Here is a 57,671-nt window from a genome sequence, read left to right as displayed (position 1 = left end):
GCAGATGCTTTCATCAGTATCCACTGTAACGCAGTCCCGAGTGAGCGATGGACTGGGGCACAAACCCTGTATCAACGGGGTAACCCGGCCGGTGAGAAACTGGCTAAGGTGGTGCAGGAAAGGTTTCGGGAACTGTTGCTGCCGACTGCACGTGAACCCGCAGCGACGAGCACTTTATTTCTCCTGAAACGCATTCCGGGTCCGGCTGTAATCGCTGAGATTGGTTTCCTTTCAAATCGGCAGGAGAGTGTTCAACTGGCCTCACAGGCGTACCAGAGAACGGTTGCATTTTCTATATATCTTGCACTATATGACTATTTTTCTCAGCAGTCATCGGTGCCTGTGCCCGACTCGAATGTAACATTTCGAGACCTCCGGGAGGGATGATTCGTGCGAAGGTTCCGGCCGCGTTCGTCACGACCCGGCCGGTTATGGCCGTGGATGGTGCTTTGGCTGGCAATGGTAATCTGCTATTTGGTCTGGCTGGGGTGGCCCCATCACACGCAGGGAGCCACCCTGCGAAACGCTGTCACACGTGCGACGGCGAATGTCTCTGTTACTTATTCGGGCGTGACCTGGCAGGGGAAGGAGGTGTACTGCCTGTCGAACCAAGGTCCTTCATTGGAACATGTGAATATCTATGACTGGAACGGGAAACAATTGCCCGTGTTGTATATCGGCAAACGCGCTCCGTCCACGTTGCAAACATCGTCTGCGTTAACCCGTGCGCCATACACCCTTTCACATATAGAAAAGTTGTGGTTTGTGGCCCCTAGCATGCCCCCCTCCACATTTACAGTCACCTGGGATGCGTCTGGTCACGTTTCGTTCACCACTGTTGAGGTACGCTGATTGGCAACCCACACAGGTTGTTGTACACTTACAATTGGTGTGTAAATACCGAATGATGTCTCACATCAGTTGAGGAGGCGACGACCGTGGTCACGAAGGAACAGGTCCTGGAGGCCCTCCGGGACGTAGAGGACCCGGAAGTTCATAAAAGCATTGTCGAGTTGGACATGGTCAGAGATATCGAGATCAGCGGTTCAACCGTGTCAGTAAAAGTCCTGCTTACCATCACTGGTTGTCCTTTGCGGACGGTAATTGAAAAATCTGTGTCTGACAAGCTATTGGCATTGCCAGGTGTTGAACAGGCATACGTCGAGATTGGCACGATGTCTGACGAGGAGCGGGCGAAGTTCGCAAGCAAGCTGCGTGGCCGCGAGGAACCACAAAGTCCTCCCGCACTGCTGCGGCCGGACGCGGGTGTAGAGTTTTTAGCTGTGGCATCTGGCAAGGGCGGTGTCGGTAAGTCCACCGTGACTGCAAATCTGGCTAAGGCACTAGCAAACGAGGGACTCCGCGTTGGTGTTATTGATGCAGATATCTACGGCTTTAGCATTCCGGGTATCTTTGGCGTGAAAGAAACCCGGCCAACCGTGATTGACGAACTCATTATTCCGATTGAAGTCGATAACGTGAAATTGATCTCAATGCATTTCTTTGTTCCGAACAACAATCCTGTTGTGTGGCGTGGACCCATGCTTGGCAAAATGTTGCGCAACTTCTTTGCAGAAGTCCATTGGGGAGACGTTGACGTTGTTCTGCTTGACCTCCCGCCTGGAACAGGTGACATTGCCATGGATGTACATCAATTACTTCCGAAGAGTAAAGAACTCATTGTCACGACACCGCAAACCAATGCAGCAGACGTTGCAGTTCGGGCTGGAGTCATGGGACAGAGAACGAATCACGAGATTATTGGCGTAGTGGAGAATATGTCTTATTTTGAATGCGGTTCGTGCGGAGAAAAGGCCTATTTGTTCGGACGCGGCGGTGGGAACCAGGTTGCCTCAGCCCTGAATGTGTCCGTTTTAGCGCAAGTACCAATCGCAAGTATGGATGAGCAACAGAACGGGTTGTTTGCGCCTCAGACCCCGCAGGGCAAGGCTTTTAAGGCCTTGGCTCAAGCAGTGATACCGGCACTTGGTCTTGCAGTTCAAGCTTGACCGGTCAGTAAGGCTCTAGACCGGGGTCAGTAAGGCTCTATCGGTAAAGCTCTAATGGATGGTTCTCAACACCACGGAAACAGCCGCTGCATGGTCTGCAGCGGCTGTTTTTTTATTGCCCTCCGCCTCCCCCGGAACTGCCACCTGATGAACCGCCGCTGCCGCCGGATTGACCTTTCCCGGAGCTTTGCCCGCCAACCGATTGCATCGATTCTGCGACGGCTTGTTTGAGTGCATCCTGGAACTGCATGCGAAAGCTTGGCGTTTGCAGGGCCTCGGTCATTACCTTCATGATGAGACCGCGAAACGGAGGGGTTTGCATGAGATCCTCAACTTGTTTTGAAAAGTCTGGGGATTTCAACAGTACCAACATATCCTTCTGATACGTTGGATCTTTCATCAACTGCTTTTGTTGTGCCAACAGTTCAGGTTCAATTGCCTTTGCAAGCGCAGCCGCAAACTTTGGGTCCTTGAGCTGTTGACTCAGCAGAGATTGGTTCTTTCCGCTTGTGAGCGCCTTTTCCATTGCCGTGGACACATCTGTTTGGGAGACCAACCACTGTGTCCGCAGAGTTGGGTCTTGCAGTACTTCACTAAGGGCCTTCTTGCCTTCCCCGGAATGAAGAATATCGAGAACCATTTGCTTGGTTCCACTGTAATCGGGTTGCGTGGCAGACGATGCGTCAGCGCCCGCACTTGTACTGCCGCAACCCGCCAACACGAGGCAACAGAGCGCCCCAGCTAGCAACGTCTGTGTTCTTTTCAACATAGTCACCTCCGCGTGCCTGCACGTCTAGCATTCGTCCAGGCGGGGTGACTTATGCGAGTACCAATTACTTCTCGAGATACTTCTCGAGACGGTTTGTACCCAGCAAACGCCTGAGCTATCATGAAACGGTAGGAGGAGAGCCACATGCGTCTAAACCAGTTTGTCTTCTTAATCGTCAGCACTGTTTTGCTCGGTGCGATTGCAGGAATCTTCACGAGTGTGGCGGGACTGTGGTTGCATGTCCCGTGGTTTATCGGTCTTATATCAGGTGCCTTTTTAGCCACCACAAGCTTGATGGGGTTTTGGGCCTATCTGACTCTAAACTTTATATCGAGTATGACTTTACCAAAGCGCGTATGGAGGTGGGCGCAAGGGCTCATTTTGGCTCTTGTCCTATATGACATGCTGTGGTGGAGATATCACATTGATGCAATCCGCCACCCGCTTCATCATGCGACGCTCTCAGTATACCTGCTTCAAGGGCTGTGGCCGTTGGTTGTGGCAATGATTGCAGGTATGGTGAAAACGAGGCTTTCCGGACGAGGGAGCTTCCTGCCGTCAGTTTTTTATCTGTACGTTTTTACGGTGGTGGACTGGCTACTCGTTATCCGAGCGCAATCAGCCGGTCCCATCGTCAACCAGACCGGTCTCATTATGATGTTATGCAATGTCTATCTCCTGCTTATCTTCGGCAAGTTGCTGTCAGCTGAAGCAAGACAAGGGGCGTGGGCCAAGGATGCTGCTGCACGGGTTGAAATCAAGGAGCGGATTAAGGCTGCGAAGGCCGCTGCCAAAGCAGAGAAAAAGGCGGGGCGGGTAAACAAAGCAAGGATCGAGGAACCGGACAATTCCTGATCCTTGCTTCAACCGCTGTGACTCCTGAACCGTCACGTGCGCGCTTGGCTCTTAACGTGACGGTCTATAGAATATGAGGTGAGTATCCCTTGAGTGCAGACCCTCTACTGCACCTCTGTCTTTACCTTGGCTTGGGCTAACAGTTCAGACACGGTGACAAATTGATATCCTTTAGCCCGCAGTCCGTCGATGATCTGCGGCAAGGCCTGTGGAATTTGCTTCGATGAGTCACTCGCGTGCATGAGAATAATGTCGCCCGGTACAGCCCGGGTTAGGACACGATTGGCAATGGCGCTCACGCCTGGATTCTTCCAGTCGAGTGAATCGGTGTTCCACTGGATGACTGTGTAACCCATGCTGTTCAGACACTTGATGACACGGGGATTGAAGTCACCGTTTGGAGTCCGAATGAGCGTGGTCTTTACGTTTGTAACCTGCTTGATGGCCTTCTCGGACAGTCCTACCTGCTGACGGATCCAAGCGTCAGGGTAGTTTGAGAAATCTTTGTGCAGGTTTCCGTGGTTTCCAATTTCGAATCCCATGTTCTTAATCTGCTTCGCAATTTCCGGATGCCGCACTGTCCACGGGCCGCTGAGGAAGAAGGTGGCTTTTGTAACCTGCTTGTCCTTCAATATTTTTAGCACAGGCTCAGGTATCTTGTTCCCCCAGGAGATGTCGAACGTGAGTGCAACCAGCTTCTTGTCCGTGTCGACCTTATAGATGGCCTTTGGTTCATCTGCGTTCGGCTTCGCTTGGACAGCATTTGCAGGCCAGCAGAGCATACCCATAAAGAGTGCAACAACGAATGTGAGTAGAAACAGTCTGCTTCTGTTCCGCATTGGCATAACCTCCACTTGGACATAATCAGCCAAAGTGTATGCCGAGCGGACAAGACCTATACAATAGGCATAGGGAGGTTTGGCGTGAACACTACATGGGAGAACCGACAGGGTTGGGTGTGGGGACTTGGTTTGCTTCTACTCTTATCCGGCTATCTGGCCGGGGTGAGTTGGCCGGCAAGGTTCAACAGCATGCTCGCACCAAGCCTTGAACAACTGAGAAAACTTGCTGTGCAAACAGGTGTATTTCACTCCGTGATCCGTACTGTTCTGATGATTTTGATCCACAACCTGTTCGCTGCGATTATTGTTATGATTATATCGGGTATTTTGACTGCAGGTATTTACCCCGCTTGGGCAATGTGGATGAACGGCCTCACGATGGGCTACGTAGTCGCTGAAGAGTCCCAACATTTGTCTGTCCCTGCATGGCGTATCTTTGTGTATGGGATGCTTCCACACGGTCTGTTTGAACTACCTGCCTTTATTTGGTGTGGCGTGATGGGCATCAGACTTGGCTACTTCGCTGTGCAATCGCTTTGGTGGCACCTGCAAGTCAGGATTTTTCCGACACAGTTACAACCAGGACGAGGGCAACCCGGTGTGTTTCGCAGCGAACTGAAAAAGGTGCTCAAGTTATTGCCTTACCCAATCGGGTTACTCGTGATTGCCGCGACCATTGAAGGAACAGTGACACCGCACTTGATTGTCATCGGGATTCAGCATTTTCATAAGTGAGACATGTTTTTACATATTTGAGAAGGAGTGTGGCGTGATGAAAGACGTGATGAAAGAGTTGAGGATTATTGGTGCTCCGTCAGACCTTGGACAAGGACGGCGTGGCGTGGATATGGGGCCGAGTGCCATTCGTTATGCGGGGCTGCGTGAGAAGCTTCATTCACTCGGGTGTGTAGTCAAAGACCTCGGGAACATAGATGTGCCGATGCCTGAAATGCACACGGTCAAGAATGAGAAGCTAAAGTACCTCGATGAAGTTCTGCGTGTGTCTCAAGACCTCTTCCAGAGAGTGCAGTCTGTCGTTGAGGATGGACACATCCCGATTATTTTGGGAGGTGACCATAGTATCTCCATCGGCAGTGTCGCCGGGGTTGCAAGTAAATACCGAAACGTTGGCGTCATCTGGTTTGACGCCCACGGGGATATGAATACCGAAGAGACCACTCCGTCCGGAAATATTCACGGAATGCCGCTCGCTGTTGCCCTTGGCTACGGACATCAACAGTTGCTGTCCATTGGCGGATTTACTCCGAAGGTCAATCCGAAAAACGTCGTTCTCGTCGGTGCCCGGTCAGTTGACAGTGACGAGGTTCGCTTGATTCGTGAATCAGGAATCAAAGTATACACAATGGCCGAGATTGACCAGGCAGGAATGGGACAGGTTATGTCTGAAGCCATTGAAATTGCCGGTAATGGAACGGACGGGATTCACCTGAGTCTTGACCTGGATGCTCTTGATCCGATGTTCGCTCCCGGTGTGGGGACCCCTGTTAACGGCGGAGTCACGTACCGGGAAGGTCACCTTGCCATGGAACTCTTGGCTGCATCCGGAAGACTCGTCTCTGTTGACGTTGTCGAGGTGAACCCGATTCTTGATAATCGAAACCGTACGGCAGAAATGGCCGTTGAGCTTGTCGAGTCCCTGTTCGGGAAAACGGTCGTTTGATGAAGAATTAACAGTCCTTGCGTCACGCCTTACAGCCGATTGCAATAGGTTACTATAACCACGCCTTGGCAGTTCCCGCGGGCGTGGAAAGTGACCTTTTTGGTCTTCGGCAAGGGGCTGGCGTTTGTGCTATATGTTGCGCTTGGAGACTCGGTGACGTACGGGTATTCTGCAACCAACAACAGGAGATCCTATGTACAGCGGATCGCGCGAAGTCTCTCGAAACAAGAGCGGGTCAATGTGTACCTGCACGCGAAGCCGGGCTGGACTTCCGCCAGGTTACTCAAGTCTGTCAAGTCCGTGCAGCCGAGCATATTCGATGAAGCAAAGTTGACTACGTTGATGGTGGGTGGGAACGATCTCCTTCGTTCGTCGCCGTTTCTCCTAAACGGAAACCATAGTCACCTGATGAAAGTAGCGGATCGTTACTATCAAAACTTGACGAACATTGTAGAGTTGGCATACAGACCTGGTACCCGCTTTATCATCGCGACGCTTTACAATCCGTTTCCAAACTCCGTCCTTGCAGAAGAGTACACCGGACTCGTAAATGATTGCGTGCGGAGGGTGGCCCGCCGATACAACCTTCTTCTGGCGGATATCGCGGCAAGATTTGACGGCAAGGAATTTCGTTTTGTTGAAGGCTACAAACGAGGGTCCATCCGCGACTTTCGAATCCGCGGTAACCCGATTCACCCAAACGATGCGGGGCATGGAGCGATTGCACAGGGGTTTTTGGCCATGTATCGGCGTGCAGGAGTAAAGGATATAGCGAAGGGCGGGAAACTGAAACGCACACAAAAGTCTCCCTAATCTACGATGGTTCGGGCAAGCCGCCCCCTTGACGCGGTATAATATGTAGGAAACAATGATCTAAAAGTTTTTCCGGAATCGGGTGACGTTGCCTTGGATGGGTGGCTTAGTGCAATTGAACGGTTCAACTTCTTGAATGCGATTGATATTATAATCGTGGCGTACCTGCTGTATCGCCTGTTGCTCCTCATTCGAGGCACGCGAGCAGTCCAACTTTTACAGGGTGTCATCGTCATTCTTGTAGCGACGGCCCTGAGCAGCTTGTTTCATCTGACGACGGTCAATTGGCTGTTGAACAAGATTCTTACCCTTGGCTTCATTGCCATTCCCATTGTGTTTCAGCCTGAACTGCGCAGAGCCTTGGAACAACTGGGCCGTGGCGGCTTTATGTCGCTCTCTTTCCGGAGTCAAGCCCCTGAAGAAACGCAACAGCTGATAGCTGAGATCGTCAAGTGCACACAGGTACTCTCCAAGGCCAAGATCGGTGCGCTCATTGTCATCGAACGTGAAACCGGACTGACAGAATACATCGAAACTGGAATTCTTGTGGAAGGTCGTGTGAGTTCACAACTGCTCATCAACACCTTTATTCCAAATACACCCCTGCATGACGGTGCAGTTGTCGTGCGGGGGGAGCGCCTGGTCTCGGCGGGGTGCTTCCTTCCTCTTACTGAAAATCGTAACCTTGACAAAGAACTTGGGACAAGGCATCGTGCGGCGCTTGGTGTAACGGAACAATCAGATGCTGTCGCTGTTGTGGTGTCAGAGGAAACCGGGAAAATATCCATCGCAGTCGATGGAGTCTTAACGAGAGACCTCAGTGAAAATGCGCTGTTTGAGTTGCTGCAGACTCTTTTAACGCCAAAGCGCAATCGTCGCTTGCAATTCTTTGGACGAAAGGCGGCATCGTAGTGGACAGGTTTCTCAACAACAATATGGTCCTACGGATTGTCGCTGTGATACTCGCTTGCATCCTTTGGTTCACAGTGAATGCCCCTTCACCAACGTCGCAAGCAGGCCAAACGGCGGCGTCTGTCAAAGACTTCCCGTATGCAGTCCAAGTGAATACTCAACCAGACATGATGGTGACAGTCATTGACCATCCTACTGTTGTCGTTGAAATTCGCGGTGGACTCCTCAACAATACATCGCTGCCAAGTGAGATGATGGGGGTTCAAGTGGTTGCCGATGCCCGTGGTCTCGGCCCTGGCACACATGCCGTTGCTCTGAAGGCAGTGGGGATGCCTCCAGTCGCCTACACGATTCTCCCGCAAACTGTTGAGGTTACGCTAGAGAAGAAAGTGACTGCAAGCAAACCAGTTCAAATTCACGTCACTGGCACCCCAGCCCAGGGCTATCAGGTCGCACAAGTGCAACCTGATGTTCAGGCAGTACAGGTCAGTGGGGTGAGCTCCGTTGTGCAGCGTGTAGCTGCCGTCATGGCCGATATGTCCGTGTCAGGCGCAAAATCCACAGTATCCCACACATTGACACTAGAACCGGTTGATAAGAACGGCCTGCCTGTATCTGGGGTCGAGGTCGATCCGGTGAACGTGACTGCTGTCGTTCGTATTGAACCCCCACAGATGAAGGTGCGTTTAGCCCCAGAAGTACTTGGCTCTCCAGCGCCTGGCTATGCGGTGTCAGGATTGTCAGTCGCGCAACAGACCGTAAACGTAACCGCATCGCCGGACGTCACAGCAACCCTCAGTCAGGTTACATTGCCTGTCGATGTCTCGGGGCTGGCGTCGACGAAAACATTCACTGTACCCATCGTCCCGGGAGCCAACTGGACTCAAGTTGTTCCGTCCAGCGTTCAAGTTACGGTTCAGATCTCGCGAAGCACAGCGAGGAGCTTCAATGGAGTTCCGATACAGATTCGAAACATACCGCAGGGGGCAACCGTCACTTTGTCCGGTACAACCAACTTGGATATCCGTGTCAGCGGTCCGGACTCAATTATTTCCAAGTTGCAGACGTCAGATATCATAGCGTATATTGACGCAAGTGGATTGACGGCCGGAGACACCACAGCAGCTGTTCATGTTTCCGCACCCAACTGGGTTACCGTCACACAGCTCTCTCAAATTACCGTCCCTGTTTCCATTCAAAGCCAAGGAACTGCTAACAACAATAATAATACGACTGCTGGGACCAATCGTATCGGATAACGGAGTGTGAAAGGAGCGAGGTCTTTGACTCGCATGTTTGGTACCGATGGAGTTCGCGGCATCGCGAACCTTGAATTGACACCTGAATTCGCATTTCGCCTAGGACGTGTAGGCGCCTATGTGCTCACACGCGGTGTGCCAGGGGCAAGGATTGTTGTGGGTAAAGATACTCGGATTTCCAGTGACATGCTCGAGGCATCTCTGGTCAGCGGGATCCTCTCTGTTGGTGTGGATGTCTTACAACTCGGTGTTGTCAGTACCCCTGGCGTGGCCTTTCTGACAAAGCACCTTCACGCGAATGCGGGGGTCATGATCTCTGCTTCACATAACCCCGTTGAAGACAACGGCATTAAGTTTTTCGGCGGAGATGGATTCAAACTCCTCGACGCGGTAGAAGATGAGATTGAAGCCCTGATGGAACAAAGTGAAGAGTTGCCACGACCGATTGGGGTCGATGTTGGGCGTCTCTACCAAGAACCAGCGCTTGAGGTGTATCGGCGCTTTTTGATTGGCACGGTTCAAAATCGGTTTGATGGTCTGCATGTTGTCCTTGACTGTGCAAACGGCGCATCATATCACACAGCGCCGGAGGTTTTCGAGCGACTCGGCGCAAAAGTCACAGCCCTGTTTACTCAGCCGGATGGCACGAACATTAATGTGGGATGCGGTTCTACGCACCCGCATGTGGTACAACGGGCAGTTCTCGAATACGAAGCGGATCTGGGACTGGCATTTGACGGGGACGCAGACCGTGTCATTGCAGTAGATGCTTCCGGTCAGATGGTCGACGGAGATTACATTATTGCCATTTGTGCTGAGGCACTGCATGCTCGTGGAGAATTGAAGAACAACGCTGTAGCGGCAACGGTCATGAGCAACCTTGGGTTTATGAAAGCGATGGAAGAACGAGGCATCGGTGTGCAAACCACAGCGGTTGGCGATCGCTACGTCATGGAAGCCATGCGTGAGCATTCCCTTGTCCTTGGCGGAGAGCAATCAGGGCACATCATCTTCTTAAACCATACGACCACTGGCGATGGGGTTTTGACCGCGCTGCAGCTCGTCAACATTATGGTGGCACAAAAGAAATCCCTCACAGAGTTACGTCGGGTTATGAATCGGTACCCGCAGATTTTGGAGAACGTTCGCGTGAACGATAAACAGGCATGGCGTCAAAGTGCCCGGATCCAAGAAGCTCTCGAAGCGGGAGAAGCCATGCTTGGCGGTAACGGGCGGCTGTTGGTGCGTGAATCAGGTACGGAGTCGCTGGTCCGCGTGATGGCAGAAGGTCCGGACGAACAGGTGCTTCAGGAATGCGTACATCAGATTGCGGTGGTGATTCGGGAAGAAATTGGCGCTTGAATGAGGAGAAAAATCTGCGCGTGACAGGCAGTTAAAGAATAGGTTATGATAAGGTTCTTAGGCGTGAGAGACGCCCATGTGACTCGGTGAATTTAGCACACCGAGATCACATGACAAGCGCCCGGACTGAGGAGCAACGGCAGGCATTTTCCTCAGTTGACGCGGTGGGGGTTGGCGAACGATTCGGCGGATACCCCCCGGTGTGCGGCCGCACCGATTACAGACTTTGAAATCTGTTGGGTGACCAACGGGACAAAAAGGCTGTAGGCTACGTAGGGGGATTTGTGTCCATGTGCGGTATTGTTGGTTACATCGGGCCACGCCACGTCAAAGACGTGGTTGTGGGAGGTTTGCGCAAGTTGGAGTACCGCGGTTATGACTCTGCAGGTATTGCGACGCTCGGGAATGATCAGATCTCTGTTGTGAAATCTGTCGGACGGTTGGCGAACTTGGAGGATAAACTCGTTTCCGAGAGCATCGAAGGACAGATTGGCATCGGGCATACACGGTGGGCAACACACGGGCGTCCGTCTGATGAGAACGCACATCCGCATCAGGATTGTCAAGGACAGTTCGCGATTGTGCACAACGGGATCATCGAGAACTATGTACAAATTCGCGAGGAATTGATGCAGAAGGGACATACCTTCAAATCCGAGACGGACACCGAGGTCATCGTCCATCTCATTGAGGATATGTACGATGGGAACTTTGAAGCGACGATTGTCGCTGCATCAAAGCGGATCCGTGGGGCATATGCACTTGTTGTCTTAGCCAAGAACCACCCGGACAGGTTGATTGCCGTACGTAAGTCCAGCCCGCTGATTGTCGGGCTCGGCGAAGGCGAAAACTTTGTCGCATCCGATATTCCCGCAATCCTCGAATACACCCGAGATGTGTATGTTCTAGATGACGGAGAGATGGCAGTTGTACGACGGGATAGTGTTGATTGCTATCCGTTGAACGAGAAGACGGACCCGGCACATCTGGTACCTGTACAAAAAGATGTCTACAAGGTGACTTGGGATGCCGTATCTGCGGAACGCGGCGGCTTCGAACATTTCATGCTGAAGGAGATCCATGAGCAGCCGCGGGCAATTACGGATACCCTGCGGGGGCGCCTGGCTGAAGACCTCTCGTCCGTTCATCTGAATGAGTTGTCTTGGACTGAGGATTTCCTGCAATCGATTGACAGAATCCACATTGTTGCATGTGGAACCTCCTGGCATGCTGGCTTAGTCGGCAAGGCTGCCATCGAACGGTTTGCGAAAATTCCAGTTGAGGTCGAGGTTGCTTCCGAGTACAGGTATCGTGATCCGCTATACTCACCAAACACGCTCGTGATTGTCATCACGCAGTCTGGCGAAACCGCGGACACCTTGGCAGCGTTACGCGACAGTAAGCAAAAGGGGCTTCGGGTACTTGCGATTACAAACGTAGTTGGCAGTTCCGCTGCACGGGAAGCTGACGATGTCCTGATTACATGGGCAGGCCCTGAAATCGCCGTAGCATCCACGAAAGCTTACACGACTCAGTTGGTGGCTTTATACTTGCTTGCTGTGTACCTCGGTCAGGAACGTGGCACCTTGGCAGAGGCCGATCGAAACGAAGTCCTGAATGCCTTGGCAAAGCTTCCAACTGTCGCAGAGAAGGTGCTTGATTCTGCACCTTTAATTGAAAAGTTTGCCCTCGACTATCAAGATGCACGCGATACTTTCTTTATTGGGCGTGGTCTGGACCACGCAGTGTCTCTCGAAGGCGCCTTGAAGTTGAAGGAGATTTCGTACATTCACGCAGAGTCTTATGCTGCCGGAGAGCTGAAACACGGCACCTTGGCACTTATCACGGAGGGCGTTCCGGTGATTGCACTGGCGACGCAGACTGAGCTGTATGAGAAAACGTTGAGTAATATTAAAGAAGTGAAGGCTCGGGACGCGTTTGTGCTTGGGGTGACCTGGGCTGGGGATGAAGAGCTCCAGAAGTCGGTCGATGAGGTCATCTATTTGCCAAAGACTTCACCCTTGGTTGCACCCATTGCAGCCGTGGTGCCATTGCAACTGTTGGCTTACTATGCAGCCGTAGTGAGAGGCAATGACGTCGATAAGCCGAGAAACCTTGCCAAGAGTGTGACGGTCGAGTAAGTCTTACTGACATAGCAAGTGACATATATCTTCGCAAAAAGCCGATCTACTCCAGCAAAATAAGTTCTACTCTGAGTAAAATAAGTTGTTCCCTACAGCACGGGTGGATTCGGGTCGAAAGCCTGAATTCGCCCGTGTTTTTTTAGTGAGGGGACGAGGCGTTTTGGGGCAAGGGTAAGACAAAAACCGAAGGAAATAAGACGCGAAAAAGCCCGATATATCAAGGATTCCTGAACCATGCCCGATCAAAAATGAGAAAAAACACATGACAAAATCTGCTCTCCCATGACCCTTCAGCCCGCTATCTTCGCAAAACGCGGATCTATTCTCGCAAAATAAGTTCTACTCTGAGCAAAATAAGTTGTTCCCTACAGCACGGGTGGATTCGGGTCAAAAGCCTGAATTCGCCCGTGTTTTTGTGTTGCAGGGACGAGGCGTTTTGGGGCAAGGGTAAGACAAAAACCGAAGGAAATAAGACGCGAAAAAGCCCGATATATCAAGGATTCCTGAACCATGCCCGATCAAAAATGAGAAAAAATACATGACCAAATCTGCTCTCCCTGAACCCTTCAGCCCGCTCTTACCCTGTTCTTCCACGGAAGAACTCCTTTTTACGCAAAATCGAGGTTTCTGGAAAAATTACGGAAAAAAAAGGTGAGAAAAGGCGTGATCTACGGAAGATCGAATTCGACGGCAGAAGATGGAAGAACGTGAGGGTGAGAGCGGGAAAAGCCTTGTGGGGCAAGGGAAGAGGCAGGGTTGAGGCGGGAGTGAGTCAGAGTAGATCCTCTTTTTTCGACTACATAGTACAGGGAGCTAAATTTGAATTTGAGATGTCTTAGGCTGGAATTGAATTGGGAATAGGGCTAAGAAAGGATTGAAACCAAAGGATCGAAGGTCAGTCAGTTTTCCTACGCTCCGATCCATCTAAGGGTCTATTCAGCGAATAACATTTATCTCATCTGCCTCATATTAAGTTGAAAATGTGGAGCAGATAAATCACACTCACTGGGATGACAAGCATATTTTTAACCGCGAGCATAGCGGCAGTGCGAACCGATGATACCTCGAAGTTACTGAGCGTCTTCGTCTTATTTTTGTACTTTTCCAGTAAATTTGCTACCGTTGATTTTCTAATGATAATCATAAAAAGAATGATATTGATGACAGCGAACACAATCACAAACCCACAGAGTTGGTACGCAACTTGTCCCCAATGTAAGTGCCGTATTATTGAAACAAAACGCCCCCAGAGAGCAGAATCAAATAGGCTTTGTAAGGGAAGGTCCAACCCAAGTGTCAAGATGACGCAATACTGAAATAACCGTATAAGTTCTACAAGCAGTTCAAAGGGTGCTAAAAGTCCCCGCAGTTTCCCTTTATATAGTACCTGTATCGGTCGAACTACTGCTGTTGGAATTGATAAAAGAACGATAATACCATGCGAAAAGTAGAAGGTGTACGACCAGAGAGTTTCAGTCCAAGCATTCCACAATATCATGTATCTTGCCCGCCTTCGAAGTGTTGAGTTTCCGCCCAATTCAACTTGCCATCGTGAATATCTTTAACAATTGCACGTATCCAACTAAGTTCCGCCTCTCTCATCACAACGGCGTACTCGCCTTCAAGCATTAACGGTCTCTCCAAGTGAAATTGCTCGGTCAATACTTTCAATTGTGTTTTCAAATTTTCAATGTCAGATTCCAAATGAGCTATGCGTTCACTTAGGAGTTCCAACACCGTCGTTGATGGAAGATGAAGCATGAGCGTTAATCCTGCCTCAAAATCCAGGTATTCCTTTTTCGGAGTTCGCAATATGTCGCTCAGCCAACGCTTGAGTTCGACGTGTCCAGTTTCAGTGAGTACGTAAACCGTCCGTTCTGGTCGATTTCCCTCACGAATGGTTTCTTGCGCTTTCACGTACCCTCGCTTTTCCAGACCATCAATTACCGTATAGAGAGATCCGTAGTTCAGTTTGATGCTGGTATGCCAGTGACGGGCTTTCATCATTACGGACATTTCGTAAGGGTGAGATGGTCGTTCAGAAAGAAGTGCCATAACGGCAAGAGCCAGTGGGTTAGATAGTTTCTGTGCCAACGCTAATCACCTCGCAAACGTATTATACGGATTATAATACTCGTTAACAAGTATTTGTTTGCGTATATTATTATGTGATCAAAAATATAAAAAATTTCCCGTCATTTAAATTTGTTCACCAATCACGCAGGAAAAGGGCATGTGCTACGATGATTCGGGCATATGGTCGTTTGGTAATTAAGTTAGTCCATCTATTGACCGCTGTTCCAAGTACATAGTAATATTCAGTTGTACTTAATAAGAATAACGTAATAAAAATTGGAGAGATTCCAGTGAGACAAAGTGAGTTAGGACGGTTCTCTGATGCGTCGTTTCTTATCCTTTCAAGTCTGGCGAATGGACAGAAGCACGGATACGCCATGATGGAAGACATTCTGGCGTTCAGTGGTACACAACTGGAGCCAGGGACACTGTATGGCGCAATCACGCGATTGGAAAAGAAAGGATGGATAGAAGCCCTTCCCATGAAAGAAAGGCGGCGACCATATCGCATTACCATCGAGGGTGTAACTGCGCTTCGTAAGCAAGTTGCAACACTGGAACAAGTCACTTCGGTTGGAAAAAAGCGATTGGCATCGTTGGAGGGGTTTTAATGAATTGGCTACTACGGCTTTATCCTCGTGCGTGGCGAGAACGGTATGAAGAAGAGATGTTAGGTCTACTCGAACAACACAAGGTTACACCTGTCACAGTGGTCGATTTGCTGGTTGGTGCTTTAGACGCAAATCTGAATTACAACGGCATTGCAGAAGGAGTGACCTATATGGCGGATCGGCTTCGTACAGGCATTGTGATGATTTTCTGTGCCTTCATGTTATTTGGAGTCGGGTGGAGCATGCTCCAACGATTGACCGATCCACTGAATCAATTCAATGCAATAGCAACGTCTCACCCTGAGTTTCGTGTTCTTTTCGATGCAGATTTTATTGCTGGATGCTTATCATTTCTGGCTTTTTTGATTGGTGGATTACCTGTGTTCTTTATTTCAGTAAGACGTGCTATCAAACACAAGCAAAAGAACGTATTGATGCCCTTTGGGGTCGCGCTGTCGTGTTTGGTCATCAGTGTCATTGCCACGGCAGTATTAGCGGACTGGCATCACATCGCGTATGCGTTGACACACATTTATGTATTCTTGGGTGGATATGCTGTCTTGTTGGCTTTGATGTTAACGATTGGTACGGTTGCAGTCTCGCTCATGATTACCAGGACTGACTTCCAACTTTCAGAACTCAAGTTCGTATTCTATCCAGAAGTGGTGATTTTGTTCTGCATGGGTGTAGCAGTCGTGATGTCAACGATCCTTATTATCGCGATTACCGCTTATGCACCGCAATTGTTTAACACGCAGGATGTAGGTAGTCCCATGTTCATAACGGGTCTGTTCTGCATGGCTCTCGGAACAATTTTCGCTTGGATGGGGCTTAAACGAGGACAGTCAAAGGGCTTGACCAGTTAACACACTCGTAATTCTTCAAGCGAATCTGGAGTTACGGGGGATATATGATGAAGCGCATTTTGGCTAAACTGTCGATTTGGTACTGGTTCACGATACTTCTTGCATTAGTCATCGCGTTTATTTTTAGTCGACTCGGCATTGCGCAAGGTAGAACGTTACTGAACGCGGTGCCGTGGGGCATCATAGTTGTTCTTGTGACCGCCTTGCTTGCGACGAGTAAAAAGGACGCGCTACGATTAGGAGCCGTGTTCGGTTTTCTCGTGTCCTATGCATATTTGTGGTTTGACAACCGCAACATTCATTCCTTTACTCAGATTTTTATTTTAATTCCGCTTATCATCTTACCGTCCTTGTTCGGGTTACTATGTGGGACAGCATTAGGTTATTTGGGATGGCGACTTCGGCGGTTGTTTGTAAGAATGACTCGATGAACATTCGAAAATGTGAAGGAAGATTTGTCAAACATCGTTCGATACTGGGTTAAATAGTGAAAAGGGACATAGGCGCTCTCCATAGAGTCATGTCCCTTTCTTGTACGAGTTTATTGGCGCATATGGGTTAAATCAAGAATAGTTGCTGGGCTATGCGATAGCCTTGCCGTTGCTTTCGATCCACATTCCCATGCAGATAGAAGGCGGCTAAACCAATAGACGTGGATACCCTTTTATTCTTGGAGGAAGCAGACTACAGGGAGCTAAATTTGATTTCAGAACTCATGGGTTGGATTTGAATTTGGGGATAGAGGTCAGGGAGAGACCATTTTCGAGGTACCTGGTCATTGAACTTAGGCGACATCATTTTCATGAGGCTTCGTGCACGAACCAAGAGATGTCATTGAAAAACGCCACTCTAAGATACACAGAGGTGGTTTACATATGAAGAATCGCCTGTTGAGTTGTATGACCAATGGTCGGTTGCTCTGAGTGTTTACGCATGCCTTCGCACCTTGTCCCAAAAGGATATAACGATCATTCTGAATAAGTGGTGGAAGAACAACAATGGGTGTCCACAGGATTGACAGTTGCGGGTGTGTAATGAACATGACAGGTTGGGGAGTCGGATATGGAGTAGTTTGATATGAAAGACTCGCTGTCTATCCCGAATTGCGCCGCCTGTTCTGGAGCTTCAAGATAAAAGCGTTAGACTGTGTTAGAAGTTCCCACTAAAACATCATTTGACTACGACGTTACGTAATACTTTATGTTTGTATGGAAAGGAGGTCCAAGTTGACTTCACACATGTACCATACAAAAGAGTTTGCCAAGAAATCATGTGTCTCGGTACGAACACTTCAATTTTATGATAAGAAGGGGTTACGCTCTCCATCAGAATACAGCGGAACTGGATATAGACTGTATTCCGATGACGATCTCGTGAGATTACAACAGATTTTAGCCCTGAAATATCTTGGCTTCTCGTTATCAGAAATCAAAGCTCTTGTGCAGGAAGGAGGAAGTGAACTTCGGATTGCACTTAGGGCACAGAAGAACATGATGCTCGACAAGCGGCGACAGATAGACTCCATCATCAGAACAATTGAAAAAACCGAAGAGATGGAAAATGAAACGTTGGATGTTGAAGCTATTGTGAAGATAATCGAGGTGATCCAAATGGATTTGAAGCCAGAGTGGGTAAACAAGTATTTGACCACCGAAGAGCGAAGGACTATGAGAGATTTGGCGAAGAAATCCTATTCCGACGAAGGATTAAGGAAGCTGGCACAGCAGGAATATACGGAAGAAATACATCAACAATACGGGTATTTTCGAGACGAACTTAGGAGACTTGTAGCGCAAGACGCACACCCGTCCAGTCAGGAGGCACAGAGTCTTGCTGAGTATTTGACCGAGTTAAATAGGCAACGTTCTCAAGGGTGGGATGAAGCGATACTTGCTGGAATGAAGAAGTCCTGGGAGAATTTGAATGCGTTGCCTGAAGATAAGAAACCCCAAATATACAACTTCACCACAGATGAAAGGGAGTTCATCAAACAGGCTTGTGTCATACTGCATGAGCGAAAAATCCAGGATCAGATGATGTGTAATGACAGAGAATAGGGGCATGCCAAAGACTGCCCCTTGATGAAGTGAAAAGTCTTAATTTGAAAAAATCCAATATGCAATGTCTTCGATGACTTGCTTGTCTACATGTTGTGGAACCCGATACTCTTTTTTTACTTTGCGTATCTGTCCATAAACAGTAGGCATAAACATGTGATTCAGTCCTGGGTAGAGTTTGAATGCGACGTTTGGCTTCTCACCGAGCAGTTTTTGAAAACCGTAAAAGTCCTTTTCGACGGATACTTGAAAATCTTTATCGCCCTGCAAAATAAGCACGGGTTTGTCTGATGCTTTGAGATAATCAATGGACGGATGTTGACCCATTTCCTTGAAGTAGTACGATCTCGTGTATTTCCCTACAATCTTTGTGGATTTGGCTTCTTCGTCACTCAGGTTAGAGATGTTGTTAAACTTAGAGGTGAGTGCGGCAATTTGTTTCTTCGCAATTACTTTCAAAAATTTGTTTAAAGAGTTGAGTACATCGTAACTTTGATCCATCATAATTTCTTCTAATTTGCGTGGGGAGCCAGCCATGATGATGATTCCAGCAAACTGTCCGCCTTCTGCATCAATTCGCGGAGCGAGCATTCCTCCTAAACTGTGACCGATGATAAAAACTTTATTCGAGTCGATGCGTGAATCGTTCCGTAAGAATTCCGCCGCCAGGATGGCATCCTCGATGGTTTCTTCTTTCACGGATAATCCGATATCGTTTTTCAGTTGTTTGCCATACACGAAAGTCCTCTTGTCATAACGCAACACCGCAATCCCTTTTGCCGACAGACCTTCCGCGAGGTCTCGAAATGGAAAGTTGTTTCCGACCTTTTCGTCCATATTGCTCGGACCAGACCCGTGAACCAGCACAACAGCAGGAAACAATCCAGTTGCTTCAGCAGGAACGGTTAATATACCGTCCAGAGGATACTTGGTTTGAGCACCTATCACAATTTTCTCATCAGCCATTGTAACCTTTACCATCCCTTCAGCAGTGCGAATACGGTGTATAGAAATGTACCCCATGCAACCACGAAAACCACGACAGCAACAGGTAATTGCGGCATCAGAACTGCGACAACCAAGATAACAATTCCACAACCAAGTCCTGCACCGAACATCCTTTTTCCATTTATTCGCCCAGAGTCTCGCCGCTGGTCAGATTCCGAGGCTTGACGCTTAACGAGAAACAGTATCGGAGCCAACAGGATAAGGGGATTCATATTACCCGTTTTCCACCGCTCAGAATCCTTATTCATCGAGACGTAGCCGACGAAGACCATATAGATGCAAATGACCAATGCGGCAGATAAAAGCGAGCCAACCATGTGAGTTCATCCCTTTATTGTTTTTCTTGCTTGGCGAAGAAATAGGATGCGACTGTCGTAATCAGCACCCATAAGAGAACGGGTACAACAATTGATACGACCATGCCCTTGTTCATCGGTAAAATCCACGCGAGAATGATGATGAGAAGCCCCGTCGGAACTCCTAATTGACCACCCAAGCGATGCGTTCGAATCCAACTCTCCTTACTGGATAAAGTCCACGGTGTTCGAAAGCCAATAAACCAGTTGGGTTGAAGACGCGGCGAAACGTTGGCTATGAGCATGAACATGATTCCGTACACAGTCGGTATGAAACGCATCGATCCGATGTGCAAAAGATGTCCCAAAACAGTAAGGTAAATGAGTCCAACACATACCACAATCACGCCGCCGAGATAACGGTAAGTAGACCAGAAGGATTCATAGTTTCTACGTTTTGGATCAATCCTCCACAACACATGCCATACGAGTATGATGACGAGCATGATCAACGGTTCATACCCAACCGCAAGTAAACGCGGAGTCATTCTGCCTGCTTTACCGACTACTTGTGCAGGGAGATGAAAGTACGCAACCATTCCGACGATAATGAGTAGACCCCACACGAACCATCCCCACCACGGGAATGCCTTATTCTTTTTCATCGTTGTCGCCTCCAAAGTGTTCGAGAAGCCATGCCAGCCATTCTTGCAAAATCGTGGTGTTGAGCCTGTAGATAATATAAGTTCCTTCTCGCTGATCGACGACTAAGTTTGCGTTCTTGAGCACATTCAGGTGACGACTAATTGTCGGTTGAGCGTGCGAGAAGTGATTTACAATTTCACCCGCCGTTTTTGGTCCTTCTTTCAACAGTTCGATGATCTTTCTGCGAGTACCGTCAGACATTGCTTTAAATACACTCTCATTCATCGCATTTCATCGCCTGTCACTGTCCTTCCTAACTCATTGGCAAAGCATCTTTCAGATTCATTATATAGCTATATGGCTAATAAATAAATAGGCGTTGACACATGTCATCTTAAATAGTCGGGAACCTCCTTGCCTACATCAAATGTGATACCCTGAATGGGTAATGATCATCACGAAGGGAACGAATGCATCTATGAGTCAGTCTTATTCCATGAGCCAAAATCGAGGGAAACGTCTTTTAACAAAGGTTCCAGAAATCACGATATACTTCTGGATTGTAAAATTACTTTCAACCGCAATGGGTGAAGCGACATCAGACTATCTGGTTTACCACATCAATCCGTATGTTGCGGTGATGCTCGGTTTCGTTGGCTTCGTGATTGCACTCGTACTACAGTTTTCCGTAAAGAAATACATAGCGTGGGTGTATTGGCTTTTTGTTGTCATGGTGGCGATTTTCGGTACGATGGTTGCCGATGTTACGCACATTGTCCTGGGTGTACCTTACTATGCTTCAACCATTGCCTTTGCCATTATATTGACTCTGGTGTTCACGACCTGGTACAAGGTGGAGGGGACGTTATCCATTCACAGTATTTACACTCGTCGTCGGGAGATGTTTTACTGGGCGGCAGTGCTGGCAACATTCGCGATGGGAACCGCTACAGGTGATATGACGGCGATGACGTTTCATCTGGGCTACTTGCCTTCGGGAATTCTGTTTATCGTGTTGTTCCTGCTACCAGGAGTCGGCTACTTTCTGTTCCGTCTCAATCCGATCTTTGCATTCTGGTTTGCCTACGTTATCACGCGACCACTTGGAGCTTCGTTCGCTGATTGGTTCAGTAAGCCGAAGAATATCACAGGATTGGGATATGGAGACGGGATTGTTGCGGCAGTCTTCACTGTGTCGATCGTGATTTTCGTGGGCTATTTGACGGTGAGTAAGAGGGATGTTCAGCGTGAGCCAGTAAGATATGGGTACAGGAACGAGTTTGGTCGCTCATGACTGAGAAAAGTAAATCGTTGGGTTATGAGCATTGAGGGTAACGCTCACTTATGACAGGAGGTGTGGTGTTTGCTGTTCCATGTAACTGCAAGACACGACATTGATAACTGTGGCATGTATAACGACGAGGTGAGGCAGGCGTTACAAGAATTTTTGCCAACCATGCCAAGCCGTTGCCAGGAGTTAGACGTGAAAGTTCATTTTGCAGTAGCAGGTCATCCTGATCATGTTTTTTATTTGCTTGTCGAGGCGGATGACCTAACAGCCATATGTACACTGTTGTGCGAAGTACCGATGAAGCAGGAATTCGATATTAAGCCAGTACGAAGAGTTGATCGGACGAATGCTATAGGGTAATGAATTCAGTTAACAGCAATTTTGTAACTTGGACTACTACTATAATTGCAAATGAGCCGTGGGGTCGATGGGGCTGTGTCTTCTCTATATTTGTTATCTCCGTTCGATTACAGAAAGCTTCGATTTTTCAATCCGTGATATAGAGCGACCCAGCAACTTTGAACCAACAAATAAATGGGGAGTGAGTAGGCAAGTTGATATCCGTGCTGGTAATGAAAAACACCGAACAGAACAGCAAGCCATTCAATACCAACGGATGCTAACGACCAAACTAATATGTACAGCGGGATGTATGATGGCTTAAGCTGAAGGCGGTCATAGGCATAGAAGAAAAAATAACTGAATGGAGCATACATAAAGTACGAAAGGAAGTCCATCAACTGAAATTTAGAGATATCATTTACATCATAAAAGCTAATTGGCTCCACACTTAAAGAGTGGTCGAAGAAAAAACCGCTATATACTCCACACATGAGGAATACAGCCGCCACTTGTCTTGGGAACCTCTTTGGGAAAAATGCCACGCAAACAAATCCGAAGCATAGGGATATCATAATGAACCATTCGTTCGCGTTGAAATGGGTATCATAAATGATCATGCCACTCTATCCTCGGTCTTCTTGAGGTATCGAATAAACCATACCATGACTCTGGCAAAGGCAAAGTAACTACACCACATGAGAATGGTAAGCCACATATTCCAGTGCGGAGTTGTTATTATGCCTAACCACTGCATTATTTTTTGTAGGATCACTCCGAGTACAACAATAGTTGTCAATAAGATCCACCTCAAAGTGTTGGAGGGATAGAACTGGACATTGGAAATGATGACCAAAATCACGGGAACGCATATCAAACGTATAGTCAGGTTTGCGAATGACTTCTCAGGACTTGTACTGACTTCGATCCAGTGAAGGTTTAAATGGAATATGGTAAAGATGCTTAACTCAAAGATAGTACATACGAAAAATAAGAATACCATTTCAAGTAGCGTCAATGTTTTCGGAAGCATTGCCAAGATTAAAATCGTAATCCAAGCGAGAAATGTACACACTGCAAGCGACACTGCTATCGCTCTCCCTTTGAGTCATTTATGGATATGAAGTGTATCCAGTCTTCTGTATGAGTGTGCTTCAGTAAGTTTAGGATATGTTTACCATAACGATTGGAATTTGTGGTATTCTACTCTGTGCTATCCAGTCCTGCTTCTTCCCTTCATCTGAAACTTAAACTAATCCGAAAATTAGACAAGAGCAAAAGTAAGCTTCTTGATCAAACCAAGTGCGCTGTGAGCACTGTTGACGTGTACTCACGAACTGATACTGTGTTCGTTGCATGTGGTTCGAGCGACTCCAGAAGCTAAAAAATTCCACAGAATGTTTTCTACGGCATCCGCCTGCCCATCTTGGCATTCCACAACGATAATCACTTGCGGATTTTTCCCTCGTAACAATTGTTGGCGATTCTTAACGACCGTATTGATAAACAGGTCAATCAGCACTCCAAGAAGGAATCCAACCGCAACGCCAATCAGTCCCCAATAAATAGGACCCCATGTTAACGAAAATCCAACACTGGCTCCGACAACTGAGAATGCTGTTCCAATAGTGGCTCCTGTACTGACGAGAGATACCCCATCGGAATTGTGCATCGTGTCGAAGAGCCTGCGTTCGACTTTGCGATTGGTTAGGGGAACCGCAAAAATGCATTCTTTCTGGATACCCTCTTGTTCGAGTGTGCTGAGTGCGAGCTCCAGTTTGATGGAATGTTCGAAAGTGGAAAAAATCTGTATCATTTATGCACCACTTTCCCACTTTTAATTTGAAATCGAGAGTGCTGGTAATTCTGTATGAGGAACTCCCTCTGTTCGCTTTCAAACAGTTTGTTGCTTTCAACCGTGTTGATATATGAATCGTAGACGGCAAATCCCCACATCGAGGGCATATATAACAACCATTGCTTGTCCAATACTTGTGTCGCATTTTGAATTTGTCCAAAAAAGAGAAATTGAACTGCTTCAAGGGTGTGTGAAGCATATAAAAATACAATTGTCCAGACGAGGGCAAAAAACGCTGTAAGAATTCGATGGATATGCAGTTGTCCAAGCCCTGGCATAAATAACGACCAGATGACGGACATTATGGGGTTTCTCTTGTCCAGGTAATTGATTTCAACTGCGCCAATACTGTACGAATTGTAAGGTGCATTTTCCCGTTCCGCCAGTAAATACACGTTATTCATATCGACAGTGGTGCGGTAACTGTCCCAGATCCCAAACAAATACACAGGAATGTACATCAGCATCCATCTGGGATGGAGATCATGCTTGGCAAGTTCGATGTGTCCACTAAATGAATCAACCATGGCTAAATTGATTTTGGCTTCATAATTCACAACCACTTCCCAAATAAAGAGCACAAATCCACGTAAGTATTTGCTGAGAAGTAGATGACCGAATCCAGGGAAGGCGGCTGACCACCAGGCGATAGCATACGGATTACGCAGATGTAACTGAGTGGTTCCAAACAGGCTAACATGCGCTTTAAAGCGGCGGTACTGGTTATCCACGTTCCTAAAATTGTTCACGATCTAACGACATCCTTGGGTAAAAGTTTCACTGATGGTTTATTGTTGTCCATTTTTTACCACGAATATGCGAGATGCAGTTTGCAACGGAAAAAGCATTGACACGTTCCCGTAGCGGTTTATAATAACTATACATCAATATATATTGATGTATAGGAGCGTGACGGTTCATGGATATTCGCGAGGTTGCCAAGGTCAAAGAGCAGTCAACAGAAGGTAAAGTAATTGTGGAATTTCAGGGGATTGCGACAGAGAAACTACAAGATTTAGTGACAGAATGCTCCAGTGGAACCTGTTCGTGTGGCGGCGAAGAATTTTTATCGAGCGTTGATTCGTTCGTGTTAGCCGAAGACGGAAAGACCATCGAGATTTCAGGAAAACTAAAGGCTGAAGAAGTCGTGAAGACACTGCAAGATTGGGAAAAGGAACTGTGATTATGAACAGGTGGGCGATATGCTCCGTAACTTGAATGAATGGAAACTACAGGGAGGAGGGTACGTGTGATGGATGATACGCAACCCCTGGATTTACAAATCCAGCGTCCGATTGAACTGAGTGGTTTGTTGAAAGTTTTGGCGGAACCTGTTCGCTTGCGGATGCTCCGATTGCTCTCTGGGCAAGAGTCATTGTGTTGCCGTCTCGTTCCTACGGGTGTTGAGAGCGAAGAGCAGGACGTAAGAATCTACGGATTGTGCGTACAGGATTTGGTGGCTCACTTGGGATTACCTCAATCTACGGTGTCTCATCACTTGAATGTCTTAAAAAACGCAGGCGTAGTTCGTAGTGTAAAGCAAGGAGTCTGGGTGTTCTATTTCCGCGATGAAGAGACTGTGAATGCGCTGAAGCGAGCCATCAATTTACTCTAAGCAGACTAAGGATTACGGCTTCATAATCGGAGAGCAGGGCGAAGGGCAATCACCGTGAATGATACCACGGGTATACAGACAGAAACATTTGCACCAAGACGATAAATGGTCTCAAGTGCAACTGGGGAAAGACCAGATAGGAGATGCTTCAAATGATGTGGGGGTATGGCGGTTGGGGCGGATTCGGAATGCTCTTCCCGATTTTAGGCGTGGTGATGATGGTTGCGATGATGTATTTCATGGGTCGGATGATGATGGGACATAACCACGATCACAACCGTCAACACAAAGACGATACATCGGATTTGGTTCGTGAAATTCAGCACCTACGACGAGAGGTTGAGGAACTCAAACGGGAGAAAGGTAAGGAGGATTTGTAATGAAGGATCTGGATAATTTGAATCGACAACAACTCCATTGGGAACAGGCTTTTGCCAAGAACAACGAGATGTTCGGAGAGTCTCCCAGCGATGCCGCTATTCGTGCCGCAGAAATCTTTAAGAGTCATGGTCAGGAACGGATATTAGAGTTAGGCGCGGGGCAAGGTCGTGACACGTAATTTGTTGCCAGAAACGGTTTTCAGGTGCATGTGTTGGATTACACCAGCGAGGGTACAGAGCGGATTCGGCAGAAAGCGAAAGAACAGGGGTTATCGGATCGCATTACAGTCGTTGAACATGATGTTCGGCAACCTTTTCCATTACCGAGCGGGTCTTTCGATGCTTGCTACTCACACATGTTATATTGCATGGCTCTGACAACTGACGAATTGGTCGCTTTGAATGACCATGTTCGACAAGTCTTGCGCCCAGGTGGATATAACATTTACACGGTTCGGCACAAGGGAGACGCGCATTATGGACAAGGGGTTCACCGAGCGGAAGACCTGTATGAAGTTGGCGGCTTTATTGTTCACTTTTTTGACCGAGCGAAGGTTGAGACACTGACAGATGGATATGAACTGATTGATATCCATGAATTCGAAGAGGGCGGACTGCCAAGGAAACTTTATCAGGTTACGTTGGAGAAGAACAGCGTAGAGTGAAGGGCGAGGCTCTGCTTAAGTAAATCAACGCGAAGGAGTCGTTTATGATGGAAGACTGTTGTCGAGTTTCAGCGCAAAAGGCGCAGGCTGATTCTCTAATCTGTCCCGTATGTCAGCAAAAAGGAAAGAGCGTTCCACTCATCACCCTGAAAGCCATGCTTACTCCATCCGTCCTATCTATCCTCGACCCGTCATCCTCCTACTCATTCTGCCCAAACTCAGCTTGTGAGGTCGTTTACTTTTCTCATGAACAGGTGTTCAACAAGGATACGGTTAAAGTCCCTGTCTATCAAAAGGACGAGGGGTCAGAAGTTCCTGTGTGTTATTGCTTCGGATTGACGCGACAGAGACTTATACAGGCGATAAGGCACAAAGAGAATCCTGCCCAGCGTATCAGTGAGCAGGTAAAATCGAATCGCTGTGGCTGTGAGGTGAACAACCCACAAGGAAGTTGCTGTTTGGGTAATGTCACGACGTTTGTACATGGTTTGAATCAGTCACATAACTCTCCTGATGTATGAGTTTGCTTTGTTCCGTATAGGATGATAAGCCGTTGACTTTCCTCTTGTACCCTTCGTTCACGCGGCGAGAGAGTAGGCATAGGAGCATTGATGCGCGGACGTTTTCGAACAATCCTCGCTCCTGTGCCTGGTTTGCCTATTTGAGCGTCTCCGATCTGCTTCGAAGCATCTTCGTCTGTAATGGATAACACCTCCAAGGTCAGGGATAAAGGATGTCGGGAATAGTTGACATACAATAAGCCAGTGGAATCTGTACGGCTGTGGACAATCGGTCGGCGGATTTGACAACGAAGGCTCGGCGTAAGTTGAATATCACTCGAAGGGTGATGATATCCCCTTGGGTGGTATATTGGCTCAGTGTGCGTACCATCCGCTCCCGATCAGGGAAGGTCATGCGTTATTCCCTTCACCCACAAGACCCTGTACTCTCCCGCTCTTACTCCGCATCTGGCACATTGAACTCCCGCAACGTCCCATTATCGTCGCTGACCCCATGTCCGCAGGCACAGATGACGGTCGCTCCGCACATTTCAATCGCCAACTTGCCGAGCACGGCTCCATCTTTCCATTCGACCTCACGACTACACTTGTTACAATGAATCACAAACATCTCTCAGACCTCCGCTTTCAGGGCTTGGTGGGGCAAGGAGATATCGAAACTAATCTCGCTCCCTTTCGCCTTCGGCCGCGTCTTTATCGGGATACACGAGGAACTGCTCCATTATCGATTGAGGAAGACGCTGGATTTCAGATAACGGTATGCCATTTGCCCTGCACCAATTGACCAGTTTTCTGATTTTCACCTTTGGAGACTTCGGGTCAGGGGGGATGGCATAAATCCCGTCTGGAATATCATCAGCATCAAATTCCTCAATAAGCCGCTTACGTTCTTCGACAAGCTCCTTCCAGGCAGTAACTTCTTGTAACACTCCGAGAATTTCATGATTCGTCAGATGGCTGAATAAGTCCTGGAATGTCCCATGATACCGCTCTTCATATATTTGAATCTGTACATTGATAGATTGGAGCCTTTTCACGATGGCTTGGTGCTTTGCTACTTCGATCAACTCATGCCGTTCGCAGTTTTCAATGAAATCGTCGTTATCCATGAATCCTTACTCCCTCAGATAACTTTTCAACTTGCTGATCACTTCTTGATGTCTCTGAAAGATGCGTTTTGTGCTCATCGCCATTGGGACATGTGTGTTGCAAATTGGTCGATTCAGCAACGTTACCCTATGAGATGGCATGTGATTCAAATTCTCCTGTTTACGTGTCACATTGCTTCCCCCATTTCTGTCGCGTACCCAAGCAATCATATAGCCAGCTACGGAGCCAATCATTTTCATCATGATAGCTCAAACGAGAATGTTTGTAAAAATATGGTTCAATGAGGTTTAGGTCATAACAGAATTGAGCGGTTATCTTGAAGGAAGGCGATTGTCTCTGGCGAATACAAATAGTGGCAATGTAATAAACGGTGAGCGTCTGTGAGGCGATTTGATGTCTGTTCACATTTTTGTGTTGAATGAAAAGAACTATGAGGTATGTATTCGTCGAGGCATTGCAGGTATTCCGAATCATGAAAAAGACCAATACAACGATGCGTTAATATCACGAATGACTCCTATAAATAAAGGTGACTTCGTTCTGTTCTATATTATGGACGCTAAAGAATTGCGCGGGTTATACAGAGTAATGGACAAGCCATTTTTCGACACTGCGCCCATATGGGAATCCCAAGACCCTAACCGCGTTTATCCGTTTCGGGTTCGCATTGAAAACTCCGATTATGTGTTTGAGAACCCAATTAAGTTGAACGATGTGTACGATTTGAAGGACAATGGCTTGATGTGGACGTTTAGTCTTCAGAGACCTGGTGGTGCTTCAAATACCCTGTTTTCGATTACGAATGACGAGTATCAACATCTGTTTCGATTGTTTCTGAAGCTTAACCCTGTTATAAACCAGCCAAGTCCGATTCGTGAACCGTACCCATATCACGAATCGAATCTTCTAAGCCAATTACACTTTAACAGTAATCATTTGCCGAAGTACGAGTATAGTGTCATGGCTTTACTGCTCAACGAGTTTGCAGAGGGAAGCTTCAAAAACATTTTCGGCGAATACGACGATTTCCTGGCGTACATTCCGACAAGCTTCGGGAGAGAAATGGATGCCCTTCTTATTACTCACAATCCATTACACAAAGATGAAGTTATTGCGTATAACATCGTGGAAGTGAAGAGAGACCGCTTTGATGAGGATGGGCTGATCCAACTCTTACAATATGAAGACTGGTTCCTCCGCAAGAAGGTCAACGGTGATTTCAACATGTTGAGGACAACTGCAATCGCGCAAACGTTTACTGACAAGGTTGTCGATTATGTAGAAAAGCGGAAGCGGTACGAAGGGAAAACCATTAAACTGCTCAAGTTCTCAAACCATAACCGTAAGTTTCGGCTTGAAGAATTTTAATGGATTTTATCAACAGAATGGTGTTCTCGCGTTTCATGTAGAAGGGAGATGAACCCGTGTCAGACTTTGAGATATTCCAACGTGAACTGAACATGGAGAAGCAGTTGCAGGCTACCTACGAAGAATGGTGGGGGCGAATGATTCAAGCGGTAGAGTCACTCGACGAGCAAGATGTTCGCAAGCTATCCAATCCGTTCGTGATTAAGTGCCTCCCAGCATATCGGAAAGCAAAGAGAAAAGTGTTGATTGTTGGAAAAGAGACAAATGGGTGGGGATGATTCTTTGAAACCCTGGAATACTTTGAACATGCCAATGCTGACGTTGAGCGGGAGGAAATCGTCCGATATCTTCAATGGGAATATGAAGACTGTCGTCTTAAGCGCAAGTGGGATCATACACCATTTCGGCGTGGAAGCAGAGAGTTATCTACAGCGGTAGCCCCTGATGACGGTGATAACTCCTTTTTGAATGCACAACTCAACCCATTTGATTACAACCATGGTCGTCCTCCGTCCCATCTTGAGGAGTCATTGCACAGCGAGTTCAATGTGTTGCCGATGACGATTGAGGCGCTCCAGCCAGATGTCGTTCTCTTTTTGACTGGATACACCTACGACGAACGTATCGTGAAGACATTTCTGAATCAGAGGTTACTGGGTGATACATTGCATTTCATCAGATTGACGGATTTGATCACAATCTCTTGGTCAGACTTTCCCATGAAATTCTTCCGCATCACTCGTATCGCACATATCATCCAGGCTACTCATTGCTACATAGGGCGGCGGCGTTTGAGCCTGTAAAGCAGAAGCTAAGTGAACTTGTAAAACTGTAAGTAAGTGAGGAAGATGGGGTTTGGCTGTGTCTGGAGCAATCGACTGATACAATCTGAGTGCTTGATAGAAGGTGAGACTGTGACTGAAGAAAACAGTGAGAAAAAGCAAGATACAACTAAATGGATGCTGGAACGCCCAGAGGATAGGAACACGATTCGCATCATCGGAAACGTATACACTACGGTATCTGAGGATGAATTCACGGATGCATTCATCGAATGGCTGGAAAGCAAAGGGTGGAGCTTCTTCGGGCGGACTGTTCAATTGACCGAAGAGGACGATGATAACGAAATCTTGGATGACATCCTGCCAAAAGGAGCCTTTGACGACACGGAAACGGAATAGGCTGTGGCTGAACGGGTGGGAAAAGGAGTTTCAGGTAAAAACAGGGTGTTTGATCTCGTAAGCATGTCAAGGATTGAGATTAGACGTGTAGTTTCGTTTTGAGCGTCTTGCAAACCAGCGGTGGCTGATACCATTAGTCTTACTGACGTAGACGACCATATGGCACTTAGATGACAACCAAATCGTTGTCATTGGTTGAATTGTTCCTTTCATGTGGCAATGTTATCGCGGTTAGCATCGTTGGAGTATGTCATAGCTTTGTGAAGAGTCCTCATTTATTGTGATGGGAGGACTTTAGGAGTTGCCATAGCCACTAAGGGTAGCGTAGTTCGGATGAATTTGTACGTAAACACCCAACTCCTGTTTACAGGGATAATCAGTAGGAGTATCGAAATACACCTTAGTCGTATCTTGGGGTGAGATGCCTATCCTTCGTGAATACTCTTGCGTTTTAGTTGTGACACGATCAGACTCCCAATGTCCAGAAGGAGTTGCATCGTAGCTACAAATCTCCATCCCCCAATGCCGAAGGGCAAATATTGAAGTCATCCCCCAGGCTTCATCAGTTACGGTGGTGGCAATCCTGCCACAAGAGCTTCACGAACCTGAAGAGTCATCTTTTTGAGCGTTTTTTCCTCAGAAAGTTGGAACGAAACCATAGACATTGAGACCTATGTAATGTGTAGATATAGCCTATTACTCGTATTTTAAAAATCAGAGATGAATTATGGGAACCAAAAAGTTGTTCTGACTGAGAACCTCCACTATATATAAAGAGAATGCAAAACAACTTTTCGGTTCTATTATTTTCATAATTTGAGTCTGATTCACCTCTATGGACGACCAGAAACAACTTTTGTGTGATCCAAGCGATATTGATGAACAGACATGGCGAGGGTAATTGGTTGCGTTAGGAATACCTCCGCTACGATGTGCTCTACGCTCCGCATTAAACTTCCACCTTTTCAATGACGTAAACCTTTTCCCATAAACCTCGTCGATAAACTTTCCCCATTTCCCTGAACTTTTACGTTATAATACCGATGAAAAATGTTTAGAACGTAACGGTATTGGGTTTTGCACTTCTGCCCATTTCAAGGGCAAAAGTGAACGATTCCGTCAGGGAGTGACGTAGATGAAAGCATCGAAAGTTAAACACAAGGTTTCGCAACTGCAACGGATGTATAAAGGGAAAAAGCTTTCCTTTGATTTGTCGATTCAACGCAAAGAAAATATCTGGGACGTAAAGCGTCAGTCGATGTTTATTCACAGCGTACTGGCTGGTTATCCGATTCCCAATCTATTTGCCACCAAGGACGAGAACGTATTTTACCTTCTGGATGGCAAACAACGCTTGTCGAGCATTTTTGCTTTTCTCAATGATGAATATGCTCTCTCTTTCGCGGATACGTCCAAGCCCAAGGTTGATGACATTGAAGTAGAAGGATTGACATTCACCCAGTTGTCAGATGGGTTCCAGCAGAGAATTAAGGAGTATCAATTTGAAATCGATGTGGTGGAGGAAATTAGTCAGTCGGAGATAGAAGACATTTTCTGTCGCCTTAACAATGGTGTCCCACTTCGCCCCATTGAGACGACCAGGGCGTTGCTGGGCAAATCAGCATTAGAGTTCGTTGAGAACTTGGCGAAGGTTCCGTTCTTCCAGGATAAGCTTAATCTTTCAAAAGCGGCACGAAATCACTTTGTCGATCAAGAGTTGGTTCTGCAAATACTCGCTTTACTGAACGACCCTAAAACGGGATTTGGCAAGAAAGACATGAAAGAATTTGTTGAGAAGTTGCGAGATGACCATGAGCGTGACCGATTTAAGTCGCAATTCACTAACGTTTGCTTTTACCTGAATGAAGCCTTCCCCAGTGAGAAAGAAAAGCTCTTGCGGAAAGTGCACATTCCGATGCTATTCAAGTTGACGCTCGACATGCAACATAGAAAAATAGATATCCCTGCGGAGATGTTTGGGGAATGGGCAAAAGGTTTCTTGCAGTCACCTCCTGAAGCGTATGTAGAAGCGTACACATCAGGAAGCGCCAAAAAGGAAAATGTCCAGAAACGGCTGAGAATCATGAACGAGGAATTCGAAAAGCATTTCAATGTCAAAGTTCGTGGTGAATCGGCGAATGCGGGTGACGAGGTAGAGGCGAGCGTAGAGACGGTGGAAGGAAAGTAAGCAAGTGTTCGAGTGACAAGGGGCTGGAACGGGATTATTCCTGTTTCGGCTCCTTTTTTATTGGCGATATTATCGCGTATTCCTGCTCGACTCCTTGATATGAAGGAAATAATAGGGTTCACGGGTTTAGCCTTCTTTACTACGGTACTTTTGCGATGGGGGTGAGGTGATTTGAAGACAGTGAAGTTCATATTGCATGGGCTGTTGTTTCTGTTTCTGGGCGTAGTCAGTTTCCTTTGTGGACTTGCTGTGGTTTCTTTCAAGCATCCACAGAGGATTCGATACGGCGTTACGCCTTCGACCTCCAGTGTGGATGTTTATGGGCATCCTGTCATTTGTGATGATGACACTTACCTCAACCCTTTTGCTTTTTGCAGTTCCGACCTACTATGCGTGGAAAAGAAAATGGGCGACCACATGGCAGGTCATTCCTACCGTCTGTTTCGGCATAGTGTTGGCATTTGATATTTATTTTCTGTGCGCGATATTACTCACATCTTTCGTGTTTACTTCTTGGGTGCCATGGATGCCGTGGAACAATTATTAGTAAGGGGATGGTCGAATGAGTATCAATTGGGTTCATGGACGTTATAGAGAAGATAGCATGATTTTTGACTCAACCTGGGAAGCGGAAGAGTGGGCGAACTCGTTGTATCCCGAATTCATCGGTGAGGGCTTCGTTAACGTAGGCTACGCCACTCCTGATAAAAAGGTTGCAGACTTTCTTATCCGTGAGATACCGCGCTGGGCGGAAATTTTAAGAAGTCATGATCCATCCATTCCTTCTGTGACTGTGCGCTCATCGCCTAACACGATAGTTGGACGGCTTATATTCAAGGCTTGGATTGAACCTAAGAAACACTAATTATTGCCCTTACGAAATCGCTATGGGAATAAAAATCCGCTCTCCCTTCACCCTGATTTACTTGACCTATTTTCAGTTGCCTTCCTGAATTTTTAATAGTATATTCTGGAATAGAGGAAAAAGGTAAACCGATCCGAAAGGACGGGGCACAAAGCCGTGGGGCTACAGCATTTACGCCATGCCTGCCAGGTTGCCGCTAAATCGGAGACACATGCGGCACATCCAAGTTTAGATGGGTGTGTTTTTTTGTGTGTTAGGGGCGGTCAATATGCACTCATTGAAGACCCTCATTGAACAATCACGAGATTGGGCATCTGTGGAACGGGGTAGGGATTTATTTGCGAAGGTAGCTGACGTGTTACAGCAGGCGTTCGCTGTTGAGTCAGGGATGTTTATATATTGTAAACAATTCATAGCAGAAGGAGAAGAATCATCGGTTAAGGTGTATAACCCGTGGGGAATTGAGTATTCCGAGTCGGAGTTAACGCATTTTATCGGCGATGGTGCATGGTTTTCAGGTGAAGCCTACGTTGTCACTGAAACATGGCTTTCCGTCAATGAAGCACCTCCCGCCTGGAAAAGAGTCTGGTTGGATGCTGGTGTTCAATATGTCGGAGCTTGGAAGCTTGTCGTAAAAGGAACAAATGTCGGCGCAATTGTTCTCGGACGGAAGACTGAACCTGATGAGACGGATGCGGAGATGATGGCGGCTTCTGCGACGCACGTCTCTCTCGTTCTTGAAATGCTGATTTCCCGTCGCATCGCAGAGCATGCAAGCCTTCACGATCCGTTGACGAATGTTTTGAATCGTAGGGGATTTGAACTGGAATTCACTCGACTGCAAAATCAGCATGATGGTGCGCTAATTGTGGGTATGCTCGATCTCAACGAGTTCAAAAATATCAACGATAGCCTGGGACATCTTGAAGGGGATTCCATTCTTGTGGATGTCGCTCAATTGCTACGAGAGCATATTGGTCAACAAGGCATTGTCGCACGTTACGGCGGGGATGAATTTGTCTTTGCGATGAGGACGGACATGGATGTCGAAACACAATCCCAGCAGGTGACGGACTTGTTTACGCATAAACAGTACACCGCGAGTGTTGGATGTACCGTTGCAGAGAAGGACGACAGTTTGGGTTCGTGTTTGCACTCGGCTGACAAGCGGCTCTATGAGGGGAAGTCAAAGGTGAATGCTCTGGAATAGGGGCGCGGTTGCGGTGATATTCGAGCATGATCATGCAGTTACAGGGTGTAATTAAAAGCTTCAGCAAAGTCCTTGGATATCATCTTGTTCCTTATAGAGACCTGACTTGAATTTCTCGAAACCGTCTGTTTTTGTCCTTTACAATGAAATCACCACCAAGATTATCGACTTTTTGGGATAATGAACAGTTCTTCGTACCCCGATTTAAGGGCAAGGTATATTCGTCAACATTGGTTTTTGCTAACTTAGGAACGGCGTGCCTGTACGTTTTCGTGCCCCCAGGAACTATTTGCGCCAAACCGTTCCTCCAGCGAGGTTATGACACTGAGATACGACGATTTTCGATTACCTCTACTTGGTTGGCATCCAGATCAAAGATAAACGCGGTGCTGAATCTATTTTGTTGGAAGTCTAAAGATGAAGCCACTAATCGAGCCATCGTTTTGCCGTTTCTCTTTCTGAGATATCTTGCGAGATCACGTTTTATGTCGCTCCCCTTGATGTTTCGATACAGGAATTTTAGGGTTCTACGCAACGTTTCTTCATACTCCGCAATCCCAAGTTCGAGCAGTTTAACCAAATAAGTCCCATCCTTTTCCCTGTGACTCTCGCCCCGTGGATTCCACTCAATACATTCGAAAATCTCCTTGGCATAATCAACATCTACGGCTCCAAGCATGTCGAGGACTCGATTCCCCACTGTATCTTGCTTCAACGTTCTTTGCCACGTACAACCTTTGATCATCCCTTGATGCCTAAACCCTACGAAAATAGTTGTGTTCATTGTTAATTCATTCCTCCCTTTTTTTGCTTGATCCCAATCTATCATGGTGTCAAGCTTTGGTCAGCCGAAAAAATGCCTGAGGTCGTCTGAGGGCGGAGTAAAGTAGGGATTGTTGTGTAGGAAACTGAAAGGCTTCAGGAAATGTAACCATAAATGTTTAAAGTTCTGTAAGTAGATATCGTTTCAGATAAGTAAACGCTTGTGATGGTCTTTCGGAATGGAATACATACCGTCCTATCAAGCCTCTCTCAAGCCTGTCTTCACATTGATCCAATCCCGCCCATCTGCTATGCTCCAGGTGAAGGCTCCTCCCCGCGAGTCAGGGAGAGGCTAAACTGAGAGTACGGCGCACAGGTGTGTAAAAAAGTCGTGTGACTCACCACCGTCAAGAGTGAGAACCCAGGGTGCATGAGTAAGACCAAGCGGAGACCCCCTGCCGTCTGTGAAGTGGGGCTGAAAACAGCGAAGTGGATGGGGTGGCGATATGCCGCCTTTTTTAGTATAAGGATACTGATTTATAGAATAAAGTGATGGCGGTGATGAAACGGATGAAGTTCCTTTACGTCCAAAAAGTTACAGAGCTTTAAAGTAAGCCAGAGAGTTATGTTCGCGCTGTTCTGCTGATGCGGATTGTTAGGGGGGAATGACTTTGACGAGTCAATTGAAAGAAGGTGCAGAGCGGGTACAGAGCAGGTTGTCGGAATTGGGGTACACCAACAAGGTGGTAGAACTACCAGACAGCACGCGAACCGCTCAAGAAGCGGCTGTTGTCATCGGTTGCGAGGTTGCCCAAATTGCAAAGTCCATCATATTCCGCTTAAAGGACTCAGACAGCCCGTTATTAGTGGTTGCCAGTGGAGTGAATCATGTCAATGAGAAATCCCTATCTAATGAGCTAAACGATAAACTTGGAAAAGCCGATGCGGACTTTGTACGTGAACGTACAGGATTTGTCATAGGAGGAGTCCCGCCTCTCGGTCACGTAGAATCTATCACAACAATCATTGACGAAGACCTCTTTCAGTTTAAGACAATCTGGGCGGCGGCGGGACATCCGAAAGCGGTATTCGAGCTAACGCCTGACCAATTGGTTGAGATGACCCAGGGAAGGGTTATGGCGATAAAATGAGGATGGTAGGGACAAGTCCGATAGGGGTGAATACGACAGATGGGTGACGATCAGGCGAATTCTCAGGATAGTGGTCTTCCCACGTCGGATTCTCGGTATGACGGGTTTGTACGGGAGCTTGAACAGCGGTTGTACGACGGTTGCAGTGTCACATTCACAGTTCCCCATTATGTTGGCACCACTTTGGCTTGTGATGTGCTGAAGAGGCTGGAAGCGAGGGGATGCTACGCGGCTGAAATCGACTTGTCTAACACTTCAACGATTGAGGAATTGACGCTTCGATTGTTACAGGGGGTTCTTCAATTGCGTATAGGTATCAAGCCTCTATCGGATTGCTCCCTTAATGATTTCTGGGAGTATCTGTCCCAACCTGAGATCCGCACCAAAATCGAAGACATTTTGGACGTATCGTGTCTACTAAAGCTGACAGAAATCCCTCTTGCACTGTTGGATGAAGCTGTGAACCTCCTGCAACGTACCCCAGAGCAATCGGGCACGAGGCTGGTAGTATGGTTTCACGAGTTTCAGGTAATCGAGAAAATTGATGATCTCTTGCTGGAACGACTCCGTGCGATCTTTCAGCATCAAACCCATGTATCCTTCTCTTTCACTGGTAGTGAGCGAGAGTTGATGACAATGTTGTTCGCCGACCACCATCAGGCTTTTTACAGATTCGCCGTCTTAATGTCATTCGCAGGCGCGTGAGAAAGACGATAGAGGCTTGAAGTGTGGATTGTGCATCAGTAATAACGGAGTCAATGTAATGAATCGACGGTTTACATATATGTATTGATCAACGTCCAGATCCACCATATCGTGCTTTTCCTTGCAACTGCAAAGGAGGATATTGTGATGCCAATTCGAGATGATCTGACTTTTGAATACGAAATGCCAGTGGAGATCAAACAATGCTTCACGAAAGAATTTATGACTGATTTCCGCGAAAAGGCAATTGAGGTATTTAAGCAGAATGATATTCGGCAGGGCAAAACGCCCTATGAATATGAAAAATCGACATACTATTCATGGTGGATTCATATGGAGGGTACCAGCGGATTTCACGATGCCTTTAAGGAGATATGTGAAAAATACGATCTGGATCATGTCGTGAATTATTATAAGCAACTACCTTGGTACGATGCGGATCTGTTCGACAGCGAATTGGGAGATTTGCTGGTTCGGTATGGACTTGTTGAGTTGGGGACTGCCGAAGAACACGAGATTTCAAAATCGTCAATGTTCCGTTGCGATGAATAATCATGTGGGCGTAGGGAGTTGTTGGGGAAAGGTCGGTTCGAGCAGGGACTCTGTGATGAAGAATCCCATCGTTTCGCTCTTTTCCCATCAATGTTTTTCATGGACACTCTTCGCATTCATCTTTGTTTGGCTTCGAGAGATATTCTGGAACCCTCTTTGCTCATTTTGACAATGGAATCGCATCACACGGTCGATCTTTATTGGTGATTCATTTTGCTACGATTGAACGCATTTCTTTCTTGTGCTGTTATGGGATTCACAAACAAAAAGAGACCCCATCCCTGGAATCTCTCCTGTCCAAAAGATTCGGAATCCAAACCCTCTGGGAATGTGCCATGAGCGGCGAATCGGAAACCAATCCAACCATGAATTCATTATAATCAAACAAGGGGGCTACTGAAAGTTCAGATCATCAGGATTTAAGTGAGTGTGACAAGCTCCATGTACTGAAGAATGCACACAATTAGCCTTTTACAACTCAGTGCCTAAAGTTTAATGAAGTTGAGCAGGAGGTGACGATGTGACACAAAACAAAGAAGATGTTCTCGTTCATTCCGTGTATCCTGATCCAGATGACCTGGAGGCACTTCGCAACCATTTTCTTGAACTCCGAGAAAGATGCAAACCAGGAATGGATACGCATGAAGAAATGTTTGCGGAGCCGATGGGGGATGAGATTTAGCAAGCGCCATGGATGAGTTCACCTTTGCATCAGAATTTCAGCATTTAAACGTTCATTGACTCCTGAAACTGAATCATTCGTAGACGCTGAGTTTCGCGTGCATCGCCAGAAACCAACATCATATAGTCAAGACCGTTGTAGGCTTGTAGTTTCTCTTCAGTGCACGATGAAATGCAAGATTCTGCTTTGTGCTTTGAGCTATTCGTTTAGTTGTCTCTTGATGTGTGTTCTCTAAAACCATCACTTTTCCTAAATCACTCACGCTTGTCCTATGGTATCAAAATTCGCGACAACCGTTGAATAGGAGACTGAAATGAGTATGGCTAAAAAACTGGTGAATATGGCTGAATTCAAAGCAAAAAGAGCGTCTAAGCAAAAGCAGAATCGATATCAAGCGGTGAAATTATCTGAAATGAGCCTTTTAGCAAAAAGGGAAAGTGTCCAAGCTTCGAAAGATGAAAACAATTGAAAGATAGAGGGATGGGTTATGGGGAAAGAGATTATCGCTTTATGCAATCATCATTTGGTTCTTGCAGTATCCGATCAATCTCATTTCCTCAGACCATTGGTTCTTCGTGATGCACAGCAACGGGATTTTTCATCAGTATTCTAAAATCGTAGTCCTTCATATGCGCCTGGACGGTTTTGGGGCTTATTTGATCCGTGTTTTAAATTCCCACTGTCACTTCGCCAATCATCCATTGATTCACAACATTCAGATGGCGTTTTTTCACTGACCATCACCATTGTCATGTATTTCGAATTGTGGGGTTACATAAAACTTTTCCACAGCGTATTCTTTTTCTTCAAAATGCGTAATTACTTCTTTGCGTTTTACTTCGTTCAGAATCATCTCAAGGAAGGTCTTTCGGTCAATCGCTGGTTCAATTTGTCTGGTCTTGAATGCCAACAGTTTTCCCATTTTATTCTCTATACTTGAGCCATTCTCTCATGGTGTTCAAGTCAATTGGAACAGATGCTGATCCAGCATGTCTTTTAAGTATCTCTTTCTTTTCTTTCGTCAAGCCAGTTTTTCCTGTTTTGTCGATAGTTTTTATATGTGAACTCATCTTGGTTTTTTCCATGTCGCTACCTCCTAACACCCTGGTATAATTGTATACTGATAATACATTTCCAACAAATTCGTTGGGCACTCTGGGCTAAAACGGTCAGGCACAAGTCACTGACGTGAATCTTGACCGTTCCAGAGGATCTGTCGAGAGCGGGATGAGACATCTCTGCTCGACCCTGTTCTCATGAAAACTTTGTTTGCCGACAGACATCAGCCATCGGTTTGCAGTTAAGGTAAAATTCCCAGGAGGGATAGGTGGATAGGACTGGTGGGGATGGAATGAGAGAGATGTTTCTCAGGGACGATGCTGATCCTGATGCTTCCATGTTGTGTGGGAGTCCGAACGTGGACGCGACAAAGGCGGCGATGGGCACAGTGCACTCAGAAAGTGACGGATTAAATAGAGACGAACAAGACGCGGCACTTCGAAAAAGTCACCGAGAGTAACGATGCGAGTTGAAAGCGTAGACAAAAATTAAAGTGGTTCAAGAAAAGGAAGTTGTTCTGTAAATGTAACCATTTATGTTTCAATATCCGTAACACTACAATCTTCGCCTCGTTTCCTCCAGCCCTATCTCCTGATTCTATAAGCACGCACACAAAGTCTGAAATCCCTTGTGGCAGTAAGGAAGATCGACCCAAACAACTTTCGGAAAACATAAACCTATAATGCATGAAAGAACGTGTGGAAATAAATCCCTGGAGGCGGATTGATGAACCCTTATCGTAGGTTGATCTCTACTATCGATTGGGCGAAGTGTACGGGTCTCATCTCCACTTGCACAGGACTCCAATGTCGTTGGTTCTGTTGTCTGCGATAAGGGGGAAACCTTTTCTCATCAACGCAACATGGAACAGGAGAGCCTTACGTCGCAAAGCAGAGTCACCCAACTTTTTGAAGTAGGCGGAGGTCTAAAAGCCCCGATTCAAAGGTTTTCTGTCCGTGATAAGGGTAATCCTATTGCCAGGGTTCACTCGTCTGCGATAAAAGACAAAACCGTGTTTCAACTATTGCCTACGCGATAAAGAAAGGTCAAATGTGGCTTGTCAGATGGAATGTACCCGACCATGCCGACGGCAGTTAACCAAGGACAACCAAAAGTATTATTGTACCTGCTTGAAAGGGTAAACCGATTCCGTAGGTTCGCTTCATCCGAAATGGAGAAAACGTCTTTCACAGGGACAATGAGAACACAGGATGATCTGCCAAACTCATCATAAAAAGCGTAATCTGCTATTTTGCGATACGGGCAAAACCGTGTTGTAACTATCGCCTTCGCGAAGGAGGAACGAAATTGGTCAGCGGAACCGTACCCGTCTGATCTATGAGGGACAAGTTCCGCATGCCGACCAGAAACCATGATTCGCGAGATGATATTGTCAACGCAATCAACCCTTTACACAGCAGTTGCTTGCCTTCGAACAGCGTCATAAACGTGTTACCGAGATCCGCGCCCAATAGACCCAATTCCTCATAGCGACAGCAGTTTCTACCCATACGCTGATTGACACCTTGACTGCCACTCCAAAACTCAGGACAAATCCGCATCCACGGACGAGAAGGGGGGGCATACGGTATCGTACTATCTGCTTTCGATGGGAACTTTGGGAGGGTTATGGAGGTGTTTTTTCAATTATGAGCAGAAAAATGAAGAGTAACACATATGGTGATATGTAAAAGTGGTATAAGTTGCAAAGAAAACCCTCCATATAGCTCCCATTCCTTATAACCCCCCTCCGCGTGGATGTGGTGGTTGCGGCTGGGGAGCAGGCGGCGATGGGAAGTCAAGGAGTAGAAGTCCATAGCCACAAGTTGGCTGTGTGTCCGACTGATTCGAGTTAACACTCAAGGTGGAGAATTGAAGGTAATGTGCCGTCAGATCAGTAGCCCCATATCCCCGAAGTTTTTCATCCGTTGCGATGCCAATCCCAGATATACGCCAATCATTCGAATAGGTATGCCTCATCCCGATTGCCCTGGGTTTTCCTTCACTACGTTGCTGTCCACCTTGTCCGTATGACGCGCAAAATGTCCAACTGCTGACGGACAGGCTGTCCTCCATAGCCCGCACTCAGCTTCTTTTATCATCTTGGTAATGTAAAACGAAGAACAGTCAAGCGGTCAAGACTGGTGAGCGAGTAGATACAGCATTTGCTATCACCTGGGTTGCTTCAAATGTAAACATTTACGGTTACATTTATTGAAACCATTGTGGTTCACGTTGCATAACCCATTCTTGAAATGAAACTAATTGTGGAACCACCTAATTTTCCAAATAGGTCTCCGTTCCGATATCGAAGTTTCAGCAAGATTCCGCTCATCACTTCACGCAACCCCCTGGATTACAGTCGAACAACAGACGTTGCAAATCCGTAAGCCCAGTCGTTGCCTTCTCTAAAACCCTCAGATCCTATTCTGTGTAGGCGTGACCACGGAATAAATCTACCAGCGGAATCTATGATATGAGGATTCAAAAAAAATAGGATTCCCGCTGTGGGAAACATTTAGGAGGACAAGTCAGTGAGTAACAAAGGGAACCGAGCAATTCACCCGTCTATAGGGAAGCGGTTGAGGCACTATCGGGAGCAGAAAGGTTACTCTTTAAAGAGGATGGAAGAACTGACCAGGATCAGCCCTGCCTATATCATGAGAATCGAAAAAGGGGAACGACGCGCACCCAGTCTACCAATCTTAGAACGGTTGTGCGAAGCGTTGGACGTGTCATTGTTCGACCTTACTCAGTTGCCTACCACCACAAATGAACAAACGACATTGTTTGACCTGCTTATCCTTCACGATTACACCATTGGCGATAACATCCCTGCCACTCCTGAAATCAAAGAAGCAATTTTTGCTTTGGTACAAGCTGTCATTGAGAGCGATTTGAGCGGAGGGGATGACCAGTACAAAGGCGCATTTCGAATTATTGAACTGGCAAAGCGGCTTATCAACCTGGTGAAACGCTTGTTGCATTAAACAAGGCGCGGGAGAGGACTCTACGGGGTTCTCTCTTTGCATTTGAAAGGTGGGGATCAAATGTCAATTGGGGCATCGGAGAAGGAATTTATATTTCACTTGTATTTGAAAACGAGGAAAGAAAGGCTGGAGCAAGTATTGGGGGCAAGGTTAAGCCACATTCAACTGGAACAGCCCATAGACACTCTACAAAACCATTCGAGGTCGGAAAATGGGGAGAAGAAGAAACCAGTTGATATGTACGCGGTGGACAGTTTTGGGCTACCCGTGCTGGTGGAAAGTGTGCTGGCACGCTCGAATGGCGCACATCAGGAGGCTGTTCTTCGGCTTATTGACTACCTCGATGCAGGCAGGGTGGTTTATCAGGCATTGAGTTTCCAGGATAAACACGTCACGGAGCTTCGGAAGGTAGTTGAGACAGCGGGTAAGCCGATATGTTTGTATCTGGTTGAAATTGCAGAAGATGTGATACAGCCAATTCAAGAATTGGACAAGCTCAACAAACTCGACGTGTGGGACAACCTTAGTCTGGTGGATTCCGTTGCTCAACCTCTTAGTGTGGTCGAGAAGGTGGAAAGTCCTCAGTTTCATGGGATTCAGCCACTACCCATCTCCAATGCGGTATACGACTACTCTGTATGTCGAGAGGCTCTAAACCAGTTCATGATTAAGGAGCTTGAAAGGTGTCTCCCTGAGTTTTTCCCATTTCACAGAGGCAAGAGCCGTCTTGAAAATCGTGTTGTGACCTTCGGGGCAGGGGCAGGAGACCTAATGTACCACTGCTCGGCTTGCGACAGTCGGGGTTGCGGGTTCGTCGAGCTTCGTTTCGGGAATCGGTCCGATCTCTACAACCTGATTGTGAGCAAACCGAGGTTGTTGGAAGCGAAGATCGATAAACGGGTGTATGTTCGAGACAACACAGTTGGAGTGCAGTATCGTGCGTCATCCGATCAGATAGCAAATGTCCGAGAAATTGTAAGGATATTTCGAGCTTTTATCGTGAATGTGTCCAGACCGTTATTTGACCTGCTCTCATTTGAGCATGAAGTGAAGGTGATGCGGCGGCGGATGACAGCGTAACAGTAGGAAGGGTAAGGAAGGCGTTGGGGAACCAACGCTACTACATATTGTTCTGGAGACTATTTACAGACGAATCTATGGGCTTCTGATAAAATAGTAGGGAGGAGAAACATCTATTCCTAAATACTCTCATCACCTCACATATCGCCTATATCGCTTTCGAGGAGCTACCATCCATGAACAATTTTCAAGATAAGGTCAATTTCATCTGGACAATTGCCGAGATTCTACGAGGACCGTACAAGAAAGAAGATTACGGCAAAGTCGTCTTGCCGATGGCAGTGTTAAGACGTTTTGATTGCGTATTAGCCGAGACCAAGGATGAAGTCCTTACACAATATGAGAAATACAAAAACTTACCGCAAGAGTCGCGGGATGAAATTCTGAACCGAGTTGCCAAGCAAAACTTCAGTAATGTGAGCAAATACGATTTTGCGAAGCTCCTGGCTGACTCGGACAACATTGCTGACAATCTCCGCGACTACATAAACGGCTTTTCGAAAGTTGCACGCGACATCATTGAATACTTCGAGTTTGACAAGCAAATCGAGAAGATGGAACGGAATAACCTGTTATATCTTGTGGTCAAGCGTTTTGGTGAGATTGACCTCCATCCGACGAAGGTCAGCAATGTAGACATGGGCTACATATTTGAGGAACTAATCCGCAGATTCTCTGAGCATGGAGAAGCTGGCGACCACTACACGCCGAGAGAAGTCATTCGACTGATGGTCAATCTGCTCCTGAATGAAGACACGGAGGATCTCATCAAACCTGGTATTACCCAAACACTCTATGATTGCTGTGCAGGTACGGGCGGTATGGGTTCCGTCGCCCAAGAATACCTGAAGGAATTGAACAAGACTGCGAGCTTTGAATTCTTCGGACAGGAGTTTAATGAGGAATCATATGCGATCTGTAAGGCGGACATCTTGATCAAGGGTGAACAAGCCAAGAACATTGCATTTGGGAATACCCTGTCCAATGATGCCTTTTCAAACATGAAGTTCGACTATATGATCACAAATCCACCCTATGGCGTGGAGTGGAAACCAGCCGAAAAGGCTGTAAAGGATGAACACGAACAGAAAGGATTCAATGGACGATTTGGCGCAGGACTACCTCGAATTAGTGACGGTCAGCTTCTCTTCTTGCAACACTTGGTATCCAAAATGAAGTGTGTCACTCCAGAAAACCCAAAGGGGAGCCGTATCGCTATTATCATGAACGGAAGCCCATTGTTTACTGGAGATGCAGGCAGTGGGGAGAGTGAGATTCGTCGGTACCTAATTGATAACGATCTCGTTGAAGGAATTGTGGCACTCCCAGACCAACTATTTTATAACACAGGAATTTCAACTTACATCTGGATTTTGACGAATCACAAAGATCCACTTCGAAAGGGCACGATCCAGCTTGTTAACGCAGTTTCTTTCTACCAAAAGATGAAGAAGAGCCTTGGCAACAAAAGGAATGAGCTTTCCAAGGAACACATTGAAGAGATTGTACGGATATATGGCAATCTGAAACCAGGGGAACACTGCAAAGTCTTTGACAATGACGACTTTGGATACAGAAAAATTACTGTCGAACGCCCACTTCGTTTGAACTTCCAAATTAGTGAAGAGCGGATTAAACAACTTTGGGAGCAAACTGCGTTCAGCAACCTGGCAACATCCCGAAAGAAGGGGCAAGCGGGATCGGACGAGATTGAGTCTGGGAAGAAACTTCAACAACAAATCATTGATGCTCTTTCTTCACTGAGCGACGACATAGTGTATAAAAATAGGGACTCCTTTACGAAAAAACTCAAGAAGGTATTTAAGGAGAACGACCTAATTGTACCTGCTCCACTTTTGAAGGCGATACTGTCCGCGCTTTGTGAGAAGGACGAAACAGCAGATATCTGCATGGACAGTAAAGGCAATCCTGAACCCGATCCCGACTTGCGCGACACAGAGAACGTTCCGTTGAAAGAAGACATTCATGTCTATTTCGATAGAGAAGTTAAACCTCATGTACAAGATGCTTGGATTGATGAGAGCAAGACAAAGATTGGGTATGAGATTCCAATCACCAGGCACTTTTATCAGTACGTACCTCTTCGAAGCTCCAGTGCAATACTGGATGAAGTCGGAAAACTGGAAAAGAGTATCTTGGGCAAGTTGGAGAAGGTGTTTGAATGATGGCTAAGTTCAAGGGATACGAGTCTTATGTGGACAGCGGAGTGGAATCAATCGGGTATATGCCAACAGGTTGGACTCTAAAAAGGCTGAAACATGTTTGTGTGCTAAATCCGAGCAAATCAGAGGCGAAACTCTCTGAGGATACCGAGGTCACATTTCTTCCGATGGAGAATATATTGTCCGTCGGCAAAATAGATACTTCGCTTGTTAAGGAGTATTCGGAGGTTGCTGTAGGATACACATATTTCCGTGATGGAGACATAATCGTTGCCAAAGTTACGCCATGTTTTGAAAATGGGAACATTGCATTGGCGCAAGATTTGACGAATGGAATTGCTTTCGGAACTACAGAACTTCATGTGATAAGACCAACGCCTAAATGCGATAGGCGATACATATTCTATTTGGTTCAATCCAATCGATTCAGACTTGAGGGCATTGCTTCAATGTATGGTGTGGCAGGACTTAAACGAATCCCTGCAGATTTTATGGCGAACTTTAAGTTTGCCCTGCCAAGTGTCGCAGAGCAGATACAAATTGCTGATTTTCTTGATCAGAAGACTAATGAAATCGATTCGGTCGTTGCAGACAAACAAAAACTAATTTCCGTTTTAGATGAACAGCGGAAGACACTCATCACTGATGCGGTGACAAAGGGATTAAATTCCGATGTAGAGACAAAGGATTTTGGTGTTGAGTGGATTGGGGACATACCAGAGCACTGGCAAGTTTTCAAGATTAAACACGTTTTATCGCAGATTGAATATGGAATATCCGAAAGTAGTAAAGGAGAAGGAGAGTACAAGCTTCTTACGATGGGGAACATCAGCCATGGTGAGATTCAGATCCCATCTGGCGGTTCTCTCAATGAACTCGATGAAAGATACCTTTTGAACACAAACGATCTGTTGTTCAACAGGACGAATAGTTTAGACCAGATTGCAAAGGTTGGAATATTCAGAGGGAGTGTCGAAGATAAAGTTACGTTTGCCTCATATTTAGTGAGGTTAAAAGTAAATGAGAAAGCTGATTCCGAATTTCTGAACTTACTGTTGAACTGCCACCCGTTTTTAAGCTATGCGAGAAGTTTTGCGATACCAAGTGTGAGCCAAGCAAACTTAAACGCCAATCGGTACACCAATCTCAAAATCATTCTCCCTCCTGTTGATGAACAGCGTGCTATTAGGGATTGGATAGTAGAGAGGTCACAGTACATCAATGATGCCATTGCTGAGATAAACCAGCAAATACATAAGCTCAAAGAATATCGTCTGTCTCTCATCTTTGAGGCGGTAACGGGGAAAATCGACGTTAGAGATTTAACAGTTGAAGCAACCATGATGGCATAAGGAGGCGTGATGATATCATGGCGATCGATTATACCGAAAAAGGGCTGGAGACCAATATAGAAGATTGGCTCGTTCAGTCAGGATACAGGAGCAAATACATTGAGGGCAACGACCTGGAGGCTTTCAAGAACTATGCTCTCGATGTCCAGGTTCTCTTTGAGTTCCTTGAAAGCACCCAGTCGAAGTCTCTGGAACGGCTCCGCAAGGTGTACAAAGAGCAGATGAAGGAGAAGGTTCTGGAGCGGCTTAACAAGGAACTCAGCAGTCGAGGTATTATCGATTGCCTTCGCCATGGTATTAAGGATTATGGCGTGACACTCAGACTCGCCTATAACCAACCCGTCAGTTATATGAATCGGACACTTGCTGATCTGTACGAGAAAAATATCTTTTCAATCAGTCGGCAAGTGTACTACAGTTCCCAGAACAACAACAGTATCGACATGTTGGTTTCACTGAATGGACTTCCGATTGCTGTTCTGGAATTGAAGAACCCTCTGACCAATCAAACGGTCGACGATGCGAAGCGGCAATATATGAGAGACCGTGACCCGAAGGAACTATTGTTTCAGTTTAAGAAACGTGCCATCGTGTTCTTTGCTGTAGACCCTGATGAAGTTTACATGGCAACACGGTTGGAGAAGGATTCGACGTTCTTTCTTCCTTTCAACAAGGGGGACAATGGCGGCAAAGGTAATCCCCCCGTTGCCAATGACTACAAGACGGCTTATCTGTGGAAGGAAGTCCTACAAAAGCACAGCCTGATAGACATTCTGTTCCGCTTCGTATTTGTGCAACAAGAGGATATCCTGGATAGCACAGGAGAGGTCATTGATAAGAAGGAAACGGTCATCTTTCCGCGATATCATCAGTTGGATGTCGTAAGGAAGATTGAGGCGGACGTAAAGCTACTTGGCGTAGGAACAAATTATCTTGTGCAACATTCTGCTGGGAGTGGCAAGACAAACAGTATCTCGTGGCTTACTCATCGGCTTGCGAAGTTACACGATAGCGAAGATAACGCAATATTCAATAGTGTCATTGTGATTACGGATCGCAGGGTTCTGGATAAGCAGTTGCAAGATGCTGTGTACCAGTTGGAGCATAAGGCAGGCATGGTTGCCAAGATTGACAAAGATTCGAGTCAGCTTGCTAATGAACTGGTCAACAACACCCGAATTATCATTACAACCTTGCAAAAGTTCCCGTTCATCATGGAAAAGGTCGGGGAATTCGCGCGAGGCAAATATGCCATCATCATTGATGAAGCTCACAGTTCACAAGGCGGAAAATCTGCGACTGCTATGACCAACATTTTGTCTGATAAGACGTTGGAGGAAGCTCTTGAAGCGGACAGAATTGCCGAGGAGAACATGGAGGACATCGACGAGAAAATCGTCGAGACGATTGTGAAGAGCGGCAAGCAAGACAATATTTCTTTCTTCGCGTTTACAGCCACACCAAAGGCAAAGACCTTAGAGAAGTTCGGTCGGATGGGGACGGACGGAAAACCTCATGCTTTCCATGTTTATTCGATGCGGCAAGCCATTGAAGAGGGATTTATTTTGGACGTGCTGGCAAACTACACGACCTATAAAACTTATTACAAGGTAGCCAAGATGATTGAGGATGACCCTGAAGTCGCAAGCAGTAAAGCGACCAAGGAAATCGCCAAGTACGTGTCCCTGCATCCCCATAACATCGCGCAGAAGACCGAGATCATGATTGAGCATTTCAGACGTGTGACGAGACACAAGATTGGCGGACGGGCAAAGGCAATGGTTGTTACTGCGAGTCGATTGCACGCCGTCAAATACAAGCAAGCGTTTGACAAATACATCGCGAACAAAGGGTACACCGACATGAAGGCTGTGGTTGCCTTCTCTGGGACTGTTGAGGATTCGGGTGCGTCCTACACTGAACCACTCATGAATGGGTTCGGGGAGAAAGAGCTACCTGACAAGTTCCATTCGGATGAGTACAGGGTATTGCTCGTTGCAGAGAAGTATCAGACAGGATTTGATGAACCACTTCTTCACACCATGTTTGTGGACAAGAAGCTGGATGGCATTAAGGCAGTTCAAACGCTGTCGAGACTTAACCGTACTTGTAAAGGGAAGAACGACACGTTCATCCTCGACTTCGTGAACGATGCCGAATCCATTCAGAAAGCGTTTCAACCGTACTATGAGGTCACTGGGCTTTCGGATACGACGAATCCAAACATTCTATACGATTTACAACGGGAACTGGATACTTATCAGGTCTACACAGAGCATGAGGTCATGGGAGTTTCGAAGCTGGAGTTCAGCGGTAAGAAGAAAACAACGAAAACGCAAGAGAAATTGAATGCGATTCTTGATGTGGCTGTCGAACGGTACAAGAATGAATTGCAGAAGGAACGCCAAGACGACTTCAAGAGTACGGGGATGAAGTTCATCCGTACATACTCGTTCGTTTTGCAAATCGCACCTTTCATCGATGTGGAACTACATAAATTGTACGTGTATCTCAACTTTCTGCTTAAAAAGTTACCCAAGAACCAGTCCGAATCCGTCTATCTGGCGGACGAAATTGCACTTCAATTCTATCGGAATACGATGGTATTTGAGGGGAGCATTGCACTTGAAGTACAGGGTGGAGCGCAACTGAATCCGACATCGCATGGCGGGGGAGGTGGCAAAGAGGAGCCGACGGACAGGCTCTCTGCCATCATCAATCGTCTTAATGAGCGATTCGGAACGGATTTTACTGACACAGATCGCTTGTCCTATGAGCAAATCAAAGAGGACATTATCAATGATGACGACCTGGCACAAAAGGCAAGGAGCAATACCAAAGACAACTTCAAGTTCAGTTACGAGAAGGCATTCCTGGACATTGTGATTGGCAGAATGGGTCAGAACGAGAAGTTCTTCATGAAAATCCTTGAAGACAGCGACTTTAAGACCGCTGTCATGGATTTCATGTTTGAGGAAGTGTACAAGGGTCTCGGCGACAAGATGGCATAGAGCAAGCACGCATCCATTGACTTAATTATCAGCCACCCAGACCGCAAGATCCAAACCGTTGCAAGGCAGGTAGAAGAAGTGGAATGAAGGAGATAAATCCATGAGTGCAGACTCTAACATAATTTCAGTTTTAGCACCTCTTGCCGCGAGGCATAAATTAGTTCCGTTTCTGGGTGCTGGATGTTCCGTCCCGATTTTGCATGTCGATTGGGATGAGATTCGTGACCAAATGGCTCATACTCTTGGTGTTCAACCTGGTGACCACCTTGTTATAGCACAACAGTATGTAGACAAATATGGAAAAAGTGGGTTGTGCGACTTTTTGGAATCGAAGCTACTGGTTGATAGTTTCGATGCAGATCGTGGAACTACTCAGTTACAGATAATGAGCCTGGGTCTGGGTATTATCTATACCACCAATCAAGACAACATTCTTGAAAAGTGCTTCGAGCAGTTTGGACGCTACTATCAACCAGTTATTGAACTTGAGGACTTGGCAGAGTCAGTACCTGCAGATCGCTTACTGTTTAAGTATCATGGAGATTTATCCCGCCCTGAATCAGTAGTTTTTACAAGTGAGGACTATCAGACTCGAATTGACGATCCAGATCACTTCCTCAATATCCGTCTTCGTTCCGACTTATTGGCAAAAAATCTGTTGTTTGTTGGTTATAGTCTCAGAGACAAGAATATTCAGTTGTTATTATCAGGGCTACATAACGTATTTCGCGGCAAACTTCCCAGAGCATATTTAATCGCGTTTGATTACAGCAATGAACTGGAATCACTATGTAATTCCTACGGGGTCACTGTCATTGATCCGATGAAGGAATTCCCTGGCTCACGAAGTAATCAAGAAGCATTTGAGGCATTATTGTCGGCACTTGCTGAAGAAACTATTAAGCAGAAACATGATGATGAAATAGCCGATATTTTATCTCCTCGAATCCCACCATCGCGAAAAGTCGTGACGATTCATGAAATAAGCGCGATTGAACGGATAGTTGAAGACGAACCATTTCAGCAAGCTTTACATAAATTTCGTGCTACGATGGATACGGCAATGATCCCCAAGCAGTTTGAAGATAAAGTTATAAACGCATTATTGACTTTGGCTCAAAGGTGCACGACAGAAGAAGAATCAGATGAATTTAGACCCGCCACAATCCATCTGTATTTGAATGACCCGCAGAGTCGGTTGACTGCTCAATCCTGTGTAATGGCAGTGGCTAATGTTCGTCAACCAAGGAAAGGGTTACATTTGGACAGTTTCCTTCCTCAAACAAGGGATTTCCCAAGAGAATTAAATATAATCGCGGGTGCATACGCAGTAGAGCTTTTACTATCATGGGGAAGAACTATCACTGATGTTTTCAGAGGTGAACTATCTCACTGGGTTGATTGTAGTGAGAATATAGATTCGTTGCCAGCAGAAATACAGCCTTGGATAACTGAACGCATCAATCAAGCTTGGAATGCGGCGACAACATATGAGAACCCCATACATCGCCAGAGAAGACTTGCTCAGTTGGGGTTTTCTACTCATAGGAATAGCGTAACCATCGATATTTTCGAAACAATTCCTAAGACATTTTTCAAGCCATATCAAGAATGAAGTTAATTTAAGAGGATAAATTCAGTTATTCGACAAAATAACATGAAGCTGAGAGTAATGTAAAAGATATTACATCGCTAAAACGGACTCTGGGTTGGGGGAGCCAGAAACAATGGTTCGTTGACGAAAAGGCAAGAAAGCGGGTCAAATCAATGTCAGGCGGAAAGGAATGTCCGATTTGTGGGGGAGATAACAACTGCGGCAATTTGGCGGGTAAGCCTCATGGGAATTGTTGGTGTGACAAAGAGGTCTTCCCTCAAGAGATATTCGTGAAAGTTGCTTCAAGTCCTGAGAGAAAATTGTGTATCTGCAGGAGTTGTCTCGAAAAGTTTAGGGACGGCGGCTATTTGCCTGAAATAACACAGTAGCCCCTATGGTTGAGTATGTTTGATAATTCAACTTGATATTGTGAAACGGCAGAGTACCTGATGTTTAAAATTCTACTATAATACTCGTCAGTCGGGAGTTCACATAACATGTCCTTTTTACATAATGGTATCTTTCTTTTCCTATGTTTTGTGGTTGGTCTCGGTATTTTATCAGGACTTATTGAACGTTTTCTTGCCCCAAAAAGACGCAAGAAACGTGGTGCGGAAAAGAAGTCGCATAATTCTACGAGAAAAACTTCATCGTCGAATAACAGAAAATCTTCATCGCGTAGTTCTGATGATGTAATCTTGCGTACTCCGATTGATAAATTAACATGGTCAGAATTTGAACGTTTATTTGCCCTCTATTTTCGTTCACAAGGATTTTTGGTTGAGGAACTTGGTGTTGGGGGTAATGATGGCGGGGATTGATTTAGTTTTGACCGATAAACGCACCAATGAACGGACAGCCGTACAGTGTAAACATTGGGATGATAAACGTCCAGTTGGTCCATCTGTTATTCGAGAACTATATACTGCACGTATAAATCCATCACCAAGTTGTATATATGGGATGCTGATCACATCATCGAACATTACCACAGGAGCGCGTAGGGAAGCTGAGAAATTAGGTATCAAGTATTGGCACGGTGGGGTATTGGATATGCATTTGTCCAAATGGAGTCAGTGGCAGGGGAAATCTCGCCGTCGTCGGAAATCATGATTTACAGCACAATGTTTCGTTTAAGTACATAGAGTCTTGTTCTAACTGGGTGATGTCGTTTTGATCAAAACGCATTTGTTTGCAAACATGTTACTCTGTTGCACCTGAACCGAACAAGTCGCCAACTTAGACCAATTATTGTGGAAAGTCTGGTAAGACAACTTGGAAAATGGACAAGTTGTCGTCTTAACACCACGAGTGGGTACTGTTTACCATGATTTCAGTACGGACAGTCAGTTGTCTTCTTGATCATCTTTGTACTGTTCCTTGCTGGTTCCCGCGTTTGGCGGCGGTGCAGGTGGCGGCTATTGATAAAAGCATGGCGTTCCGAAAAGGAGCGTCCTTTCTTGATTGTCTGAATGGACAAGCGATGTTCATGAAGAATCAGACTGATAGCGCGATTTGAAGGCTCAGAGTTGAGAAAGTTAGGGTTAAGTTGTATGAGATATGCGTGCTCACAGATAAAGAGAGCCAAGGTTCGGCTCCCTTCGTTAGAAAAGCGACTTGAGTAGCTCTCTATCTTCGTCAGTTAGTGAGTTCTTGTTTGGCTGATTGCTTGGGGAAAACGTGACTGCATCGGTGTTTTGCAACAATCGTCTCACGATTTCTTCAACCTTCTTGTCCAGGTCTTCCTCGCTTGGTTGCTCCATGTTGCGGCGGATCAAGTCACAAACATATGCGCTTACGTTCTCCCTTTCCGCCTTCGCCTTTACAAACTCGTAGATCGCTGGATCTCTGATGGAAATGGAGATTTTTTGCTTAGACATGGGTCAAGCCTCTCGCTTCAAGGAGTTTCCAATACGACATTACATTCGAGTAGCTTCCGTTTTCATCGATCTTTGCGTGAGGAAAGCGTTCGATGATCTGGTCTTTCAGAAGTAAAGCACCACCGCCGCAAAATACTGGAGAGTTCAGCGACAGTCCATGAGAGACTGCAAAATCAGCGATGTGTTTGACATGAGCCATCTTCAAATCAGTGAAGATGGACTTACTATCAAGCATGATCGCACCGTTTAGCGAATAGGCACCTTCATGAAGGATGGCTTCGCTCTCATCGAGTGAAACTGACTGCCCAAAACGGCTGGACAAGGTGTCCTGTATATACCCCCTCAAGAGATTGACCCCAAGATCACTAATCAGCATCGAGTCCAATTTCGGTATTAGGTGATCAAAGGTGCAGAAAGAAGTATTTAATGACCCGATGTCGATGACTGTGACCCGTGAGTTCCTATACTTATCCAAATTGGTGTAAATCGATCCGACTCCCTCTGGCAACAGGACGAGTGCGTTAATTCTGAACACCCAAGCTTGTCCATTGACCCGCAGGCAAATAGGTTTGTGCTCGTTCAGGATATAGTCCCTGTACTCGGATTTGAGTTGTTGGTTCTTGAAAATGTTAATGGGACAGTTAACCGCCAAATTTAACGCTGGAATCCCTAATCGAGCAATCCCCATTTTTTCTAAAATCAGTGCAATGGACGTATAGATTGCTAACTTGTGACTCAATGAGTGTTTGGATACGTGAAAGTCTGCGTTTCTTTCCGACAACATACTGCCAATGAGGTACTGCTTGTCGTCAAACTCGACCCGATACGTATCTCCGAACAGTTCAACGCCAGAGACATGGGTCGCATCTTCCACCAACGTGCGAAACCTCGTTTTAATGAATCCACCATCCTTATAGCTGAGAGCCTTTGAGAAATGTTTTCCGCTATCCACCACCACTGCGTAAACGTGTGAATTACTCATTAAATGATAACCTCCTCGTATTTTTGATTGACCTCATATATTAAGCAAGGGCGGGCGAATTATTCAGAACGTGTCGTACTATGATGTTTGATGTGAGTCGTACTTTGGGCGACAAAGTAGGAAGTGAAGGATGGGGATGGGAAGGTCAACATAGAGGGACGTTCCAATTGTGTTTGGAAACAAACTGTATTGGGTTTTAATTGATATAAAACCATATTATAGTTGACTAAATGCAATGAAGGAGATAGGATAGACTCACGATTTGGACAAATATAATTGACAGGTTATTTTATATATCGCAGGATGTCACCATTTTCCCCAGGCAAACAGAAAGCTGGTTGCGTGGAGGGTGCTCGTTTTTTATATAGGTCTTTCAATTCAAACCCAAGGATAAGTCTGTTCAGAACTCTTATGTCCTATGGGTGAAAGATCGCGGGCACACCTCATTCACGAACAACCAGCTTTTTTGTGTGTTGTGCCCAAACAGTCACAAAGCATTATGCACAACAGCGAAAGGGGAAAATGACTATGACAACAAAGCACGAGGACTATTTTGTAGAATTGCGAGAACAAATCATCAATGAGGAGCAGTGGCAAGATAAAGTATTCGTGACATTTAATCACGAAGCTTCGTCGGGGAAATCACGTTACATGCATAAGCTTCTTGCAGAGGTAGCCACTACACCTCCGTATCGCCGTGCACTGTATGTTCAACTCTTTGCAGGTGAAGAACTGGCGAACACTGTCCAGTCTATCAATCAGCATGCGGGGACGACGGTCGCGGCAAAATTCATCGGCGGGGACAATAAACCAGCGTATAAGTTAAAGAGAGCAAGAGAGATTCCTGTCTTATGCATAACGCACGAAATGTACTTTCAGTTCTGTCGTGGAAATTACCAAGATTTGTGGCAGAATCGCGAGGTCCTCATCCTCGACGAATTTCCGAGCTTCATGCATCCCATTGTAATTGGAGGTGATGAGATCGGACGATACGCTCTAAATTCCATGCGTAAAGAAGACTATGGAATGAAGTATCTTGCCGATAAACTGTTAACCAAGTTTGTCGAGATGGAACGCATTTATACCGACTATTTAACGAAGGATATTCCGTTCGTTACGTTCCCTGACTTGATCGGGGAACTACCGAGATTGGAAAATATGCTGGATTTTATTGATGATCGAGCGGATAAAACCATCATGGAAAATATCCATCATCTCATTAAAAACGGGGGCTATTTTTTCGAGGGGAATTTCCACACGTATGATTTTCGTCTACCGCCACTCATGTTGCAGAACAATGTAGTGCTTGATGCCAATTCGGGGTTCGATTACCGTCCTGAACTCTCAGACCTATTTGTGGTAAAGCGGCAGAAGAAACTGTTTGATTATTCATCTTCGTTCCTGACCCACTATACTGTGAATACAGGGAAAACAGCTTTAAAAACCTACACCAAATTTACGATGGAAGTCTTGAGTGAGATTCCACTGAAAGATTGCCATGGTGCTCTGTTCATTACGGATAAGGCGAACGAAGAACAAGTAATCAAAAGTGTATTGGCTCACTTCAAGGACTACGGTGAAACCCTGGAGAAAGTTTCCGAGAACCTTGGGTTCCCGATTGCGGTTGACCATTTTGGCAATCTAACTGGGGTCAACAAGTACCGCGATTTTGACACGATTTTTTTGCTCAAAACGCCCTATTTCAATTACATGGCATATCTCTTGAACCACTTTTATTTCACAAAGGAGGGGAGCGATAATATCCTCTACCAAAATGACGAGGTTTCACTGGTCAGAACACAAATGGTTTGCGGAGAAATGTACCAGGCACTTCATAGAGTCGCACGCGACCACATACGTCCCGCAAAAATGTACGTGTTCTGCAACAATCAGGGGGCGGTTGATACGATTGTAGGCGAACTCCCAGGGGTGCAGTACGTCAAAAAGGAAATGGAAGTATCGGTGAAAAAGAGAAGACAGAAGACCAAGGGTAATGGGAAGAATCGAGTGCCTCAGATCGTTCAATTCCAACAGTTTCTCTTAGAGTATAAAATGTCTGGTGCAGAGACGGTCTCAAAACAGGATATTATGGAAGCACTGGGAATTAGGGATCTCTCCAATCTGAACAAGTTGAAGCGAAAGTCAGAGACATTTTTGCAGGATCATATCATTATTGTCGAACACCATGACTATCGTTTCAAACCCCAGGCAACAGCAAACTGACAAAATAGTCTAATCAACCACGTTTTAAAATGAGGAGTTGAGGTGACGGGGCGTTTATCCCGCACTTTAGCTCCTTTTTGCTGTGTATGAGTTCAGGTGATAGACAATTGCACGAGATACCACCCAACGGAATGGAGCTACTACGCGCGGCTGTGTTCTGTGGACGGGGTGTCCTGTCGATGCACTTTCACTATAGAGCAATCAAGTATTGCTTGATCAAATATCTCATGATTTTCAGGTGATTTCACTGTTTTAAGTGAAGTGGTAATGGGGGCTTCGGTCTTCTGTAGAGATGCATCATCAATGGGTACGTGTCAATTACTTGTGCCATAGCTTCAGTGAATTCCATGTAGACAATGGTCTCATTGCATTGGTTTTCAGCCATCACATTATGGGATGTGTCGATCAACAACATAGTTATTGGAGTTTTCATTAGTTGAGAGGCGCCATGCCGTTTGGAAAATATCCCACAACACAAAGGTTCCTATTCCATGGTTATTGTGATTAAAACACGCCTTTACCTTAAACGATGGGAATTGAACGTTAGAGTCTCATGTAGTGGTGTAAATTCCAAGGCTGGATCTTGACGAGAAAGCCATCGAGTGCAATCTACTAAAGGTGACGAGCAAATAGTAGAGGAGGCACGTCGATGGCTTCTACAGACAAGAT

The 57,671-nt window shown here is 46.3% G+C and carries 61 protein-coding genes, 1 pseudogene and 1 riboswitch (1 of these 63 running past the window's edge); of the genes and pseudogenes, 46 read left to right on the top strand and 16 right to left on the bottom strand.

Annotation, left to right across the window (positions count from 1 at the left end; translation table 11 throughout):
• The 3 genes from AN477_RS08625 to AN477_RS08615 all read left to right on the top strand — a co-directional run.
• Positions 1 to 387 carry the 3' portion of an N-acetylmuramoyl-L-alanine amidase gene (locus AN477_RS08625; RefSeq protein WP_054968770.1) on the top strand. It extends 390 nt beyond the left edge of the window, so only the last 387 of its 777 coding nucleotides appear in the window; its start codon lies off the left edge, out of view; the stop codon is at positions 385 to 387.
• Between the two features lie 3 nt (positions 388 to 390).
• Positions 391 to 852 carry a hypothetical protein gene (locus AN477_RS08620; RefSeq protein ID WP_054968769.1) on the top strand — a complete coding sequence of 154 codons (462 nt, stop codon included), beginning with the start codon at positions 391 to 393 and terminating at the stop codon, positions 850 to 852.
• A gap of 86 nt (positions 853 to 938) precedes the next feature.
• The gene (locus tag AN477_RS08615; RefSeq protein ID WP_054968768.1) at positions 939 to 2,009 is read left to right on the top strand and encodes an Mrp/NBP35 family ATP-binding protein; all 1,071 of its coding nucleotides are present in this window, start codon (positions 939 to 941) and stop codon (positions 2,007 to 2,009) included.
• Between the two features lie 112 nt (positions 2,010 to 2,121).
• Here AN477_RS08615 and gerD read toward each other — a convergent pair whose 3' ends face one another.
• Positions 2,122 to 2,775 (bottom strand): spore germination lipoprotein GerD, encoded by a 654-nt coding sequence (gerD, locus tag AN477_RS08610; RefSeq protein WP_157061884.1) that lies wholly within the window; start codon positions 2,773 to 2,775, stop codon positions 2,122 to 2,124.
• A gap of 147 nt (positions 2,776 to 2,922) precedes the next feature.
• Here gerD and AN477_RS08605 point away from each other — a divergent pair, with 147 nt between their 5' ends.
• Positions 2,923 to 3,633 carry a KinB-signaling pathway activation protein gene (locus AN477_RS08605; protein WP_054968766.1) on the top strand — a complete coding sequence of 237 codons (711 nt, stop codon included), beginning with the start codon at positions 2,923 to 2,925 and terminating at the stop codon, positions 3,631 to 3,633.
• 104 nt (positions 3,634 to 3,737) lie between these two features.
• Here the strand turns inward: AN477_RS08605 and pdaB are convergent, their stop codons facing one another.
• Positions 3,738 to 4,421, bottom strand: a complete 684-nt coding sequence (gene pdaB, locus AN477_RS08600) for a polysaccharide deacetylase family sporulation protein PdaB (protein ID WP_425388146.1) — start codon at positions 4,419 to 4,421, stop codon at positions 3,738 to 3,740.
• A 135-nt stretch (positions 4,422 to 4,556) separates the two neighbouring features.
• On the opposite strand from pdaB, the gene AN477_RS08595 reads away from it, so the two are divergent.
• The 7 genes from AN477_RS08595 to glmS all read left to right on the top strand — a co-directional run bounded on the left by AN477_RS08595 (position 4,557) and on the right by glmS (position 12,643).
• Positions 4,557 to 5,210, top strand: coding sequence for a stage II sporulation protein M (locus AN477_RS08595; protein ID WP_054968764.1), 654 nt, complete (start codon positions 4,557 to 4,559; stop codon positions 5,208 to 5,210).
• Positions 5,211 to 5,259: 49 nt separating this feature from the next.
• The gene (gene rocF / locus AN477_RS08590) at positions 5,260 to 6,156 is read left to right on the top strand and encodes an arginase (RefSeq protein WP_054968833.1); all 897 of its coding nucleotides are present in this window, start codon (positions 5,260 to 5,262) and stop codon (positions 6,154 to 6,156) included.
• A gap of 126 nt (positions 6,157 to 6,282) precedes the next feature.
• The gene (locus AN477_RS08585; RefSeq protein ID WP_169787865.1) at positions 6,283 to 6,969 is read left to right on the top strand and encodes an SGNH/GDSL hydrolase family protein; all 687 of its coding nucleotides are present in this window, start codon (positions 6,283 to 6,285) and stop codon (positions 6,967 to 6,969) included.
• Between the two features lie 93 nt (positions 6,970 to 7,062).
• Entirely contained in the window at positions 7,063 to 7,881 is an 819-nt protein-coding gene (gene cdaA, locus AN477_RS08580) for a diadenylate cyclase CdaA (RefSeq protein ID WP_054968762.1), read from the top strand.
• A complete protein-coding gene (locus tag AN477_RS08575) occupies positions 7,881 to 9,140 on the top strand; it encodes a CdaR family protein (protein ID WP_054968761.1) in 1,260 nt (419 codons plus the stop codon). Before cdaA ends, AN477_RS08575 begins: the two co-directional genes overlap by 1 nt.
• 24 nt (positions 9,141 to 9,164) lie before the next feature.
• The gene (gene glmM / locus AN477_RS08570) at positions 9,165 to 10,502 is read left to right on the top strand and encodes a phosphoglucosamine mutase (RefSeq protein WP_054968760.1); all 1,338 of its coding nucleotides are present in this window, start codon (positions 9,165 to 9,167) and stop codon (positions 10,500 to 10,502) included.
• 290 nt (positions 10,503 to 10,792) lie between these two features.
• Positions 10,793 to 12,643: a glutamine--fructose-6-phosphate transaminase (isomerizing) gene (gene glmS / locus AN477_RS08565; RefSeq protein WP_054968759.1), complete on the top strand. Its 1,851-nt coding sequence runs from the start codon at positions 10,793 to 10,795 to the stop codon at positions 12,641 to 12,643.
• 1,497 nt (positions 12,644 to 14,140) lie between these two features.
• Here glmS and AN477_RS08555 read toward each other — a convergent pair.
• Entirely contained in the window at positions 14,141 to 14,740 is a 600-nt protein-coding gene (locus tag AN477_RS08555; protein ID WP_054968757.1) for a PadR family transcriptional regulator, read from the bottom strand.
• A gap of 272 nt (positions 14,741 to 15,012) precedes the next feature.
• Between AN477_RS08555 and AN477_RS08550 the strand changes: the two genes are divergently transcribed.
• The 4 genes from AN477_RS08550 to AN477_RS08535 all read left to right on the top strand — a co-directional run bounded on the left by AN477_RS08550 (position 15,013) and on the right by AN477_RS08535 (position 18,256).
• A complete protein-coding gene (locus AN477_RS08550; RefSeq protein WP_054968756.1) occupies positions 15,013 to 15,333 on the top strand; it encodes a PadR family transcriptional regulator in 321 nt (106 codons plus the stop codon).
• Positions 15,333 to 16,199, top strand: coding sequence for a hypothetical protein (locus AN477_RS08545; RefSeq protein WP_054968755.1), 867 nt, complete (start codon positions 15,333 to 15,335; stop codon positions 16,197 to 16,199). The genes AN477_RS08550 and AN477_RS08545 overlap by 1 nt, the downstream gene beginning before the upstream one ends.
• A 47-nt stretch (positions 16,200 to 16,246) precedes the next feature.
• The gene (locus AN477_RS08540; protein ID WP_054968754.1) at positions 16,247 to 16,630 is read left to right on the top strand and encodes a hypothetical protein; all 384 of its coding nucleotides are present in this window, start codon (positions 16,247 to 16,249) and stop codon (positions 16,628 to 16,630) included.
• A gap of 795 nt (positions 16,631 to 17,425) precedes the next feature.
• Positions 17,426 to 18,256, top strand: a complete 831-nt coding sequence (locus tag AN477_RS08535) for a MerR family transcriptional regulator (protein ID WP_054968753.1) — start codon at positions 17,426 to 17,428, stop codon at positions 18,254 to 18,256.
• Between the two features lie 39 nt (positions 18,257 to 18,295).
• On the opposite strand, the gene AN477_RS08530 is transcribed toward AN477_RS08535, so the two are convergent.
• From AN477_RS08530 to AN477_RS08515, 4 genes are read right to left on the bottom strand one after another with little or no spacing between them, the layout of a single operon-like run.
• Positions 18,296 to 19,222 (bottom strand): alpha/beta hydrolase family protein, encoded by a 927-nt coding sequence (locus tag AN477_RS08530; protein WP_054968752.1) that lies wholly within the window; start codon positions 19,220 to 19,222, stop codon positions 18,296 to 18,298.
• 8 nt (positions 19,223 to 19,230) lie between these two features.
• Positions 19,231 to 19,581: a hypothetical protein gene (locus tag AN477_RS08525; RefSeq protein WP_054968751.1), complete on the bottom strand. Its 351-nt coding sequence runs from the start codon at positions 19,579 to 19,581 to the stop codon at positions 19,231 to 19,233.
• A 14-nt stretch (positions 19,582 to 19,595) separates the two neighbouring features.
• Positions 19,596 to 20,225, bottom strand: a complete 630-nt coding sequence (locus tag AN477_RS08520) for an SdpI family protein (RefSeq protein WP_054968750.1) — start codon at positions 20,223 to 20,225, stop codon at positions 19,596 to 19,598.
• Positions 20,212 to 20,490, bottom strand: coding sequence for an autorepressor SdpR family transcription factor (locus tag AN477_RS08515; protein WP_054968749.1), 279 nt, complete (start codon positions 20,488 to 20,490; stop codon positions 20,212 to 20,214). Before AN477_RS08515 ends, AN477_RS08520 begins: the two co-directional genes overlap by 14 nt.
• Positions 20,491 to 20,701: 211 nt before the next feature.
• Here AN477_RS08515 and AN477_RS08510 point away from each other — a divergent pair, with 211 nt between their 5' ends.
• Positions 20,702 to 21,499, top strand: a complete 798-nt coding sequence (locus AN477_RS08510) for a COG4705 family protein (protein ID WP_211265982.1) — start codon at positions 20,702 to 20,704, stop codon at positions 21,497 to 21,499.
• A 69-nt stretch (positions 21,500 to 21,568) separates the two neighbouring features.
• Entirely contained in the window at positions 21,569 to 21,856 is a 288-nt protein-coding gene (locus tag AN477_RS08505) for a DUF3303 family protein (RefSeq protein ID WP_054968748.1), read from the top strand.
• Between the two features lie 1,309 nt (positions 21,857 to 23,165).
• On the opposite strand, the gene AN477_RS08490 is transcribed toward AN477_RS08505, so the two are convergent.
• A complete protein-coding gene (locus tag AN477_RS08490; protein WP_083486090.1) occupies positions 23,166 to 23,651 on the bottom strand; it encodes a hypothetical protein in 486 nt (161 codons plus the stop codon).
• Positions 23,648 to 24,442 carry a hypothetical protein gene (locus tag AN477_RS08485; protein WP_054968745.1) on the bottom strand — a complete coding sequence of 265 codons (795 nt, stop codon included), beginning with the start codon at positions 24,440 to 24,442 and terminating at the stop codon, positions 23,648 to 23,650. Before AN477_RS08485 ends, AN477_RS08490 begins: the two co-directional genes overlap by 4 nt.
• Positions 24,443 to 24,612: 170 nt before the next feature.
• Between AN477_RS08485 and AN477_RS08480 the strand changes: the two genes are divergently transcribed.
• The 6 genes and pseudogenes from AN477_RS08480 to AN477_RS24985 all read left to right on the top strand — a co-directional run bounded on the left by AN477_RS08480 (position 24,613) and on the right by AN477_RS24985 (position 26,874).
• Entirely contained in the window at positions 24,613 to 24,876 is a 264-nt protein-coding gene (locus AN477_RS08480; protein WP_054968744.1) for a hypothetical protein, read from the top strand.
• 69 nt (positions 24,877 to 24,945) lie between these two features.
• On the top strand, positions 24,946 to 25,308 hold the full coding sequence (locus AN477_RS08475) for an ArsR/SmtB family transcription factor (protein WP_054968743.1): 363 nt from the start codon (positions 24,946 to 24,948) through the stop codon (positions 25,306 to 25,308).
• Positions 25,309 to 25,460: 152 nt separating this feature from the next.
• A complete protein-coding gene (locus tag AN477_RS08470; protein WP_054968742.1) occupies positions 25,461 to 25,688 on the top strand; it encodes a hypothetical protein in 228 nt (75 codons plus the stop codon).
• Positions 25,688 to 25,867, top strand: coding sequence for a hypothetical protein (locus AN477_RS25235; RefSeq protein ID WP_211265981.1), 180 nt, complete (start codon positions 25,688 to 25,690; stop codon positions 25,865 to 25,867). The genes AN477_RS08470 and AN477_RS25235 overlap by 1 nt, the downstream gene beginning before the upstream one ends.
• An 18-nt stretch (positions 25,868 to 25,885) precedes the next feature.
• Positions 25,886 to 26,353: pseudogene (locus AN477_RS08465) on the top strand (class I SAM-dependent methyltransferase); the annotation flags it as partial.
• Positions 26,354 to 26,397: 44 nt separating this feature from the next.
• The gene (locus AN477_RS24985) at positions 26,398 to 26,874 is read left to right on the top strand and encodes a putative iron-sulfur cluster-binding metallochaperone (protein WP_342668550.1); all 477 of its coding nucleotides are present in this window, start codon (positions 26,398 to 26,400) and stop codon (positions 26,872 to 26,874) included.
• Positions 26,875 to 27,310: 436 nt separating this feature from the next.
• Here AN477_RS24985 and AN477_RS24390 read toward each other — a convergent pair whose 3' ends face one another.
• Both AN477_RS24390 and AN477_RS08455 read right to left on the bottom strand, forming a co-directional pair.
• Positions 27,311 to 27,484: a hypothetical protein gene (locus AN477_RS24390; protein ID WP_157061883.1), complete on the bottom strand. Its 174-nt coding sequence runs from the start codon at positions 27,482 to 27,484 to the stop codon at positions 27,311 to 27,313.
• Positions 27,485 to 27,533: 49 nt separating this feature from the next.
• A complete protein-coding gene (locus AN477_RS08455) occupies positions 27,534 to 27,983 on the bottom strand; it encodes a hypothetical protein (protein ID WP_054968740.1) in 450 nt (149 codons plus the stop codon).
• A gap of 394 nt (positions 27,984 to 28,377) precedes the next feature.
• On the opposite strand from AN477_RS08455, the gene AN477_RS08450 reads away from it, so the two are divergent.
• The 7 genes from AN477_RS08450 (at position 28,378) to AN477_RS08415 (ending at position 34,796) form a co-directional block, all read left to right on the top strand.
• Positions 28,378 to 29,352 carry a hypothetical protein gene (locus AN477_RS08450; protein WP_054968739.1) on the top strand — a complete coding sequence of 325 codons (975 nt, stop codon included), beginning with the start codon at positions 28,378 to 28,380 and terminating at the stop codon, positions 29,350 to 29,352.
• 56 nt (positions 29,353 to 29,408) lie between these two features.
• Entirely contained in the window at positions 29,409 to 29,630 is a 222-nt protein-coding gene (locus AN477_RS08445; RefSeq protein WP_054968738.1) for a hypothetical protein, read from the top strand.
• Positions 29,631 to 29,816: 186 nt separating this feature from the next.
• Positions 29,817 to 30,155 (top strand): hypothetical protein, encoded by a 339-nt coding sequence (locus AN477_RS08440; protein ID WP_054968737.1) that lies wholly within the window; start codon positions 29,817 to 29,819, stop codon positions 30,153 to 30,155.
• Between the two features lie 111 nt (positions 30,156 to 30,266).
• The gene (locus AN477_RS08435) at positions 30,267 to 30,533 is read left to right on the top strand and encodes a hypothetical protein (protein WP_245631763.1); all 267 of its coding nucleotides are present in this window, start codon (positions 30,267 to 30,269) and stop codon (positions 30,531 to 30,533) included.
• Positions 30,534 to 31,668: 1,135 nt separating this feature from the next.
• Positions 31,669 to 32,721: a DUF262 domain-containing protein gene (locus AN477_RS08430; RefSeq protein WP_054968736.1), complete on the top strand. Its 1,053-nt coding sequence runs from the start codon at positions 31,669 to 31,671 to the stop codon at positions 32,719 to 32,721.
• Positions 32,722 to 33,283: 562 nt separating this feature from the next.
• Positions 33,284 to 33,586 carry a hypothetical protein gene (locus AN477_RS08420; protein WP_054968734.1) on the top strand — a complete coding sequence of 101 codons (303 nt, stop codon included), beginning with the start codon at positions 33,284 to 33,286 and terminating at the stop codon, positions 33,584 to 33,586.
• A 112-nt stretch (positions 33,587 to 33,698) separates the two neighbouring features.
• Positions 33,699 to 33,784: riboswitch (cyclic di-GMP riboswitch) on the top strand.
• Positions 33,785 to 33,854: 70 nt separating this feature from the next.
• Entirely contained in the window at positions 33,855 to 34,796 is a 942-nt protein-coding gene (locus AN477_RS08415; RefSeq protein WP_054968733.1) for a GGDEF domain-containing protein, read from the top strand.
• Positions 34,797 to 35,112: 316 nt separating this feature from the next.
• Here the strand turns inward: AN477_RS08415 and AN477_RS08405 are convergent, their stop codons facing one another.
• Complete coding sequence (locus tag AN477_RS08405; RefSeq protein ID WP_054968731.1) at positions 35,113 to 35,580, bottom strand: hypothetical protein; 468 nt, start codon at positions 35,578 to 35,580, stop codon at positions 35,113 to 35,115.
• Positions 35,581 to 36,223: 643 nt separating this feature from the next.
• Between AN477_RS08405 and AN477_RS08400 the strand changes: the two genes are divergently transcribed.
• From AN477_RS08400 to AN477_RS24380, 5 genes are all read left to right on the top strand, one after another.
• Positions 36,224 to 36,709, top strand: coding sequence for a YbaK/EbsC family protein (locus AN477_RS08400; RefSeq protein WP_211265979.1), 486 nt, complete (start codon positions 36,224 to 36,226; stop codon positions 36,707 to 36,709).
• Positions 36,710 to 36,748: 39 nt separating this feature from the next.
• The gene (locus AN477_RS08395) at positions 36,749 to 37,414 is read left to right on the top strand and encodes a hypothetical protein (protein ID WP_054968729.1); all 666 of its coding nucleotides are present in this window, start codon (positions 36,749 to 36,751) and stop codon (positions 37,412 to 37,414) included.
• A 147-nt stretch (positions 37,415 to 37,561) separates the two neighbouring features.
• Positions 37,562 to 37,966, top strand: coding sequence for a hypothetical protein (locus AN477_RS08390; protein ID WP_054968728.1), 405 nt, complete (start codon positions 37,562 to 37,564; stop codon positions 37,964 to 37,966).
• A gap of 520 nt (positions 37,967 to 38,486) precedes the next feature.
• A complete protein-coding gene (locus AN477_RS24385; RefSeq protein ID WP_157061882.1) occupies positions 38,487 to 38,648 on the top strand; it encodes a hypothetical protein in 162 nt (53 codons plus the stop codon).
• A gap of 319 nt (positions 38,649 to 38,967) precedes the next feature.
• Complete coding sequence (locus AN477_RS24380; protein WP_157061881.1) at positions 38,968 to 39,117, top strand: hypothetical protein; 150 nt, start codon at positions 38,968 to 38,970, stop codon at positions 39,115 to 39,117.
• 261 nt (positions 39,118 to 39,378) lie between these two features.
• Here AN477_RS24380 and AN477_RS08380 read toward each other — a convergent pair whose 3' ends face one another.
• A complete protein-coding gene (locus AN477_RS08380; protein WP_054968726.1) occupies positions 39,379 to 39,570 on the bottom strand; it encodes a hypothetical protein in 192 nt (63 codons plus the stop codon).
• 1 nt (position 39,571) lies between these two features.
• The gene (locus tag AN477_RS24375; protein ID WP_157061880.1) at positions 39,572 to 39,733 is read right to left on the bottom strand and encodes a hypothetical protein; all 162 of its coding nucleotides are present in this window, start codon (positions 39,731 to 39,733) and stop codon (positions 39,572 to 39,574) included.
• A gap of 266 nt (positions 39,734 to 39,999) precedes the next feature.
• Between AN477_RS24375 and AN477_RS08375 the strand changes: the two genes are divergently transcribed.
• The 10 genes from AN477_RS08375 to AN477_RS25855 all read left to right on the top strand — a co-directional run bounded on the left by AN477_RS08375 (position 40,000) and on the right by AN477_RS25855 (position 53,030).
• Complete coding sequence (locus AN477_RS08375) at positions 40,000 to 40,167, top strand: hypothetical protein (protein WP_157061879.1); 168 nt, start codon at positions 40,000 to 40,002, stop codon at positions 40,165 to 40,167.
• Between the two features lie 2,074 nt (positions 40,168 to 42,241).
• Entirely contained in the window at positions 42,242 to 42,697 is a 456-nt protein-coding gene (locus tag AN477_RS08365; RefSeq protein WP_054968723.1) for a helix-turn-helix domain-containing protein, read from the top strand.
• Positions 42,698 to 42,757: 60 nt separating this feature from the next.
• On the top strand, positions 42,758 to 43,777 hold the full coding sequence (locus AN477_RS08360; protein ID WP_054968722.1) for a hypothetical protein: 1,020 nt from the start codon (positions 42,758 to 42,760) through the stop codon (positions 43,775 to 43,777).
• Between the two features lie 176 nt (positions 43,778 to 43,953).
• A complete protein-coding gene (locus AN477_RS08355) occupies positions 43,954 to 45,963 on the top strand; it encodes a type I restriction-modification system subunit M (RefSeq protein ID WP_054968721.1) in 2,010 nt (669 codons plus the stop codon).
• Complete coding sequence (locus AN477_RS08350; protein WP_169787864.1) at positions 45,963 to 47,312, top strand: restriction endonuclease subunit S; 1,350 nt, start codon at positions 45,963 to 45,965, stop codon at positions 47,310 to 47,312. Before AN477_RS08355 ends, AN477_RS08350 begins: the two co-directional genes overlap by 1 nt.
• A 17-nt stretch (positions 47,313 to 47,329) precedes the next feature.
• On the top strand, positions 47,330 to 50,323 hold the full coding sequence (locus AN477_RS08345) for a type I restriction endonuclease subunit R (RefSeq protein ID WP_054968719.1): 2,994 nt from the start codon (positions 47,330 to 47,332) through the stop codon (positions 50,321 to 50,323).
• Between the two features lie 100 nt (positions 50,324 to 50,423).
• Positions 50,424 to 51,938 (top strand): SIR2 family NAD-dependent protein deacylase, encoded by a 1,515-nt coding sequence (locus AN477_RS08340; RefSeq protein ID WP_054968718.1) that lies wholly within the window; start codon positions 50,424 to 50,426, stop codon positions 51,936 to 51,938.
• A 152-nt stretch (positions 51,939 to 52,090) separates the two neighbouring features.
• On the top strand, positions 52,091 to 52,306 hold the full coding sequence (locus tag AN477_RS23725) for a cysteine-rich CWC family protein (protein ID WP_083486087.1): 216 nt from the start codon (positions 52,091 to 52,093) through the stop codon (positions 52,304 to 52,306).
• A gap of 108 nt (positions 52,307 to 52,414) precedes the next feature.
• Entirely contained in the window at positions 52,415 to 52,738 is a 324-nt protein-coding gene (locus tag AN477_RS08335; RefSeq protein ID WP_054968717.1) for a PDDEXK family nuclease, read from the top strand.
• Positions 52,722 to 53,030, top strand: coding sequence for a restriction endonuclease (locus AN477_RS25855; RefSeq protein WP_083486086.1), 309 nt, complete (start codon positions 52,722 to 52,724; stop codon positions 53,028 to 53,030). The genes AN477_RS08335 and AN477_RS25855 overlap by 17 nt, the downstream gene beginning before the upstream one ends.
• Positions 53,031 to 53,521: 491 nt before the next feature.
• Here AN477_RS25855 and AN477_RS08330 read toward each other — a convergent pair whose 3' ends face one another.
• Both AN477_RS08330 and AN477_RS08325 read right to left on the bottom strand, forming a co-directional pair.
• The gene (locus AN477_RS08330; protein WP_054968716.1) at positions 53,522 to 53,797 is read right to left on the bottom strand and encodes a hypothetical protein; all 276 of its coding nucleotides are present in this window, start codon (positions 53,795 to 53,797) and stop codon (positions 53,522 to 53,524) included.
• The gene (locus AN477_RS08325; RefSeq protein ID WP_054968715.1) at positions 53,790 to 54,779 is read right to left on the bottom strand and encodes a ParM/StbA family protein; all 990 of its coding nucleotides are present in this window, start codon (positions 54,777 to 54,779) and stop codon (positions 53,790 to 53,792) included. The genes AN477_RS08330 and AN477_RS08325 overlap by 8 nt, the downstream gene beginning before the upstream one ends.
• 528 nt (positions 54,780 to 55,307) lie before the next feature.
• Here AN477_RS08325 and AN477_RS08320 point away from each other — a divergent pair.
• Complete coding sequence (locus tag AN477_RS08320) at positions 55,308 to 57,002, top strand: hypothetical protein (protein ID WP_054968714.1); 1,695 nt, start codon at positions 55,308 to 55,310, stop codon at positions 57,000 to 57,002.
• Positions 57,003 to 57,671 lie beyond the last annotated feature (669 nt).

Origin of the sequence: Paenalicyclobacillus ferrooxydans (genome assembly GCF_001399675.1) — a bacterium.
Classification (GTDB): Bacteria; Bacillota; Bacilli; order Alicyclobacillales; family Alicyclobacillaceae; genus Alicyclobacillus_B; species Alicyclobacillus_B ferrooxydans.
Note: the sequence above shows the minus strand (reverse complement) of the source record. Positions and strands in the feature narration are given on the sequence as shown.

What these genes read in the sequence shown, in the direction of transcription:
- AN477_RS08605 (WP_054968766.1), top strand. Translation starts at nt 2,923, where the DNA reads ATGCGTCTAAACCAGTTTGTCTTCTTAATCGTCAGCACTGTTTTGCTC.
- pdaB (WP_425388146.1), bottom strand. Translation starts at nt 4,421, where the DNA reads ATGGGTATGCTCTGCTGGCCTGCAAATGCTGTCCAAGCGAAGCCGAAC.
- rocF (WP_054968833.1), top strand. Translation starts at nt 5,260, where the DNA reads ATGAAAGAGTTGAGGATTATTGGTGCTCCGTCAGACCTTGGACAAGGA.
- glmS (WP_054968759.1), top strand. Translation starts at nt 10,793, where the DNA reads ATGTGCGGTATTGTTGGTTACATCGGGCCACGCCACGTCAAAGACGTG.
- AN477_RS08545 (WP_054968755.1), top strand. Translation starts at nt 15,333, where the DNA reads ATGAATTGGCTACTACGGCTTTATCCTCGTGCGTGGCGAGAACGGTAT.
- AN477_RS08540 (WP_054968754.1), top strand. Translation starts at nt 16,247, where the DNA reads ATGAAGCGCATTTTGGCTAAACTGTCGATTTGGTACTGGTTCACGATA.
- AN477_RS08530 (WP_054968752.1), bottom strand. Translation starts at nt 19,222, where the DNA reads ATGGCTGATGAGAAAATTGTGATAGGTGCTCAAACCAAGTATCCTCTG.
- AN477_RS08525 (WP_054968751.1), bottom strand. Translation starts at nt 19,581, where the DNA reads ATGGTTGGCTCGCTTTTATCTGCCGCATTGGTCATTTGCATCTATATG.
- AN477_RS08520 (WP_054968750.1), bottom strand. Translation starts at nt 20,225, where the DNA reads ATGAAAAAGAATAAGGCATTCCCGTGGTGGGGATGGTTCGTGTGGGGT.
- AN477_RS08515 (WP_054968749.1), bottom strand. Translation starts at nt 20,490, where the DNA reads ATGAATGAGAGTGTATTTAAAGCAATGTCTGACGGTACTCGCAGAAAG.
- AN477_RS08510 (WP_211265982.1), top strand. Translation starts at nt 20,702, where the DNA reads ATGAGCCAAAATCGAGGGAAACGTCTTTTAACAAAGGTTCCAGAAATC.
- AN477_RS08490 (WP_083486090.1), bottom strand. Translation starts at nt 23,651, where the DNA reads ATGATACAGATTTTTTCCACTTTCGAACATTCCATCAAACTGGAGCTC.
- AN477_RS08480 (WP_054968744.1), top strand. Translation starts at nt 24,613, where the DNA reads ATGGATATTCGCGAGGTTGCCAAGGTCAAAGAGCAGTCAACAGAAGGT.
- AN477_RS08475 (WP_054968743.1), top strand. Translation starts at nt 24,946, where the DNA reads ATGGATGATACGCAACCCCTGGATTTACAAATCCAGCGTCCGATTGAA.
- AN477_RS08470 (WP_054968742.1), top strand. Translation starts at nt 25,461, where the DNA reads ATGATGTGGGGGTATGGCGGTTGGGGCGGATTCGGAATGCTCTTCCCG.
- AN477_RS25235 (WP_211265981.1), top strand. Translation starts at nt 25,688, where the DNA reads ATGAAGGATCTGGATAATTTGAATCGACAACAACTCCATTGGGAACAG.
- AN477_RS24985 (WP_342668550.1), top strand. Translation starts at nt 26,398, where the DNA reads ATGATGGAAGACTGTTGTCGAGTTTCAGCGCAAAAGGCGCAGGCTGAT.
- AN477_RS24390 (WP_157061883.1), bottom strand. Translation starts at nt 27,484, where the DNA reads ATGTTTGTGATTCATTGTAACAAGTGTAGTCGTGAGGTCGAATGGAAA.
- AN477_RS08455 (WP_054968740.1), bottom strand. Translation starts at nt 27,983, where the DNA reads ATGGATAACGACGATTTCATTGAAAACTGCGAACGGCATGAGTTGATC.
- AN477_RS08450 (WP_054968739.1), top strand. Translation starts at nt 28,378, where the DNA reads ATGTCTGTTCACATTTTTGTGTTGAATGAAAAGAACTATGAGGTATGT.
- AN477_RS08430 (WP_054968736.1), top strand. Translation starts at nt 31,669, where the DNA reads ATGAAAGCATCGAAAGTTAAACACAAGGTTTCGCAACTGCAACGGATG.
- AN477_RS08420 (WP_054968734.1), top strand. Translation starts at nt 33,284, where the DNA reads ATGAGTATCAATTGGGTTCATGGACGTTATAGAGAAGATAGCATGATT.
- AN477_RS08415 (WP_054968733.1), top strand. Translation starts at nt 33,855, where the DNA reads ATGCACTCATTGAAGACCCTCATTGAACAATCACGAGATTGGGCATCT.
- AN477_RS08405 (WP_054968731.1), bottom strand. Translation starts at nt 35,580, where the DNA reads ATGAACACAACTATTTTCGTAGGGTTTAGGCATCAAGGGATGATCAAA.
- AN477_RS08400 (WP_211265979.1), top strand. Translation starts at nt 36,224, where the DNA reads ATGACTTTGACGAGTCAATTGAAAGAAGGTGCAGAGCGGGTACAGAGC.
- AN477_RS08395 (WP_054968729.1), top strand. Translation starts at nt 36,749, where the DNA reads ATGGGTGACGATCAGGCGAATTCTCAGGATAGTGGTCTTCCCACGTCG.
- AN477_RS08390 (WP_054968728.1), top strand. Translation starts at nt 37,562, where the DNA reads ATGCCAATTCGAGATGATCTGACTTTTGAATACGAAATGCCAGTGGAG.
- AN477_RS24380 (WP_157061881.1), top strand. Translation starts at nt 38,968, where the DNA reads ATGGCTAAAAAACTGGTGAATATGGCTGAATTCAAAGCAAAAAGAGCG.
- AN477_RS08380 (WP_054968726.1), bottom strand. Translation starts at nt 39,570, where the DNA reads ATGGGAAAACTGTTGGCATTCAAGACCAGACAAATTGAACCAGCGATT.
- AN477_RS24375 (WP_157061880.1), bottom strand. Translation starts at nt 39,733, where the DNA reads ATGGAAAAAACCAAGATGAGTTCACATATAAAAACTATCGACAAAACA.
- AN477_RS08375 (WP_157061879.1), top strand. Translation starts at nt 40,000, where the DNA reads ATGAGAGAGATGTTTCTCAGGGACGATGCTGATCCTGATGCTTCCATG.
- AN477_RS08360 (WP_054968722.1), top strand. Translation starts at nt 42,758, where the DNA reads ATGTCAATTGGGGCATCGGAGAAGGAATTTATATTTCACTTGTATTTG.
- AN477_RS08355 (WP_054968721.1), top strand. Translation starts at nt 43,954, where the DNA reads ATGAACAATTTTCAAGATAAGGTCAATTTCATCTGGACAATTGCCGAG.
- AN477_RS08350 (WP_169787864.1), top strand. Translation starts at nt 45,963, where the DNA reads ATGGCTAAGTTCAAGGGATACGAGTCTTATGTGGACAGCGGAGTGGAA.
- AN477_RS08345 (WP_054968719.1), top strand. Translation starts at nt 47,330, where the DNA reads ATGGCGATCGATTATACCGAAAAAGGGCTGGAGACCAATATAGAAGAT.
- AN477_RS08340 (WP_054968718.1), top strand. Translation starts at nt 50,424, where the DNA reads ATGAGTGCAGACTCTAACATAATTTCAGTTTTAGCACCTCTTGCCGCG.
- AN477_RS23725 (WP_083486087.1), top strand. Translation starts at nt 52,091, where the DNA reads ATGTCAGGCGGAAAGGAATGTCCGATTTGTGGGGGAGATAACAACTGC.
- AN477_RS08335 (WP_054968717.1), top strand. Translation starts at nt 52,415, where the DNA reads ATGTCCTTTTTACATAATGGTATCTTTCTTTTCCTATGTTTTGTGGTT.
- AN477_RS25855 (WP_083486086.1), top strand. Translation starts at nt 52,722, where the DNA reads ATGATGGCGGGGATTGATTTAGTTTTGACCGATAAACGCACCAATGAA.
- AN477_RS08330 (WP_054968716.1), bottom strand. Translation starts at nt 53,797, where the DNA reads ATGTCTAAGCAAAAAATCTCCATTTCCATCAGAGATCCAGCGATCTAC.
- AN477_RS08325 (WP_054968715.1), bottom strand. Translation starts at nt 54,779, where the DNA reads ATGAGTAATTCACACGTTTACGCAGTGGTGGTGGATAGCGGAAAACAT.
- AN477_RS08320 (WP_054968714.1), top strand. Translation starts at nt 55,308, where the DNA reads ATGACAACAAAGCACGAGGACTATTTTGTAGAATTGCGAGAACAAATC.